The following is a 57671-nucleotide window of genomic DNA, read 5'->3' on the forward strand; positions in this document are numbered from 1 at the left end:
TCGACGACCTGCTCGACCCCGAGGACCTCGCGATCCGGGACACGGTCCGGGTGTGGGCCGCGGACCGGGTGCTGCCGTATGTCGCGGAGTGGTACGAGAAGGGGGAGTTGCCCGGGATCCGGGAGCTCGCTCGCGAACTCGGGGGCATCGGGGCGCTCGGGATGTCGCTCGACGGGTATGGGTGTGCCGGGGCCTCCGCCGTCCAATACGGGCTCGCCTGCCTGGAGTTGGAGGCCGCGGACTCCGGGATCCGGTCGCTCGTGTCCGTGCAGGGGTCCCTCGCGATGTACGCCATCCACCGCTTCGGGAGCGAGGAGCAGAAGCAGACCTGGCTGCCGCGCATGGCCTCCGGTGACGTCATCGGCTGCTTCGGGCTCACCGAACCCGACCACGGTTCCGACCCCGGCGCCATGCGCACCTACGCCAAGCGCGACGGAGGGGGCACCTCCCGGTCGAGCGAAGCCGAGAGTGAGGGAGACTGGGTGCTCAACGGGCGGAAGATGTGGATCACGAACGGGTCCGTGGCCGGCGTCGCCGTCGTATGGGCGCAGACCGACGACGGGATTCGCGGTTTCGTGGTACCCACCGACAGCAGTGGCTTCTCCGCTCCGGAGATCAAGCACAAATGGTCACTCCGCGCATCCGTCACCAGCGAACTCGTCCTCGACGACGTGCGGTTGCCCGCCGATGCCGTGCTGCCGGAGGTCGTAGGGCTGAAGGGGCCGCTCAGCTGTTTGTCGCACGCTCGTTACGGAATCGTGTGGGGTGCGATGGGTGCGGCGCGCGCTTCCTTCGAGTCGGCGGTCGCGTACGCGAAGACCCGGGAGCAGTTCGGGCGGCCCATCGGTGGCTTCCAGCTCACCCAGGCCAAGCTCGCCGACATGGCGGTCGAACTGCACAAGGGGATTCTGCTCGCCCATCACCTGGGGCGGCGCATGGACGCCGGGCGCCTGCGTCCCGAGCAGGTCAGCTTCGGCAAGCTGAACAACGTACGAGAGGCCATCGAGATCTGTCGTACGGCACGGACGATCCTCGGTGCCAACGGGATCTCGCTGGAGTACCCCGTGATGCGGCACGCGACGAACCTGGAGTCGGTGCTCACGTACGAGGGCACCGTCGAGATGCACCAGCTCGTGCTGGGCAAGGCGCTCACCGGACTCGACGCCTTCCGGTAGGAAGTACCGACAGGAAGTCCCGAAGCCCTGTTCAACCCTGCGGGAGGCAGGGCCGGTAAGCGGCCCTGCCTCAGCTCTGGTTGAAGAAACCGTCCTCACGGCGTACGGCGGGGTCGCCGCTGACGATCTCCGTGTTGGCGGGGGTCAGTAGGAAGACACGGTTCGCGACCCGCTCGATCGTGCCGCGCAGGCCGAAGGTGAGGCCCGCCGCGAAGTCGACCACGCGCTTGGCGTCGGTCGCCTCCATCGCCGTGAGGTTCACGATCACCGGGACGCCGTCCCGGAACAGCTCGCCGATGGCGCGGGCGTCCCGGAAGCTGTCCGGGGTGACCGTGCCGATCCGCCGGCCCTTCACCTCGGCGACGTCCTCGGCCACCTTCACCCGCGGATCCGTGACCCAGGCATCCCCGGGCTGCTCGGTCCCTTCGGAGTAGTCGTCGTCGTAGTAGCGCTCGTCATCGTTGTCGTCAACGAGTCCAAGCCAAGCACTTGCCTTGCGTACCGATCCCATGGACGCCTCCTCTCACAGCGGTCTTACTTGCTTTCCGCATCCCTATGGTCATCCATGATGCGGATCGCGCGCCAAGTGGATAGACGCCGCGCGGGGGGTTTGTGACGCTACTGGTGCACAGCCAATACGTCGAGGGCCCCCGTGTATCAAGGGTGTTGCTGGACAGGGCTGCTGACTGAGAGTGAAATATGATTCTTCTCGGCGTCCGGGTGACGGCTGGTGCGTACGGGTGAACGGGGTGGTCGTCGCGATGCGGTTGCTCAACGCCCGGTCAGATGCCATATCGATCTCCAGATGCCCAGTCAGATGTCGTTCACGCCACGGGGGGTTGTCGTGTTCGGAATGGTCCGGCCTTGCAGTCACAGACTCGGTGAGAACCTCAAGGGCCAATGGATGGCGCATTTGTGCGGGCTGTGTCTCGCGCTGCGCGGCGATCACGGGCAGTTCGCGAGGGTTGTCACGAACTACGACGGTCTGCTCCTCTCGGTCCTGACGGAGGCTCAGGTCGAGCGGGCGGGCGGCGGATGGCGTCGTACGGCCGGGCCCTGCCCGTTGCGCGGGATGCGGACCGCGTCCGTCGCGCAGGGCGAGGGGGCGCGGCTCGCGGCGGCCGTATCGCTGGTGCTCGCCTCCGCCAAGGTGCGTGACCATGTCGCGGACGGGGACGGGCTGCTGGCCCGCAGGCCGGTGGCGCTGGCCGCGCGGCGGGTCGCCGGGAGCTGGGGGCGGGCCGGGGCGCGCACCGGTTCCGCCGTCGGGTTCGACGCCGCCGTGCTGGTCGACGCCGTGGACCGGCAGTTCGGCATCGAGTCCCTCGCCGGGCCCGGGACGCCGATCCTGACCGTCACCGAACCGACCGAGACCGCCACCGCGGCCGCCTTCGCGCACACCGCGATCCTGGCCGGACGGCCCGGCAACGCCGTACCGCTCGCCGAGGCCGGACGCCTCTTCGGGCGGCTCGCGCACCTCCTGGACGCCGTGGAGGACAAGGAGACCGACGCCGCGTCGGGCGCCTGGAACCCGCTCACCGCGACCGGCACACCGCTCACCGAGGCCCGCCGGCTCGCCGACGACGCGCTCCACGGGATACGGCTCGCGCTGCGGGAGACGGAGTTCACGGACGGCAAGCTGGCGCATCTGCTGCTCGCGCACGAACTGGGGCGCTCGGTGGACCGGGCCTTCGGCACCCAGTCGTGCGGGCACGGACCGGAGGGGGCCTTCGGGCCGCCGCAGACTCCCTATCTGCCGGGCGATCCGCGGCACGACGGCAATCCCTACGGCGGTGAGCCCCCGCGGCCCGACAGGCGCGGTTTCTGGGCCGGGTGTGCCGTAGCCCTCGGGCTCTGCTGCACCTGCAAGGTCTGCTGCGCCGACGAGTTCGAGGGGCCGTGGTCGGGGCGGCGGCACGAGGGGTGCTGTTCGAGCTGCGACTGCTCGTGCTGTGACGCGTGCGAATGCTGCGAATGTTGTGAATGTCTGTCGTGCTGCGACTGCTGACCGCGTCGGGTGCCGTTGCTTTTCGACCGTGACGGGCCGTCACCACCGTTGTATACGTGCGGCACAGGGATCATGACCGACCTGCGGAGTCCGGCGGACGGTGTTTCGGAGCGGTAAAACAAAAACATGATCCGGTGACCGGTGTGCCATGAGTGTCGTTGGTCGGGAGCAGAACCATTTCTGCCCCAGGTTCGACTCCTGATCAACTCGCCACCCACTTAAGGCACTTCAGTGGACGTCACAACAAAAGCGACCACCAGCATCCGCGCCAGGCTGCTGAGGATTCTGATCCTCGCCCTCGCGGTCCTGCTCGCACTGCTCGGTATCGCGGCCGCCGACCAGATCTCCGCCTATCGCAACGCCTCCGCGACCGCGGACAACGCCCGCCTGGAAATCACCCTTCAGGGACTCGTGCACGAGCTGCAGAAGGAGCGCGGACTCACCACCGGATACGTCGGCGGCGTCAAGCAGTTCAACGCCAAGCTGCCCGCGCAGCGCAAGGCGACCGACGCCGCGCGCGAGCAGTTGGACGTGGCCCTGAAGGGGCGTGAGGACTCCGCCGCCGGTTCCGTGCGCGAGTCCCTCGGCCGGCTCGACGGCCTCGTCGGCATCCGCAAGGACGCCGACGACGGCACCGGCGTGGTGAAGGTCACCTTCGACTACTTCACCACCACGATCACCGTCCTCGACCGGCTCGACCTCGGCCTCGCGGACGTCCACGACGGCGATCTGCGCGACGCCTATCAGGCGCTCCAAGTCCTCGGCAACGCCAAGGAGTTCACCGGCGAGGAGCGGGCCATCGTGCTCGGCTCGGTACGCGCCGGGAAGTTCCGCGGCGACGACTACAGCCGGTTCATGGAGATCCGCGCCGGACGCCTCGCCGCCCTCGACGCCTTCCCCCGTTCGGCCACCGCCGTACAGGAACGGCGGCTGAACACCGCCCTGACCACACCCGACGCCGAGCGCGCGCTGGCGTACGAGAGCAAGGCGGCGCACGGCGGCGGGAAGCTGAAGTCGAGCGCGATCCCGCCCATGGCCTGGTGGGACTCGATGACCTCCACCATCAACGGGATGCGGAGCGTGCAGATCACCCTCGGCACCGATGTCGAGAACCGCGCCGCCCAGTTGGAGAGTTCGGCCCAGCGCGACCTGCTCCTGTTCCTGCTGCTCGCCCTCGCCACCGTGACCGCGCTCGCCGCGCTGGCCCTCGACTGCGTACGGTCCGTCTCCACGCCGCTCGTCGAACTCGCCCAGCAGGCACGGGAGGTGGCCGGCAGCCGGCTGCCGCAGGCCGTGGCCGCCGTACAGGACGGGTCGTCCGGGGAGGCTCCGCGGCCGCCCGCTCCGCTGTCCGTGGGCGACAAGGCCGGGGCCGAAGTACGGGAGGTGGCCGACGCGTTCGACCGGGTGCAGCGGTCCGCCTTCGAACTCGCCACCGAGCAGGCCGTGTTGCGGCGCAACGCCACCGACTCCCTGGTGAGCCTGGGGCGTCGCAACCAGAACCTGGTGCGCCGTCAGATCAGCTTCATCAACAAGCTGGAGCACGAGGACGCCGACCCCGCGACCCTCGCCAACCTCTTCGAACTCGACCACCTGGCCACCCGTATGCGCCGCAACGCCGAAAGCCTCCTCGTGCTCGCCGGGGAGTCCAGTCCCCGTCCCTGGTCCACCCCGCTGTCGATCAACGACGTGCTGCGCGCCTCGCTGTCCGAGGTCGAGGAGTACCGGCGGGTCACCCTGCGCCGGATCGAGCCCGCGTTCGTCACCGGCTCCGTAGTCGTCGAAATCGCCCATCTGCTCGCCGAGTTGGTGGAGAACGCGCTGAGCTTCTCGCCGCCGGACTCCGATGTGGAGATCGAGGGGCGGCGCACCAGCGCCGGTTATCTGGTCGCGATCGTCGACCACGGCTTCGGCATGGACAACCAGGCCCTCGCCGAGGCCAACGTACGGCTGTCCGGCACCGCCAGCTTCATGGCCGAACCCACCCGGTTCCTGGGCCACTTCGTGGTCGGCGCCCTCGCCCGCAAGTGCGGCATCGAGGTACGGCTCGGCGAGGCACCTGCGGCCGGTGTGGTCGCCCGGGTGCTGATCCCCGCGGGGCTGCTGACGGAGGCCCCGCAGGGCAAGGCCGCGGACAAGTCGGTACTGCCGGCGCCGCGCAACGAGGAGGACGCCGTGGAGCCGGTGACCGTCACGGCCGGGTTGAAGCCCGCCGAGAGCAAGGCCTCCGGCGCCAAGGGCGGCACCTCCGCCTCCCGTACCCGCAACGGACTCGTCAAGCGGCCCCAGCGCAGTGCGATCTCGGAGGCCGTCACCGAGACGGACCGGCCCAGCCGCCCGGCGCCCACCGGACCGACCACCGACCGCAGCCCCGAGGAGGTCTCCGGAATGCTCTCCACCCTGCGCAGCGCCCACATGCGCGGCGGCATCAGCGTGGAGAAGGAGAAGGAGCGGGCCAAGAAGTCCGCCGGACACAGCGAGGGTGACGCCAAGTGACCACTGTCGACACCCCGCACGACTCGCAGACCTTCAACTGGCTGCTCGCCAACTTCGTCAAGAGCACCGACGGCGTACGCGACGCGGTCGCCGTCTCCTCCGACGGGCTGCTGATCGCCGTCTCGGACGGGCTCGGGCGGACCGAGGCCGACCATCTCGCCGCGATCGTCTCGGGGTTGAGCAGCCTGGCCCGCAGCGCGTCCAAGCGGTACAGCTTCGACGGGGTCAAGCTCATCATGATCGAGATGGGGCGCGGCTTCCTGCTCGTCTCGGCGATCCGGGACGGCAGCTGTCTCGGCGTCCTCGCCGACAGCAGCGGTGAACTGGGCCTGGTCGGCTACGAGATGGCGGTGCTCGCGGAGCGGGCGGGTGATCTGCTCACCCCGACGCTGATCGCCGATCTGCGGCAGGCGTTGCCACGGTGAACGGTGAACAGCCCAGGGACGTAGAACCTGACGAGGACGCGACGTTCGTCCGGCCGTTCATCATCACCGGCGGCCGGTCCGAGCCTCTCCAGGCCGACTTGCGGCTGGAGACGCTGGTCGTCGCCGTCGGCGTGCCGGATCCGTCGCTCGCGTTCGAGCGGCGCCACATCGTCGCGGTGTGCGAACAGCCGACGACCGTCGCCGAGGTGGCGCACCGGGTCGGCGTACCCCTCGGAGTGGCCAAGGTGCTGATCTCCGACCTCGTCGTCGCCGGGCAACTCGCCTGCCGGCAACCCGCGGAGCTGCCGCTCCCGATGCTCGAAAGGATCAGGGACCATGTCCGGGCGCTCTGACAAGATCGTGCCGCTGGCCGTGAAGATCGTGGTCAGCGGCGGCCTCGGGGTCGGCAAGACCACGTTCATCGGGGCCATTTCGGAGATCGAACCCCTCGACACGGAGGCGGCGATCACCGAAGTCTCCGTCGGCGTCGACTCGTTGGAGGGCGTCGAGGCGAAGACCACCACGACCGTCGCCCTCGACTTCGGGCGGATCACGCTCGATCCGACGATCGCGCTGTATCTGTTCGGGACGCCCGGGCAGGACCGGTTCTCCTTCCTCTGGGACGACCTGGTGGAGGGCGCGCTCGGCACGGTGGTCCTCGTGGACACCCGGCGGATCGAGGACTGTTTCCCGGCGGTCGACTACTTCGAGTCGCAGGGCGCGCCGTTCGTCCTCGCGGTGAACCGCTTCGACGGCGCGGAGCGGTTCGACGTGGAGGAGGTCCGGGAGGCGCTCGGACTGAGCGCGGGGGTGCCGGTGCTGGAGTGCGACGCGCGGGACCGGGGCTCCGTACGGGATGTGCTCGGAGCCCTGATGGACCGGGTGATCGGGGTCCGGGCGGCACCACGACGGCGTACGGCCGCCCTGACGCGGTGAGCGTGATGGAGGAAGTGCAGACGGAACCCGAGGGGAGGGGTGTGTGAAGGCGGAACGGGTGGAGCGGGAGAACACGTGAAGCGCACGGTCAGAGGGAGATTCAGGCGACCGGGACGCGCAGTGGGTCAGCTCAACAGGAAGAGGACCACACTCGACCGAGGTCGATGTGGGAGCGCTTGACCAGCCACTGCTGCGAATGCATGGGATAAGTGGAACAGGCATCCGGTGGGGCGTCAACCGAGATGAGACGTACTGCTCACAGTGTGGACTTCCTTGACACCGAGGGGAAACGGCGCCGTACAGTCGGTGGACGGTCCTGCTGAGGGGCTCGGCCGTACGGCGCCGCCAGGCGCCCTGTGTGAAGGCATTCGCCCGTGTTGCTCACGTCACGGAGTCTTCGCATGTCTTCCGACATTCCCACCCCCGTATCCGCCGCCCCGAGCACAAGGCTCTCACTCGTGATCGTCGGAGCCGGGCCGCGGGGGACCGGTCTCATCGAGCGCATCGCGGCCAACGCCGTTGATCTGTACGACGGTTCGGGTCTCGACATCCACCTCGTCGACCCCCATCCGCCGGGCGCCGGCCGCATCTGGCGCGCTGCCCAGTCGCCGCTGCTGTGGATGAACTCGCACGCCGAGGACGTCACCATGTTCACCGACGAGACGGTGGTCATGGAGGGTCCGGTACGCCCCGGCCCCACGCTGCACGAATGGGCCGCCATCGAGGGCAGCACCTTCGCGGACCGCCAGCTCCAGGGCTCCTATCTGCGCTGGGTGCACGAGCGGTCCGTGGCCGCGCTGCCGCCCGGCATCACCGTCCACCACCACCCGCGACGGGCCCTCAGGATCAGCGGCCCGCGCGACGGACGCCAGCAGGTCTGGCTGGAGGGCAGCCCGCGCCCGCTCCCCGCCGACCTCGTCGTCCTCGCCCTCGGCCACCTCGACGCCGAACTCGACGAGGACCAGCGCGAGTTGGCGGCGTACGCCCGCGCCCACGACCTGGTCCATCTGCCGCCCGACTTCACCGCCGACAGCGACCTGTCCTCCCTCGCCCCCGGCGAACCCGTCCTCGTCCGCGGCTTCGGCCTCGCCTTCGTCGACCTGATGGTGCTGCTCACGGAGGGCAGGGGCGGACGCTACGACGGCGACACCTACGTCCCCTCGGGACAGGAGCCGGTGCTGTACGTCGGGTCGCGGCGCGGAGTGCCGTACCACTCGAAGATCGGTTACGAGTGGAGCGGTGAACGGCCGCCGCTGCCACGGTTCTTCGGGCCCGCCGAGGTCGACGCGATACTCGCTCAGCCGGGGGGCTTCGACTTCCGGCGGGACGTATGGCCGCTGATCGAGAAGGAGTTGGGGTTCGCGCACTACCACCGGCTGTTCGGTGTGCACCCCGAGCGGACGAGCATCGCCTGGACCGACTTCGAGGAGAAGTACGCGGCCGGGGAGGCGGCGGAGCGCGAGGCCCTCGTGGCGTCCGCGGTGCCCGACCCCGCCGACCGGCTCGACCTCGCGGCGCTCGACCGTCCGCTGGACGGGGTGCGGTACGGGTCGGAGGAGGAGTTCCAGGACGGCCTGCGGGCGTACATCGAGAGTGATCTGAGTCGCCGTCATGACCCCTCCAACAGCCCGGACTTGGCGGTCTTCCTCGGACTGCTCTCCGTCTACGTGCAGTTGATCCGGCTCGGGGACGTCGGGCCCTGGTGGCACGGCTTCTTCAGTTATCTCGCCTCCGGGCCGCCTGGACCCCGGCTGCGCCAACTGCTCGCGCTGTCCCGGGCAGGCGTCGTGCGGTTCGTCGGCGCGGACATGGCCGTCACCGCCGAGGACGGGGTGTTCCGCGCGTCGAGCGCGACCGTGCCGGGCGTGACGATCGAGGCGCGGACGCTGGTCGAGGCGCGGCTGCCTGAGCCCACGGTCGGGCGGTCCGTCGACCCGGTGCTGCGTGATCTGTACGCCGACGGGGTCGTGGTGGAGAGCCCGGAAGGGCTGCTGCGGGTGGACCGCGCCGACGGGCGGATCCTCGGCCGCGACGGGCAGCCGCACCCCCGGCGGTTCGCCCTCGGGCCCTACACCGACGTACGGACGCCCGGCGCCTTCACCCGTCCGCGCACCGGCGGGCCCGCCTTCCGGCAGAACGACGCCACCGCGCGGGCCGCGCTGGCGTTCCTGCGGGACCTCGCGTGTCGGGCCTGCGTGTAGCTCCGAGCTGGTCGGTGAAGTCCCGGGCTTCATCGAGGACTTGGCCCTCTCCGAGGCGCTCCCGAACGACAGGAAGGCTTCCCTCCCATGACCTCCTCGCACGGCCGGGGCCTGCATCTGGCCGCCGCCGTCGACCAGCGGTCGGCCTACGACGCCGACTCCTACGTCGCGTTGGCACGGCTCGCCGAGAGCGGCGGCCTCGACTTCGTGACGCTCGACGACACCTTCGCGCGCCCCGGACCCGACGCCCTCGCCGTCCTGTCCCGTGTCGCCCCGGCGACCAACCGGATCGGCCTGGTGCCCACCGTGACCACCACGCACACCGAGCCCTTCCAGGTGCAGGCCGCGGTCGCGACCCTCGACTGGGTCAGCCGGGGCCGGGCCGGCTGGCGGCTCGACGTGTCGACCACCGAGGGCGAGGCCCGCCTCTTCGGCCGCCGGCACGCCGCGCCCGCCGACGCGTTGTGGGAGGAGGCCGGTGAAGTCGCCCAGGTGGCCGCCCAGTTGTGGGACAGCTGGGAGGACGACGCCGAGATCCGGGACACGGCCACCGGCCGCTTCGTCGACCGCGACAAGCTGCACCACGTCGACTTCCAGGGCTCCGGGTTCTCCGTCAAAGGCCCCTCGATCGTGCCCAGACCACCGCAGGGCCACCCCGTCCGCGTGGTCGACGCCACCGAGGGCCAGGCCCGGCGCACGGCCGCCCGATACGCCGATGTGGCGCTCGTCCGCGCGGCGAGTTCCGCGCAGGTTGGGGCCGTACGGTCCGAACTGCGGGCGTCCGCCGAGAAGTTCGGGCGCGATCCCGACGCCCTGCGGGTCCTGGTGAGTCTCGTCGTCGACCTCGGTGACGGCGAGCACGCGGCCGAGCCGGGGCACGGCGGGGGCGGCCCCCGGCAGACCGCGCACGGCCCGCTGTACCGGGGCGGCCCGGTCGACCTCGCCGAGTTGATCGCGGGCTGGCACGGCGACCGTACCGTCGACGGCTTCCACCTCACGCCCGTCGAACCCCGCCGCGACCTGGAACGGCTCGTCAACGGCACGGTCGCGCTGCTCCAACACCGGGGCCTGTTCCGCACGTTCTACCCGGGCAGCACGCTCAGGGAGCACCTGGGCCTGGCCCGGCCCGCCAACCAGTACGCCGTGACCGGGGGAGCGTCATGACCGTACGAAGGCCTTCTCGCCGGCAGATCCATCTGGCGGCGCATTTCCCCGGCGTCAACAGCACCACCGTGTGGGCCGATCCGCGGTCGAAGTCCCAGATCGGGTTCTCCTCCTTCGAGCATCTCGCCCGCACCGCCGAGCGCGGTCTCTTCGACTTCTTCTTCCTCGCCGAGGGCCTGCGGCTGCGCGAGCACAAGGGCCGTATCCACGACTTGGACGTCGTCGGACGCCCCGAGTCCCTCACGGTCCTCAATGCGCTCGCCGCCGTCACCGAGCGCATCGGGCTGGCCGCCACGGTCAACGCGACCTTCAACGAGCCGTACGAACTCGCCCGCAGACTCGCCACGTTGGACCACCTCAGCGGCGGCCGCGCGGCCTGGAACGTGGTGACCTCGTCCGACGCCTTCACCGGTGAGAACTTCCGGCGCGGGGGATATCTCGACCGAGCGGACCGCTACACCCGCGCCGCTGAATTCGTCGCCGCAGCAAGGGAGTTGTGGGACTCCTGGACCCCCGACGGACTCTCCCGCCCCTTCGCCCACCGGGGTCAACACTTCGACATCGCGGGCGAGTTCACCGTGCCGCGCTCACCCCAGGGGCACCCGGTCGTCATCCAGGCCGGGGACTCGGGGGAGGGCCGGGAGTTCGCGGCGCGTACGGCAGACGTGATCTTCACGCGGCACGGCACGCTGGAGGACGGCCGTGCCTTCTACGCCGACGTCAAGGGACGCCTCGCGAAGTACGGCCGTAGCGTGGACGACCTCAAGATCATGCCCGGCGTCAGCGTCGTCCTCGGCGACACGGCGGCGGAGGCGCAGGAGAGGGCCGCCGAGATCCGGCGACAGCAGGTCTCCCCGCAGAACGCGATCCTCGCCCTGGAACAGATCTGGGGCACGGACCTCTCCTCCTACGACCCCGACGGCCCGTTCCCCGACTCCGACCCGGTGCCGGAATCGTCGATCACCCAGGGGCGGACCCGGCGCGGCGACACCGTCGCGATGGCCGAGAAGTGGCGGGCGCTGTCCCGCGAGAAGGGGCTGTCCATCCGGCAGACCGTGATCGAGGCGAGCGGTCGGCAGTCCTTCATCGGCACCCCGGAGGCGGTCGCCGCCGAGCTGGAGACCTTCGTACGACAGGACGCCGCCGACGGCTTCGTCCTCGTCCCGCATCTCACCCCGGGCGGCCTCGACGAGTTCGTGGACCGGGTGGTGCCGCTGCTCCAGGAACGTGGCGCGTTCCGCACGGAATACCGGGGCACGACCCTGCGCTCACATCTCGGGCTCTCCGACCCGGCGGGGAAGGAGTGACCGCACGACGGCAGGGCTGAGCGCACGACGATGGAGCTGACGGCATGACCTCGGACGCGGCCGACGAGTGGAGGCAGTGGCACGAGCACCGCATGGAGACGGTGTCGGGTCCCTACGGACCCCTTGCCCTGACCGGCACGCACTGGCTGGAGGACCACCCGGACGGTCACCTTCCGGACATCCCCGGAGCATGGGTCCTCGACGGTGACGTCGATGCCGATGCCGGCCCGGTGGTCCTCACCGCGACGGCGGCCGAGGGACTGACCGTCGACGGGGAACCCTTCGCCGGCGAGATCCGCCTCGGCGCGGACACCGGCCCGGTGAGCACGGCCCGCGTCGGCCTCGGCGAGCGCCGGCTGGTCGTCCTGATCCGTGAGGGCGTCTGGGGAGTGCGTGACTACGACCCCGACTCGGCGGCGCGACGCGCGTTCCGGGGCGTCGAGGTCACGCCGTACGATCCGCGCTGTTCGGTACCGGGGCGCTTCACGCCGTACGTCGAACAGCGCACCGTGCGCGTCGATGCCGCGGACGGTGTCGAACGCGGGCTCGGGCTCGCGGGTGAACTCTCCTTCCGGCTCGACGGGTTGGAGCTGACGTTGCAGGTGGCGGTGCAGGGCGACGGGAAGTTGTGGGCGGTGTTCGCCGACTCCACGAGTGGGGGCGGCAGTTACCGGTTCCGGTTCCTGTACCCGGCGGCGCCCGATGGAGAGGGGCGCACGACGGTCGACTTCAACCGGGCGGTGCTTCCGCCGTGCGCGTTCGCCGAACATTTCATCTGCCCTTTCCCGCCGCCCGGGAATACGCTGGGTCTCGCGGTCGAGGCGGGGGAGCGCATCCTTCGGCAGGTGGGGCGTTGACCTGCGGCGGGCCGGGTTTCGGCCCACTGTGTTCGGGTGATCAACTCGCGTAGACCGTGGGCCAGTTGAAGGCCGTACGGCCGAAAGGCGCCCTTGCGCCCGTCGGCCGGGCGGCCGAATACTCCCCCACAGCGCTTGTCAGGAGCACGACGTGTTCGAAAACCGGACGGCCGACCCTGACTGCGCCTCACGGGCCCCGACCCCACGCGGGCCCCCGAATTCCCCTAGGAGGGAACGACACGTGAGGATCAAGCGCACCACCCCACGCAGCGGAATCGCGAGACGGACCAGGCTGATCGCCGTGGCCACCGGATTCGTGGCCGCTGCCGCGTTCGCCGTCCCCACCGCGAGCGCGACCGACGCACAGACGTTCAGCGCGACCCAGCTCTCCGCGGTGAACTCGTCCGTGCTCAAGGCCGATGTCCCGGGCACCGCCTGGGCGGTCGACAGCAAGACGAACCGCGTGGTCGTCACCGTCGACAGCACGGTGTCCCAGGCCGAGATCGCGAAGATCAAGTCGCAGGCGGGCAGCTCCGCCGACGCGATCACCATCAAGCACACGGCGGGTCAGTTCAAGCGGCTGATCACCGGTGGCGACGCCATCTACGGCGGTGGCTACCGCTGTTCGCTCGGCTTCAACGTGCACAGCGGGAGCACGTACTACTTCCTGACCGCCGGCCACTGCGGTGAGGTCGCCTCCACCTGGTACTCCAACTCCGGTCAGAGCACGGTGCTGGGCACCAACGTCGGCTACAGCTTCCCGACCAACGACTTCGCGCTGGTGCGCTACACCGGCTCCGCCGCGCACCCGAGCTCGGTCGGCACCCAGACCATCTCGAGCGCGGCCACCCCGAGCGTGGGCACGACCGTCTACCGTCGTGGCTCCACCACCGGCACGCACAGCGGCCGGGTCACCGCCCTGAACGCCACCGTCAACTACGGCAGCGGCGACGTGGTGTACCAGATGATCCAGACCACCGTCTGCGCCGAGGGCGGCGACAGTGGCGGTCCCCTGTACTCCGGCACCGTGGCCTACGGTCTGACCTCGGGCGGCAGTGGCAACTGCACCTCCGGTGGTACGACCTTCTTCCAGCCGGTCACCGAGGCGCTGAGCTACTACGGCGTGAGCGTCGGCTGACGCCCGCCTGAACGTCTTCCGCTCCGGACTGCAGCCGGCGGCGAAGCGAGGGCCTGTCCGGCGGGTCAGGTCGCAGGAAATCGGCGGTGATTGATCAGCGCCGGTGAGCGGGGTGTGGTGCGTGCAGCTGCAAGGCGGAGGAGGGAGTCAACGCGGAGCGTTGGCGACCGACGACAACGCCGCAGATGTGCGTGCCACACCCCGCGTCTGCGACAGGATCCGCCGGACAGGCCCTGGGTCCCCGTACGCAACTGGCGTGCGGGGGCTCGCTCTTGTGTGCAGGACGGAGTTACCGTCGTCGTATCGGAGAAGGCACCTGATGCACCACGTCGGACCCTGGGGGGCCGTGATGGTCGAGGAGCTGGTGGCGGCGGGAGTGACGCTCGCGTCCGTCGGAGTGGTGTACACGATGGCGGCGGCGCGGGTCGTCAAGCAGTACGAGCGGGGTGTGGTGTTCCGGCTCGGCAGGCTGCGGCCCGAAGTGCGCGGGGCCGGCTTCACGATGGTCGTCCCGTTCGTGGACAAGCTCCGCAAGGTCAACATGCAGATCGTGACGATGCCCGTGCCCGCGCAGGAGGGCATCACCCGCGACAACGTGACCGTGCGCGTCGACGCGGTCGTCTATTTCAAGGTCGTCGACGCGGCGGACGCGTTGGTGCAGGTCGAGGACTACCGGTTCGCCGTCTCGCAGATGGCGCAGACCTCGCTGCGGTCGATCATCGGCAAGAGCGACCTCGACGATCTGCTCTCCAACCGCGAAAAGCTCAACCAGGGCCTGGAGTTGATGATCGACAGTCCCTCCATCGGCTGGGGCGTGCAGATCGACCGCGTCGAGATCAAGGACGTGTCGCTCCCCGAGACGATGAAGCGGTCGATGGCCCGCCAGGCCGAGGCCGACCGCGAACGGCGGGCCCGGATCATCAACGCGGACGCCGAGTTGCAGGCCTCGAAGAAACTCGCCGAGGCCGCCGAGCAGATGTCCGAACAGCCCGCCGCACTCCAACTCCGGCTGCTGCAAACGGTGGTGGCGGTCGCGGCCGAGAAGAACTCGACGCTCGTGCTGCCCTTCCCGGTCGAGCTGCTGCGCTTCCTGGAGCGCGCGGCCCCGGCTCCGGCCGCGCCTGCCGCGCCTGCCGCGCCCGCGGCGCCCGTTGCTCCCGCGGCGCAGGTTGCCCCTGTGGCACCGCAACCGGTGCAGGAGCAACTTCCGCCCGCCGAACCTCAGTCGGATCCGGACTCCGAGAGGTCGATTTCAAGACAGGACTAGACCTCACCGGCTGATGAGCGTTACTCGCACGTAGTGTTTGCAGTGCGAATGGCCTGGGGTGACCGTGGACCGTCAAAGCGAGGGGGGCGTGCAACCGCGTTCCACGCACGACCTGAAGTCGACCTTGTGCGCTCCCTGTGAGATTAGGAAGAGTAGGCGCTCGTCAACCTACCTTTCGGCCGGTCGGGTCCCCATAACCTGGCGGGTCGACCCCCCACAGGAGGACACGAGTTGAAGCACCGACGCATACCCAGGCGACGGGTGGCCGTGGCAGGCGCGGGTATAGCCGCACTGGTCGTCGCGGGAGTCACCTTGCAGAGTGCGAACGCCAGCGAGACCACGCAGGCGGCTGCACCCCACACCCTCACGGCCCTGGCGGCCGGAAAGCTCGCTTCGACGCTGGGCAAGGACCTCGGCACCGACGCGGCCGGCACGTTCTACGACGCGAAGACCAAGAGCCTCGTGGTCAACGTGCTCGACAAGACCGCCGCCGACACGGTCGAGGCGGCCGGCGCCAAGGCGAGAATCGTCGAGAACTCCCTCGCCGAGCTGACGAGCGCCCGGACGACCCTCAAGCAGGACGCGACCATCCCCGGCACCTCCTGGGCGACCGACCCCACCACCAACAAGGTCGTCGTCACCGCCGACCGTACGGTCTCCGACGCCGAGTGGACCAAGCTCACCAAGGTCGTCGACGGACTCGGCGGCAAGGCCGAACTCCAGCGCACCAAGGGGGAGTTCAAGCCCTTCATCGCGGGCGGTGACGCCATCTCCGGCTCGGGCGGGCGCTGTTCGCTCGGCTTCAACGTGGTCAAGGGCGGCGCGCCGTACTTCATCACCGCCGGGCACTGCACCGAGGCCATCTCCACCTGGTCCGACTCCAGCGGCAACGAGATCGGCACGAACGAGCAGTCCAGCTTCCCGGACAACGACTTCGGCCTGGTCAAGTACACCTCGGACGTCGCCCACCCGAGCGAGGTCGACCTCTACAACGGCTCCTCGCAGGCCATCACCCACGCCGCGGCAGCCACCGTCGGCGAGAAGGTGACCCGCAGCGGCTCGACGACCCAGGTGCACACCGGCACGGTCACCGGCCTGGACGCCACCGTGAACTACGGCAACGGCGACATCGTCAACGGCCTGATCCAGACCGACGTCTGCGCCGAGCCCGGTGACAGCGGCGGCTCGCTGTTCGACGGCGACGCGGCGATCGGCCTCACCTCCGGCGGCAGCGGCGACTGCACCTCGGGCGGCGAGACCTTCTTCCAGCCGGTCACCGAGGCGCTGTCGACCTTCGGGGCGCAGATCGGCTGAGCAGCGGTGGTACGACGCCGGTAGTTACGAGGCCGGTAGTACGAGGCCGGTAGTACGACGGTGAGGTCCCGCCCCCGCGCGCGAGGGGGCGGGACCTTCGCGTACGTGCTCTGTCCGCGTTCCGCGTCCGTGCGGCGGGCTCAGCGTGTGGGCCAGTACCACAGCGGTTCGTCGAGCGGGCCCTCGCGGCCCGCCACCGTCGTCTGCCCGAACTCCTTCACCAGCTCTATGGAGTTGACGTCGAGACGATGTCGTATCGCGCCCTTCTGGAGGGCGTCCGCGAGCGGTCGGGCATGGGTGACCACGACGATCTGGGTGTCCTTGGTGGCGGTGAGGATCAGATCGGCGAGCGGCGGGATCAGGTCCGGGTGGAGGCTCGTCTCCGGCTCGTTCAGCACGAGCAGCGACGGGGGCCGGGGCGTCAGCAGCGCCGCCGCCCACAGGAGATAGCGCAGGGTGCCGTCCGACAGCTCGGCGGCGGTGAGCGCGCGCAGCAACCCGTGCTGGCGCAGGGCGAGTTGGAAACGTCCGCCGAGGTCGGCGATGTGGACCTGACTGCCGGGGAAGGCCGCGTCCACGGCCGAGTCCAGCGCCTCGGCGTCACCGACCTCGCGGATCGTCTGGAGGGCGGCGGCCAGATCGGAGCCGTCACCGCTCAGCACGGGCGTCCGGGTGCCGATCTGGGCGGCCCGGGCCGGTGCGTCCGCGTCGGTGCGGACATGGTCGTAGAACCGCCAGGACCTGATGAACTCCCGTACCGCCAGGACGTCGGGGGCGTGCTGGGGGTCGGCCAGTTCGCCGAGCATGCTGTCGTACGGGCGCAGGGTGCCGTGGGCGCGGGACCAGCCGCCGCCCGCGCCGCGCAGTCTGACGGCGGCTCCCGCGCGGTCGGAGAGCACGGAGGCGGGGCGCAGGACGGGGCCGCTCCAGATGGACTCGCGTTTGATCTCCGGGTCGAGGTTGAACATCGACGACACTCTGTCCGTCCCCGGGGACGGACTGGGGTGACCGAAGTCGATCGCGTACCCGAACTCGTCGCCCGCGAAGCCCAGTTGCAGACTGACCGGACCTGAGCGGGCCGTGCCCTGCACGGGATGGAGGCCCTCGCGCACCGCGCGGCTGATCTTCTCCGGGCCCGCCCACAGGACCGACGGCAGCCCGCCCTCCTGGGCGAGCGCGGCGACGGCGCCGCCACGCGCGGACGCGGCGAGCAGACGCAGCGAGCGATACAGGCTCGACTTGCCCGTGCCGTTCGCCCCCGTGATGACGTTCAGTCGCGTCAGCGGGACGATCAGGCGGCGCAGGGAGCGGTAGTTCTCGACGGCCAGAGTGCTGATCATGCGTCCAGGGTTGCAGACGGGTCTGACAACGCCGGTCGGTCCAGGAGGTCCTCGTGTTTCCGGCGCAGTGTCGCCGCCAGCAGGGTGACCACGATCCCGGCGAGTGCCCAGGCCGACAGGACCAGCAGCGGGCCGGTCACGGCGTTGCCCTTGAAGTAGGCGATCGAGCGCGCCACCCAGGTGCCGGCGCCCGGCGGCAGCGCGGGCCCGATCGCGTTCCAGAACGGCGGCAGCATCGGCAGCGGGAAGGCGCCGCCCGCGCTCGGGTTGCCCGCGATCACCACCAGCAGGATCGCGAGACCGATGCCCACGACCCCGAAGACCCCCTGGAGGGCCAGGGTCGCCGCCCCCACGGCGAACGTGATCAGCGCGCCGAGCCCCCAGAACGCCATGACACTGCCCGGCAGCGCGCCCAGGACCGGCCCGACGATCACCGCGCCGCCGAGACCGCCGACGATCGCGACCAGCGCCATCACGATCAGCCGGATCACCGCGCGGCGCGGGTTGGCGGGCCGGGCGCCGGTGCTGATCGCCAGGATCGAGGCGCACAGATAGCCGCCGACACACCAGCCGACGACCAGGTAGAAGGACGACAGCCCGTCGAAGTCCTGAGCGGAGGCCGGGGCCACGTCCACCGTCCGGACCGTGCGCTGCTCGGTCCTCTCCAGGGTCGCGGTGATGGTCTCCAGGGTGGTGGCGAGGACCGTGCCGCCGCCGGTGGCGACCAGGAGCGTGTCCTTGGTGCCGCGCGGGTCGATGACGAGAGCGCCGTCGATGTCCCGGTCCAGGATCTGCCTCCGCGCGGTCGCCGCGTCGGACACCGCGCGCGGGGCGAGCGGTGAGCCGGGCAGCTGCTTCAGCCGGGCCACCGTCTGCTCGGCCGTGACCTGAGGAGCGACGACCCCGAAAGCCACGTCCCTGGGCTTCGGATTGTGCAGCGCGCCTACGTAGGAGGCGATGAAGAGCAACTGAAGGGCGACCACACCGATGACGAGCAGGGCGGCCCGCAGGGTGACCGCGTCCTTCACCTCACCGAAGAAGGACGTACGGGACGTACCGGCACCCGGGGTCTCTGTCATGTCCCCACGGTCTCGGCGGCCAGGTCTTCACGCAGGCGGGAAGGGGCCGAATGGATGTCGCACGCGTGTTCGGAAAACATTTTTCCTCCAACTGCTCAGCCTGGGCGGGGAGCTGACGGAGTGGTGTCTGTTTCGGCCACCGCACGCCTCCCTAGAGAATCGCTGATGTGTTCGAATGTGGGTCGCTGACCGGGGCTGATGAGGCTAGAGTAATCGAACGGGCGTGCGATGAATATATCGGGCGGATGGCCGAAAAGGGGTGGAGTGATGGAGGTGTGGCATGGCGGGCTTCGCCCATCTGCACGTCGCGTCCGGTTACTCCGCCCGCTACGGCGCCGCCCACCCCGAACAGCTCGCCCGCCGGGCGGCCGGGCAGGGCATGACAGCGCTCGCGCTCACGGACCGCGACACGGTCACCGGCGCCGTCCGGTTCGCGCGGGCCTGCGCCAAGGGCGGTGTCCGGCCGATCTTCGGCATCGACCTCGCGGTGGAGGCCCTCGCGCCCCCGCCGCCCGCACAGCGCCCGCGCACCCCCGCACGCGGTGGCGCGCACGTGGTCGAGCCGCCGCTGCGGTTCGTGCTGCTCGCCCAGGACCGGGCCGGCTGGGCCCGACTGTGCCGCATCGCATCGGCGGCTCACGAGGGTGCCCTGTCCGGTACGGCGCCGGTGGTGCCGTGGGAGGCGCTGCGCGCGTACGGCGGCCCCGGACTGGCCGTCCTGCTCGGGCCGCTCTCGGAGCCGGTGCGGGCGCTGTCGGTGGGCCGGGAGGACGTCGCGATGAAGCTGCTGGCGCCCTGGCGGGAGGTCTTTGGGAGGGGGGTCCGATTGGAGGTCGTCGCGCAGAAACGTTTCAGCGCAGGTCCGGGCTCCCTCCGCCTGGCCGCCCGCACCCTGGCGCTGGCCGACCGCACCCGCACCACCGCCGTGCTCTCCAACGCCGTCCGCTACGCCGACCCCGCCCAGCACCGCCTCGCCGACGTCCTGGACGCGGCACGGTTGCTGCGCCCGATCGACCGGCGCCGCCTGGACAGCGGGCAGCGCTGGCTCAAGGACGAGAAGGAGATGACGGTCGTGGCGCGGATGATCGCCGAATGCGCCGGAGCGGACGTACGGCGGGCCCGTCGGTTGATGGCGGACACCGCACACACGGCTGAGGCGTGCGTCATGGACCCCACGGACCTCGGCCTCGGCAGGCGGCACTTCCCGGAACCGTCGCTGTTCGGGACCGGGCAGGGGGCGAGCGCCGCGCTGGAGGCGGGCGGTGCGGCTCGGCTGCTGCGCCTGAGGTGTGAGGAGGGCCTGGCCCGACGCGGCCTCGACCGCGACCGGGCGGCACTCGACCGGCTGGACGACGAACTCGCCGTCATCGCCCACTGGAACTACGACGCGTACTTCCTCGCCGTCGGCCAGGTCGTCGCCGACATCCGGGCCAAGGGCATCCGGGTCGCCGCCCGCGGCTCCGGCGCCGGCTCGCTGGTCTGCCATGCGCTGGACATCGCCACCGCCAACCCGCTCGACCACAGCCTGCTGTTCGAACGCTTCCTGAGCACCCGCCGCGAATCGCTGCCCGACATCGACATCGACGTGGAGTCCGCCCGCCGCCTGGAGTGCTACGACACGATCTTCGAACGGTTCGGGAAGGAGCGGGTGGCGGTCACCGCGATGCCCGAGACCTACCGGGCGCGCAGGGCGCTGCGGGACACCGGCCTCGCGCTCGGCATCGCGCCCGCGGACGTCGACCGGATCGCCAAGAGCTTCCCGCACCTGCGCGCCTCCGACATCACGAGCGCGCTCGCCGAACTGCCCGAACTACGCCAACTGGCAGGCGAGGCGGGCCGGTTCGGGCCGCTGTGGGAGCTCGCCGAAGGCCTCGACTCCCTGGTGCACGGCATGGCCATGCACCCGTGCGGAGTGGTCATCAGCGACGCCACTCTCCTGGACCGGCTGCCGGTGCAGCCCACCCCGCAGGGCGACTACCCGATGGCGATGGCCGCGAAGGAGGAGATCGAGGCGCTGGGCAACATCAAACTCGACGTCCTGGGCGTCCGGATGCAGTCCGCGATGGCCCACGCCGTCACCGAGATCGAACGCGCCACCGGCGACCGTATCGACCTGGACGACCCCCAACAGGTGCCGCTCGACGACGTGTTCGCCTTCAAGCTCATCCAGGAGAGCCAGACGCTGGGCCTGTTCCAACTGGATTCTGTGTCAACTCCAGGCGTGTTGCTCGCGCGTGGCAGGTGTCCGCCACTGGGTCGGACGGTGGCCGGGGTGATGTTCATCGATCTTTTGTGGTGTCCTTCCGCTGCCCGTAAACGCCTCGCTGTGCCATGAGAACTCCCTGTAAGCTGCGGTGCTTCGTGCGCAACGACCGAGCTTTGAGTTGTGACGGCCTTACCGCGGTGCACGTCGATGAAGGCTTGTGCCAGATGATCGTTTCGATGACCTCACGATCGTCGATTCAGGGTCATTGCATGATCGATATTTGTCCGGGTTCGTCACGGGAGACCGAGGGCTCGTAGAGGCTGGTGGTAGTCGCGGCCGGTGTGGCGGAGGCGATGTTGGTCTGACCGTCCTGGCGGAAGACGCTGATGGCGAGGTTGCGCAGGGAAGCCATGGCGCGGGGCAGAGTGGCGGTGCGGACCTTGGAGTCGTCCTCGCGGAACGTGCGGTCCCGCACGTGGTGCAGGAGGTTCTCGTCCTGATCAGGCAATGACCCTGCTCGCGCACCTGCCGTGAAAGCGAGCCCGTAGCGGTTGCCGCCGACTCCCACGCCGCAGTGTCTCGATGAGTTTTCCGCCCGGTTCGCAGTGGTATACAAACCTTCGTGCGGAGTGGAAGCGATCTGCCTGAGCAGCTTGAGCAAGATCCAATGGAAAAGGTGGAATCAATCTGAAGATGACACGAGCGATGTTGAAAGAGGTCCGACTGCTGCTCCGGGCTGCTGCGGTCTTTTCTCGTCAGCGGGGAGATGATCCGATAGTGCAGCTGGGCAGTCATCTGGACCTTTTTCAGGACTCTCACCGCACAATGCTGCGAAAGGAGATCGCCGAGAGTTGAGGCTGTCTCGCCCGCACGGGAAGTGATCCGTCGACAAGCGACGGCCACATGCTGTGCAAAGGTGCGCGAGCAGGGTCATTGCCTGATCGGGATTAGTCCGGTTCGCCGGTCTCGTCGGTGACGTGGCGCCATGTCCCTTGTGCGGCACGGGGCCTGGAGGACAGAACAGGCACGGTGCTGGTGATCAGCATCGCCGCCGCCCTCCGCCACACCGGCCACGACTACCACCAGCCTCTACGAGCCCCCGTCTCCCGTGACGAACCCGGAAAAATCTCGATCGTGCAATGACCCTGATCGTCGATTGACCATCCTTCAGGGCCTGCGCGCGGCAGGACTACTCGAATGCGAGACCAGCCCTCGCGGCCGCTGGAGCGCGGTTGATTGAGGCGCGCTTCCATGGGCCCCACGCAGAAGCGGGCGCGGAGGTGAGCACCGCCAGTGGGCATGCGAAACCGGTGGCTGATCTGTACTGGAGTGTGGTGAGGTTGGCGAGTGAGTTCTAGATCAAAACGACGCAAGGCACGAAACAAGCGGCACCGCCACTCCGTTCCGGCGTCGTCAGGGTTTGACCCGCACGCACAGGTCATGGTTGATACCTGGGGCGCATTGGAAGCGCTCTTGGAGCAATTCGCTGCGGCTGGCGAACCTGTGGAGGCGATTAGCGCTGCATTCGACGAGGCCGTCGCCGAGTTCGTCCAGAAACTGCAGCGATTCGACGCGATCCGGCTCATCGAGGTGGCTCGTCTGGCGTTCCTGCCCTTTGCGCCGGAGGGTGCAATGCCGGTCACGCCGGATGCAGGCGCTGCGCACGTGGAGTTGCTGGCACTCATTGCTCTCGCGTCCCAGCAGGATGAGGCTGCCGCAGGAGGACTTGACCACGACGCGGTCGAGGAGCAGGAGATGAGCCACTTCATCTCCGAGGCGCAGGAACAGATTGTCGCGCTTCTGCACCTCGCGCAGCTGCGGTCCTTTGCGACGGTGGACCGGACAAACAAGCTCGCCCTGATGTCACTCCTCATCCAGGGCGCCGAGGTTTGGATCCGAAACCCGTCCTATCCGGAGATGGTTGAGGCAACCAATCTCGCGCTCCTTGACGGCGACCCGCTCGTTCGTACAGCTCTCAATGCAGAGCTCGGGTTTGATGCCACCGACGCCCTGGCTGTTCTCGATGCGTGCCACCACCTCCAACAGGTCAATATGAACGGCCGTATGGAGGCCATGGCCACAGCGGCAGAGAGCGCGATGGCATCCACGCGGGATGGCGAGCCTGATCCTGAGTTGACGGAACGGGCCAGGTCAGGGTTCGTGTCGCTGTTCGAGCCCAGCGCTGACGAAGCGACGGTTGCGATCGCGGATGTCGCCGCTCACACAGGTATCACCGAGGAACGTGTCCGAGCTGTCGTCGGACGGTTCAGCCTCGCCCTGGGGACGACCACACCGGCGGAGGCCATCGACAAGTTCACCGCAGGTAACAATCCGCTGCGCATGCGGCCCTTGATCGCCAGTGACGGTGCGCGCATCATGCTGCCGCATCCTGCACTCAGTGTGGTTGCCGTTCGGGAAAACCTCGAAGAGCACCTCAAGACATCATCCGCGTGGAACACATACGCGAAGCACCGCGGCGACCTCCTGGAGTCCCGCACCCGTGCTGCGCTCGGTCGGGTGCTGCCAGGCGCACACTACCGGGACGCGTTTGAGTACTTCGTTCCTGCGAACGACGCCGAAGAGAAGACTGCTGATCCGGCGAAGTACACCAAGCGCGTCGAGGGCGACCACCTTGTTGTCCTCGATGATGTCGCGATCATCGTCGAGGACAAGGCCGTCGCCCTGAGCGCCCTTTCCCGCGGTGGCAAGACCACACGTATCCGCACCGACCTGACCGGCATCATCACGAAGGCGGCCGAACAAGCCGGTCGCATGCGGGACGGGATCGAGCGCGACGGCGGTCTCCGCATCGGAGGTGAAGGATGGGTGGATTTCAGTCATATCCGCGAGATCCACACCGTGACCGTCAGCCTCGATGACCTCTCGACCGTCATGACGGCCACTGCGGAACTGGTGAGGGCGGGCTTGCTCAGCCTCGACAGCATCCCGTGGACCGTGTCACTGCACGACCTTGAACTCATCACTGAACTCGTCGCTCGACCAGCTGAGTTCCTCCTCTACCTTCGGCGGCGCCGTAACCCCGACGTCACCGTCATGTTCAACGCGCCTGACGAATTGGATCTGTTCTTGTACTTCTTCGAGGCGGGCCTTTGGGTCGAACCCGACCCCGCACGGGTACGCACCGCGTTCCCATTCATGCCCGAGCCAACAACTGCAGAGCTGCGCCGCTACCGCGCACAGGAGCCGGTCTTCTTGAGTAGCCGTACCGACGCACTAGACCAGTGGTACTACACCAAGAACCGAGCCGGGGATGGCCAGGAGGCTGCGCCGAAGCCAGCGATGACAGTGCCTCCGGTCGCGCCACTCATTGACGAACTGCAGTCACGAAATGTCACCGGTTGGCTAAGCATCGGCGCAACACTTCTGTCGGGAGCAACGACGACCCAACATCAGTTCTCACGAAACGGCGACGACTTGCTGAACAGCCCTTCGCCGGGCGGCAACGGCCGCCGCCTCACCGTACCTGCCACAGGGAGTGTGGATCCGGCTGAAGGATGGCTGCTCGTCTGGGCCACTCGCCCTGCCGGGAAAGATCCACTCAGCGAAGAGAAGAGCCTCCGCGACTACCTGCGCACAAAGAAGCATCAGCTCGGCATCCCGCGAGGCGTCGTCTTCCTGTACGACGAACCAACTCGGGATCTTGTCGGGGCCTACTACGACGGACACATCGGGCCGCTTGACGCCGTCCTCACGGCATCCCTCAAGTCGTTGCGCGCCGCCTCGGACTTCCAGAATCGGCTCCACCCGAACGCCAAGCGGTCGCCGCGCGGTACGAGGCGAGCCCCAAGAGCCAGCGCGACGCGGAAGTAAGAGTGCTCCCAGGCTGAACCAGACCGGTTGAGCCGTTCGTCCGTAACTGTGGTGGTGGCAAGCTGACGGCGTCGCATGACGCCGACGCTACGACGTGCCTGTTTGTCCAAGCTGTCGCCGCACTGCTCGCCAGCAGATTCCCACGCTTTCCTGCGATCTCCAAACGAGAACACCGTCAACTCTACTGATCTCGACCGACATTGCCGCAGCCCGGTGTCACCGTTATCGGCGGCAACCCTCATTTCGGCGGCCGAAGAGAGACAGCGTTGGAGTGTTGGCAGCGCCGGAGCGGAGAACAGCGCGCCGTAGCGGCTGCTGTGCCCTCACAGACGGCGCCGCCCGATAGGGCGTTGTCGGTGGTGTGCGTTATGGCGGCCGAGGTCCTCAGCGACGGCAAAGCCGGTGGACCTGATCGGGAGCCTTCGACACGGTTTGGTTATTTCTGCGTCAGCAGGGTGTTTGACGGTGGAGAATGCTGACGACATGAGTGATCTAACCGCAGCCCACCGCGGGTATGAATACCAGGACTTGATGGAGGCAGGCCGCGTCGTCGACCTGCTGCTCGGCGGGATCGCCAGGGTCCATGTCGACAAGAAGCTGGTGACAGACGACCGCTTCGACGACCTCACGGTGATCAACGCGGACGGATCCCGTGAACGGACCCAGTTCAAGCACTCGGACGAGAAAGGCCCTCTCGGCTACGCCACGTTCACGATTGACGACCAGCGCGGACTGGGGCTGGACCGTCTCGTGGCGGCTGCTGTCGCCGATCGGGACGGACCGGGCGTGGACGCCACCGCCCACCGGCTGCGCATCGTGATGCGCGACGCACCTCCGGATCACGAGGCACTGAACGCGGTGATGGTGTCAGCCCGCTCCTCCGACGTGCCGTTCCTGCCGGGGATGAACAGCACACTCCTGCGATTCGACGCGGAAGCACTCTGGCGAGGGTACGACCTGCCCGCGCGGGGTCGGCGCCCGGCGGGCAACATTTTCGGGTTCCTGACCAGCGGTGACAGGGCCGTGTCCAAGCAGGATCTGGAATGGCTGTGCGAGCACCTGGTGGTGGAGGTCGGCGCACCGGCCATGACGACGGACCTCCTGCAGCCAGGGCCGGCCGAACAGCTTCTCCTCCAACGGGTGCGTGGCGAGCTCGGCGCGGGGATCTATCCCAATGAGGGACGCTCACCGGTGGACGTAGCCGAGGCGCTGATCCGCGCAGTCCGCTCCGCCCGGCAGCGCGGAACCGACGTGACACCTCGCGAGCTACTGCGCCAGGCCCAACTGCGCAGCGACCTCGGCGCCGTCGTGCGCGCGAACCCTGTCGACCGCGCCCTGGAAGTGGCCAGGCCCGCCACGGTCGGCGTCCTGGCGGAAGCGGCCGGGACAGCGGCAGCCGACGGGGGAGTCCTGCTGGTCACGGGCCCTCCGGGACAGGGTAAGTCCTGGGCGTGCCAGCAGTTGGTCGACCAACTCACCGGTGACGGATGGCTGGTCGCCGAGCACTACTGCTACCTCGGTGACGCCGACGGTGACCAGCTGACCCGGGTGGTCACCGAAACGGTCTTCGGTAGCCTGCTGGGCCGGCTGGCCGAGTCGGACCCCGACCTCGTCCAGGAGCAGCGCCCGCGTTTTGCCGCCGATGCGCAAGCACTGACGACGGCTGTGGACACCGCTCTGCGCAAGGACCCCACCCGGCGCGTGGCGCTCGTCGTGGACGGACTGGACCACGTCACCCGCGTACAAGGAGGAAGGACCAGGAGAGCCGATCCGTCCCTGGCCCTCGCCGCGGTCCTCGGCTCGCTGTCCCTTCCGCTCGGCAGCGTCCTGATCGTCCTCAGCCAGCCCGGGAACCACCTCGTCCCCCTCCAGGACGCCGAGGCGGCTTCCGTCGCCGTGCCACCACTGACCGCGCATGAGTGCCGCGCCGTCGCGGAGCGGCTCGGGCTCGTCCCGGCGGCGGACGACGAGCGCACTGAAGCCCTCCTGACCGACAACGGCGACGTGACCGACTTCCTGGACGCGCTGCAGGAACGCTCGGGCGGCAACGCCCTGTACGCGACATACCTCTGTCGCGAGGTCGCCCTCCGGCCGGAGACGATCACGAAAGCCGCGGCAGTGGTGCGGGCACTTCCGGCCTACCAAGGATCGTTGGAGGGCTACTACGCCCACCTCTACGACACGCTCGGCGCGGAAGCCGATGTCGTCGCGGACATCATCGCCCTACTCGGAATGTCCGTCACCCGCGAGGAGCTCGGGCAGATCATTCCGGACCGGGCGCACAGGATCGACGGCGCGCTGAAGGTGCTGGCCCCGGTGCTCTCCGGGACGGCCGGACCCAGCGAAATCCGCGTCTACCACGAGTCGTTCGCCCGCTACCTGCGCCTGGGCTACGGCAACGCCCCTGGGGCCCTGGAATCGACGCTGGCGCTGATCGCCACCTGGCTGACTGGGAAGGGGCTGTTCGACGACCCGCGGGCCTTTCGCCGCCTCCTGCAGATCCTCGCCGAAGCTGGACGCGACACGGAGGTGGTGGACCACATCGGGCGGGACTTCGTCACCCGGGCCGTCGCCACCGCCCACCCGGCCTCGGCGATCAGGGACAACCTGGCCACCGGCGTGCGCTGTGCCGCGCGGACGGCGAACTGGCCGGTCGTCGCGCGGTGCGTCGAACTCGCCAGGGCCGCGCAGACGTACGAGTTCGAGCGCTTCGACTCGGACCTGGTGGAATTCGCCGACGTGCCGATCGCCTTGATGGGGGCTCAGACGCTGGCGGACCGGCTCCTGCACGACGCCCGGACCGTCATGCCCGCCCGGGCAGGTCTGCAGATGTGCGCCGTCCTCGACGCGGCAGGCGCCGTGGCACCCTGGCACGCGTACATGACGGCACACGACCACGAGGCCGAGTCGGACAACACCTCCTACGGGGCGGAGTCCGACCGAGCCGTCGAACTGGCATACCTGCGTGGCCGGTTGCGCCTGTCGGCGACCGATCAGGGGACAGGTGAGGAGCCCCCCGAGGACGGGACTGACCGGCCGGTTCCGCTGGACCGCATCGCCGAGTGGTTCGACGAACGGGGTGACCAGGCAGCGGCCGACGCCGTCGTGAAGATGCTCCTCGATACCGTCGGAATCGAGGCCGTCACCGACCTGGTGCCGCGCCTTGAAACGGACGGCCCCGTATGCCTCGCACTCGCCGAGCAGATCGCCGCAGGCGCGGTGCCCGGAGAGGCGGGCAACGCCACGCACTGGGCGCAGAAGGCCGCTGACCTGGGCTACCTGCCGGGAACGGCGCACCGGCTGCTCGCACTGGGGGTCGCCGCCGTCGATCTCGCCGCAGGCCTTGCGGCAGAGGAGACTTCGACCGCCCGCGACACCCTGTTCGCCCTCACCCGCGGCGTACAGAACGAACAGGTCCGGTGGAGCCCCGAGCCCGTGGCCAGGTGGCTCGATGCCCTGGCGATCACGACACGGACCGATCTCATCGCCCTGGACGCGGTACCGGCTCTCGTCCAGGGGGCCGGCTGGTACCCCTGCTGGCTGCGGTTCGCGATCGCCCTCGCACGTGCCGAAGCCGCCGAAGCACCCACCCGGTCCGGCCTGGTCATCGAAGCCCTCGGGCTCCTGACCGCAGACCTCAGCCCCTTCGCCGGCGAACCGCGTGCGTGCGACCTCTACTCGATCCATCCGCTTATTGAAGAGTCGGTACGCCGGGCGGCCGCCCTCGTGTCCGACCAGGACTGGCCGCAGGCGTGGAAGACCCTCATCAACGTCAGCCGGAAAATCAGTGTCAGTCTGGGCGGCGAGATGGGCGGACCGCTGCCAGTCGACACACTCCTTACGACCGCTGTCGAGCACACCACGCCCGCACGGCGGGCCGGCGTCGCCGAAGCCGTCCGTAACGAGTTCCTCCAGCAGGCCGGCGGACGCTTCTACAGCGACCTCGCCCGTTACCTCCTCATCCACGCGCGCCTCGCCCTCACCGCCGACGATCTCGCCGAGGCCGAGAAGCACTGGCTGGCGGCCTGCCACTTCCTAGTGGCCTACGGCTGGCGCAAGGACATCACCGTCTATGAGGTCCTGGATCCGCTGCCCGCCCTGGTCACTGCGGACCCGGCCCGGGGGCGGGCGCGGGTGGCGCGAATCCAGCCACTGTGCGAACGCCTTGTCCTTCACACAGACGGCAAGGAGACCAACGCTGCCCGCCCGCGGTGGTGGAATGTCCTGGCCGGGGCAGACCCTGCGGCCCTTGCCGATCTTGCAGCCACCGGCCTGCTCAGCGACTGCAACGGCCCGAACACCATTCTCCATGGCGCCCGAGAAGACCTCTGGCGCGCGTGGAACGACACCGCCGATCCGGTCGTGGCAACCGCGCTCCGCATCACCTTGGACACCCCGCTCCTCCAAGCCGACGCCGCGCTTCTGGACCGGCTCGCCCGGACAGTCTGCCCCTCCACGCCCGATGGCGTTCCGCAACTGCTGCGCATCGCACTGAGCAGGGCCGACGAGAGGCAAGCCAACCGCGACTCCTCCAGCGACCAGACCAGGCCGACCGACGCACAACTGGTCGCGGAACTCAACGCCGTCGCCGAACGCGTCGGCGCCCCGCAGCTCACCCGCCTGCCCGAACCACCGGTCACCGACGAGTCTCAGCCCCGCCGCAGCACACCCGTCCCCGCGCAGTCGGCCACGGCCCCGGCCTCACCTGCCGCCCCGTCGCCCGCGCCCTCCGAACCGGTCGGCCTGATCCGGGTACTGCGCGCATGGCACCTGAGCCCGTACGAGGCCGACGTACCACAACACACCCTCGAACAGATGACAGACCTCGTCGGCGACGGCCTGCTCAACCTCGCCACCCGAGGACAGACCGACGAGGCCGCACAAGTCCTGCGTGCCATCGCCGGCCCCTTCGACTTCCGGGACGGCCCACTCCTGCTGCGCCAACTCGCGGACAAGCTCCGTCAGAACGGCCACGACACTCTCGCCGCCGAAGCCTACGCACTGACCTGGGTACGCACCCGCGGACAAGGCGGATGGCTGAACTTCGGAGGCGAAACAGCCCTCGACGCCCTTCGCATCGCCGCGCAACTCGATCGCACCCTCACCCACCGCGTCATCACCGAAGAGGCCGAAGCAGTGGTGAGCGCCGGCCGGTACGGGACCCACGGCATCACCCAGGCACTAATCTTCGCCTTCGCCCAGCAAGCCTTCGGCCTGCCCCCGAACGACTCCCTCGACCTGGCCTTTGCCCTCTGGGACGAAGCCGCAACGGTCATCGAGAGCAGAGCACCACGTGTCCACGACAGTGACGACCCTCAGCACCCCTACCGCGCACCCGACAACGACAACGGAACTCCTGCACCCGGCTATCTCGACCACGCCTTCGCGACCGCGGCGCTGGCCGCAGTCGCACACGCGGACCGGGAAGGTAAACGCCGAGCGATGGTTGCGACGCGATCTCTGGTCACACTGCGCCCCGAAGCCACGGCACCCGCCATGGCCCTCGCACTGGAGCAACTCTCCGATCCGGCGACCCTGATGTGGCTGCTGCGCCTCCTCCATGAACAGGGGTCGCAAGCCCAACCTGTCGTGGACCACTGCCAGGACGCGCTCGAGGCACTGGCCCGAGGACCGCTGCTCACCGTCCGCGCCCTCGCCCGCCGGCTGCTCACCGATGCGGCCCGCGTGCCCATGGGAGCGTCAGACCCGGCCGGGCTGAACCCGCCGAGCCGCCTGTGGACCTCCGCCGCGCACGGAGACAGCCCGAGAGACCGCGCCGTGACGGGAATGGTGGCAGAGGTGGCTGGCGCACGGCTGAACGAAGCCGAGCAACTGCAGCCCGGGCTGATCCAAGCGGTCCTCGCCAGAGTTCGCCGCGAGGTTGACACGGAGCGCACCATCGAGAGGAACAAGGCCCAGTCCCGCGCCAACCTCAGCGCCGACGAGGGCGAGCTGCCGGACGCCTACCTCGCCATCGAGGAGACCATCGAAGAGGCGATCCAAACGGTGGCAGCGGGTAGCCGCGCGCACAGGCTCTCGCAGGGCCTTGGCGTGAGCGATCCGGCAGCTTGGGAGGATCAGCTGGCCACCGTACTGACAGACGACCCCCGCATTCCGCTGGCCTTCGAAGAGGCACGCTGGCCACGTCCCGACCTTCCTCTGCCACCCGGCCCGGACGACCCGGCCAGCCAGGACACTCCGCTGACCGGAACAACCGCCGAGACCATCTCCACACGGCCACTGACGCAAGCCGTCGCCCTCACCGGACAGACCCTCCCGGGCTGGCGCATCCTCGCTTCCGTGGAGGAACGCAAGTTCCTGTCACCGCACACCCGGAAAACCGGCCTGACCGTCGTGAACTTCTCAGGCCCGGAAGTGACGGCTTACGGGAACCAGGACAGCGACGCTATCCCCTTCTCAGACGGCGACATCGAGGAGTGGACTCGACCGCAGGGGCAGCACCCCGCCGCTGACCTCCCGCCGGGGATCCCGCTCCTCGGCCTCGACCGCGCCATGACCGCCGCCGCAGACGCCGCCCAAGGACTGGGACTACCCCGCTTCACACTGACACCCACCCCGTGGCTCCACACTGCACTCCGCCTGAGGCCCGGAGCCCCGCTGACACTGGAGGACGACCGAGGTCCGGCCCTGCGGCTCATCTGCTGGCGCACCGAGTACGAGCGGAGTGCCTACCGCCTGCCCTGGCCACGGACGACCGGCTGCGCCGTCGTGATCCGCCCCGACCTGCTGGACATCCTGTCCGAGCAGGAATCCGCACCGATCGTCACCCGAGATGTCGTTATCCGGTTGGAAGCGGACTGAAGAGAAGCAGACGGGACACCGTGGTCTGAAGGAACGGCACCCAGTACCGGGCCACGAGTACGACCTGCCCGGCGCCAGGGCGTGCACACGACGTGTGCGGGCCCTGGCGCCGGGCGTGCTTGGGATCAGGCGGCGGGCTCTGCTTCGGCGGGTTTGGGCGCGTGGGGCCGCAGGGGGGCTCACGGAAGAAAAAGTAGAGGACCGGGACCACCGTAGAGGGCCCAGACCGCGAGCTGGAGCACGGTGGGGTCGGACTGGAAGTTGAAGATGCCCTTGAGCAGGGTCCTGTACCAGCTGGTCTTGGGGATGGTGCTGAAGGTGTCGAAGGTGAGGTTCTGCAGACCGGGCAGGTTGCTGGCCTCCTGACGCCCTAGGCGAGCACTCCGGCGGCGATGACAACCAGCCATAGCAAGATCGGTTGGCTGAAATCTTTTTATCGAACTATTGTGCGAGTAAGGGTGTGGCGTCCTGGTCGCAGGACGACAGACGAGCAGGGGGTGCCAGAGCAGATTTGGAGGTGCACGGTGGGCGTTTTCACGCATCTCCACGTCGCTTCCGGGTTCTCCGCCCGCTACGGGGCCTCCCATCCGCAGAACCTGGTGCGCCGGGCGGCGGAGCTCGGCATGGGTGCGCTCGCGCTGACTGATCGGGACAGTGTCACCGGCGCCGTGCGGCACGCGAAGGCGTGCCTGAGCGCCGGGGTACGCCCGATCTTCGGGGTGGATCTCGCCGTCCCGGCGTTCGACACGGCAAGGGCTCCTCGCCGCTCGCGCACACCGGTCCGCGGTGGTGGGCACGTGGCGGAGCCGCGCCTGAGAATCACGCTGCTGGCAGGCTCCGTGAGCGGGTGGGCGTGTATCTGCCGTCTCGTCTCCGTGGCCTACGCGCATCCGGTCGACGGCTTTCCGGTCACCTCGTGGGAGGCGCTGCAGGAGGGCTTGGGCGAGGATGTGGTGGCGATCCTCGGGCCGACCTCCGAGCCTGTACGTGCGCTGGCCGCCGGGCGGCCGGACGTCGCGGAAAGGCTGCTCGTCCCGTGGCGGGAGATCGCGGGTCAGGGACTTCTCCGGCTGGAGGCGGTCGCCTACGGACTGTCCGGACTGGGCGCGGGATCGGTGCGGCTGGCCGCGCACACCCTTGCTCTGGGTGACCGGCTCGGCATCCCGACGGTGCTCACCAACGCGGTGCGTTACGAGCGGCGCGAGCAGCACCGCCTGGCCGACGTGCTGGACGCCGCCCGGCTGCTGCGTCCAATCCCGCAGCGTGGAGCCCTCGACCCGGGCGAGCGGTATCTGAAGTCCGGAGCCGAGATGGCCGAGGTGGCAGAGCGGGCGGCCGCGGCCGCGAGCGCCCCGGCCGGTCGAGGGCGGCGTCTGATCGAGGAGACGGCAGCTACCGCCGAGCAGTGCACGGTGGACCCGGTGCGCGACCTCGGCCTGGGGCGAGCACACTTCCCCGAGCCGTACGTGGTGGGAGCCGGCACCCGGCCGGGGGACGGGATGCGGTTGCTGCGGCAGCGCAGCGAGGCCGGGATGACCGCCCGCGGCCTCGACCGGGACGTGCGGGCGATGGATCGGCTCGGCTACGAGCTCGGGGTGATCGAGCGCCTCGGATATGAGGCGTACTTCCTCGCGGTGGCCCAGGTCGTCGCGGACGTGCGGTCCATGGGGATCCGGGTCGCAGCCCGCGGCTCCGGTGCCGGGTCCATGGTCAACCACAGCCTTTTCATCGCCACGGCCAACCCGCTCTCGCACCGGCTCCTGTTCGAACGCTTTCTCAGCGAGCGCCGCACCGCCTTGCCGGACATCGACCTCGATGTCGAGTCGGACCGGCGTCTGGAGGTCTACGACCGGATCTTCGAACGGTTCGGCTCCGAGCGCGTGGCGGTCACCGGGATGCCGGAGACCTACCGGGCCCGTCACGCCCTGCGCGATACGGGGCTCGCGCTCGGGATCCGCCCGCAGACCGTCGACAGGATCGCAAAAAGCTTTCCGCACATCCGCGCGTGCGACATCGGCTCCGCCCTGTCCGAGCTGCCCGAACTGCGGCAGCTCGCGGCCGAGGCCGACCAGTACGGTCCGCTGTGGGAGCTGGCCGAGGGCCTGGACGCCCTGCCGCGCGGCTTCGCCATGCACCCGTGCGGCGTGATCCTTTCCGACGCGAGCCTGCTCGGTCGCCTCCCGGTGCAGCCCGCTCCGGGAGGCGCATATCCGACGGTGCAGGCGGACAAGCACGATGTCGAAGACCTCGGCCTGCTGAAGCTCGATGTCCTCGGCGTGCGCATGCAGTCAGCGATGGCGCACTCGGTCGCCGAGATCCGCCGCACCACAGGCCGGCACATCGACCTCGACAGTCCCGACCACGTCGACCTCGCCGATGAGTCCACCTTCGAACTGATCCGCAGCACCAAGGTGCTGGGCTGCTTCCAGCTCGAGAGCTCAGGCCAGCAAGATCTCATCGCGAGGCTCCAGCCACGGCACATGCAGGACGTGATCGCCGACATCAGCCTCTTCAGGCCCGGCCCGGTCGCCGGGGGCATGCCCGCGAAATTCATCGCCGCCCGGCACGGGGTCGAGGAACCTCGATATCCCCACCCCGACCTTGTGCCGATCATGGATGACACGTACGGGGTGGTGATCTGGCACGAGCAGATCATGATGATCCTGGCCATGATGACCGGCTGCGACCGTGCCGCCGCGGATGTCGGACGCCGCGCCCTCGCCGACGCCGAGCGGCTGCCGAAGGTGGAGGCGTGGTTTCGCCGCTGCGCCGGCGAGCGCGGCTACTCCCCGGACGTGATTGGCGAAGTCTGGGACATCGTCAAGGAGTTTGGGGCCTACGGATTCTGCCGTGCGTTCTTGGGGCACTTCAGATCTGTCTCAGCGGCTGCCGCATGACTTTTCCGAATGACTGCGGTGCGGGTTGCCTCCCTGCTTCTCTACTGCTCGTGGATGTCGCAGGAGAGGAGCAGGCATGCATCTGTTCGCAGTTGACTCGGAGGTGGCCCGAGCTCACTTAGACAGCCCGCTGTTGTCTGGTGAGGAGGCAGCGGCGTTGCTCGCGTACCGCGCGATCTCGGATGGCACGCCGGTCTTCCTGGACGACGAGACGATGATGCCGGTGGAACCCCTCTGTTCGTGGGGGCGCCAACTGTCCTATGCGGACCTGGCTGAGGGGACGCTCAAGGAATACGGCCGCATCTTGGCCCGCTTCGCCCTCCACCAGGAGAAGCGCGCTGGGGACGTGGTGGCGGCCACCGAATCGGACATCGTCGCCTACAAGCGGTTCCGGACCGAAGAGCAGCGCAGGCCGGTCGGAGTATCGGCGTGGTCGAAGGAATCAGGCCTGCTCGATCAGTTCTTCGGGTTCCTGGTCGAGGGTCGTTATCTGGCTCGTCGACCGGTCCGTGTTGCTTCCCGAGGGCGTAACGCACTCACTCCGCGGCTTCGGCGCACCATGGACATCCGGCACCTGACGTTCGATCAGTTCAGGTATTTCCGCGACGTCGGATTCGGCGGTCAGCATCCTGACTCCCGGGTCAATCGCTCGTTCCGAGGCAGCGCCCCGCACCGAGGCCGGGCCGCGGCTGATCTCGCCCTGGGAACCGGGATGCGATGGCAAGAGTGGGCCACCCTGTTCCTGCCTGAACTGGGTCTGGGGTTGGGGCGCCCAGGAGAGGCGTGTGAGTTCACGGTCCAAGCGTGCGCGAAGTACGGCAAGGTGCGCACGATCTATGTCCCCGAGGACTCCATCGACACGGTGGAGACCTATTGCCTTCTGGAGCGTCCCGAACTGGCCCAACGTTCCGCGGCGAACCTGGGCCGGCGCAAGCGGGACCTCTTCGTGGTTTCGAGGATCGAGCCCGAGTCCGGTGTATTGCGGGGGGAGTTGAATGGCGTGAAGCGCGAGTTCACCATGGCTGCGATGCCACCGAAGCTGCGGCGGATCACCGTGCGCGAAGGGGAGTTCGGCCTCGAGACACTCACGGTGTTCATCTGCCGGGGTGGTCTGATGCCGCGGGCGGATTCCTGGAAGCGCTACCGGCACGCTGCTTGGCGGCGAATGGTGGACTTGGCGGACGAGACGACACCGCGTTTGCCGACCAAGAGGTGGCGCTGGCACGACCTGCGGCATACGTACGCTCTCCAGCTGTTGAGCTATCTGGAGCGACAGATGGACGGGTACGAGGCCGAGCATGAGGCTCGTGCCCGACGGCACCGCTCCTACCTCACGGGCCATATCCGCTACAACCCGCTGCTGATCGTCAGCCGTCGGCTGGGGCACTCCAGCCCCCAAACCACGTATGCCTACCTCGAGTACACGGACGACCTGGTGCAAGAGTTCGAGGAGGCTTTCAGCGGTTGGCTGGGAGAAACCGGTGAGGAGGCTACCTATGCGCAGATCGCAGCGCACGCGTTCAAGGTGGATCGCCCCGCGTTGAACGGAGGCTTGTGATGGCCCCGCGCCGCTACAGCCAAGAGGTGCTACGGCAGGCTCTTGAATTCCCCGGACCTGCGGGGCGCCTGGGCCTGCGGGTCGTCAGTTCCATAACGGAGCTCGGTCGGGAGGCGCTTCACTTTGTTGCCCCGGCGGAGTACCGATGTTCACGTTTGGTTGCTCAACTGGCAGATGAATGGGTCGAATACGTTGCGGCGACCAGGATCTCTCGTGGACCTGTGGCGACTTACAGCCGTGCGATTGATCGGTTGGGAAAGTTCGTGGATGCCGCGCCTGAAGCATCTGACACGGCGGAGTCACTCTCGTTGGAGAGTGAAATCGTGGTCCGCCTGCTGGCAAGGTGGGAGCGGACCCTACCTGAGAGCTACTCGCCGGGGTCAAAGTGGCCCAAGTTCCTTGCTGATGCAGTGCGAATCCTAATCGTGCGGCGTGATGACCACGCCGAGCGCGATGTAGAGACTAGGCTTTCCCGCTTTGCCCGGGGTAAGGCGCTGACCGCCGCTGGTGAATCCATGGAGCGGGATGAGTTCACCTTGGAGGAGAAGCGCGCGATGGTACGCGCAGCCTGGAATGCGGTGATCGCGCTGGAGAAGCGACTGGCAGCGGGGTGGGCTATGGCTACGCAGGGCCGTCACCCTGATCAGGGGAGTTGGTTCAGTCTTCCCGATCTCCTTTGGGGGCTGTCGCATGGCGAGATCGACCTCAAGGATATCAGTGCTGCCTTACCCGTGTTGGAGAAATGGACCCCGGAGCTTCAGGCGCTAGTGCAGTACGAGGACGGCGCCCCCGTCTATCCGCAAACGGCGAAGCTCAGGCTCAATTCGCAATTGGTGGCCCAGCTGTATCCTGCGACTCAGGACCTCCATGCCTTCCGCGTTCTGCTGGTCGACACGACTGGGCGTGCGTCGGAGGAGGTGACCTCGTTCGGTGAAGGCGACGTCGAATTTCTGCCCCACGGGGTGCGGCTGACCTTCGTGAAGAAACGGGCTGAACTGGTGCGGCACCGAGCTTTCCGTGACAGCGCAAAGTCACTCGCTGTGGGAAGCGGCGGAGACGAGCAGGCGATTACGTACAACATTACAGATGGTCCGCGACGCGAAGCCAGTGCCGTGGTGCGACGCCTGCTTGCCGTTACAGCGAAGACCCGAGAGAAAGTCCCCCACCTCACGGACACCTTGTTCGTCACGGCCAGGGTGCGCGCAGGTCACTGCTTGGCCTTCGACACCTGGGTCCCCAACGGAGGGCCGGAAGCAAGATTCGAGGGTTGGCTGGCCTCGGTCGGCGTGGAGGTGGCCGGAGAGAAACACATTGGACGGCTGCGCAAATCCACCAAGGTCGAGAAGGTCATCGCCTCAGGAGGAAGAATCAGCACGGCTGCTGACGATCATCTGGAGGAGACCTTCGCCGGCCACTACGCACAAGGAACGACACTACGTGTCTTGTCCGGGCGAGTGATCGCCACGGCCCAGGACCACTGGTTCCACAAGGCAGTACAGGGACCGACCGTAGTAGCCGCGGAGGCCGAAGGCGCGCTGAAGGACTCAGAGGCGCTGAAGTCGCTGGCGCTGGAAGAAGGCCAGGCTGAGGGCATCATCCAGGGGCAGCTCGACATGGGTGTCTCGCATTGCAAGGACCCGTACGACTCGCCGTTCAGCCCTCGGGGAGAACTGTGCGCTGTGGCACCTTTGCGATGCCTGGAATGCCGCAACGCCTGGATCCTGCCTGGCCAGTTGCCGCAACTGCTGTTGTTTGAGCGGCACTTGGAGAACCTGAAACGCCGCATGCCGCCGAAGAGCTTCACGGCCCTGTGGGGCCAGAGCTACGTGAACCTCCGTGCGGTGCTGGCCGCTCGCAGCGACCAGGAGCTCGATCTCGCCCGGGCGAGCATTGAAGCCGGCCGGACAGAGCTGGATCTACCGCTGACGGCACAAGTGGAGTTCGATCAATGACTATCGACGATCCCGTCGCCGAGCATCTCACTGCGCTGCTGTTTCGCGACGACGAACCGGTCTTGCAGGGCCGTGCCCTGATGAGCGCGGCGCGTCGGCCCGGAGCCCGAGTTCCGATCTTCGGAGACACGGAATCCTGGGACTGCAATGGAGTGCTACGGCGGCCCGCCAATCTCAAAGTAAATGAGTGGCAGGTTCCCTTCACGGTGGAACTGACAAACCCGTTCTGGAACCTGCTGGCAAGAGAGATGGCCATGGTGATGGCCAATCCGCAGCACGAAGCGCTACAGGAAGCGGGCATTTACCTGGGCGACGCCCGGGCCTCGGTTAGTACGTTACGAGGAGCGGTCTACCAACTGCGTGCCATGATCAACTGGGCTGACACCGTAGGGCTCCCGCCGAATCCGAAGGAGTGGACTGCGATTGACTTGAAGCGCCGCGTGAAGACTCTGGACCCCTCGCTGAGCGCAGCCAGCGTCATTGGAACCGTGTCCTTCATCCGTAGGATGGTCCGGATGAGTTCGGCGCTGAGCGGCGGATGGCCGGTAGAAGAACCGTGGCCGGGGAAAAGCGCCAAAGCTGTCGCCCAAGCAACCAGAACTGATGCGGTCTCGACCAAGCCCATTCCGCCCGGGATCTGGTTCGCGCTGGTGCGCGCGGCATGGGCCTATGTCCACACCTTCGCCCCCGATGTGCTCCGCGCGATCCGGCGCCGGGATGAACTCCTGCAAGCGGCCGGGACATCCATCATCGACGCCTCGCACACTCTCGATAACTGGCTGGCCAACCCAGACAACCAGGTCCCGGTGTACTACGAACCAGCCCAGTCCATGGACCAGAATCCGGTCGTCAACTGGCCGCTCATGACGCTGTTCCTGGGAATCGTTCCGACGCTTCAGGGAGCCGTCTTCGGAGCGCGCCAAAGTGCCTTGTCGCTGAGTCGGCGAGCGGCCGTGCTCGAGGCGGTCAAACAGGGGCGGTACGCGCATCAAGGCTTGGTTGAGGATCTCGCCCAGGTCACTCGGTCCGACGGCAGTACAGGGCCATGGCATCCCGGCATCCAGCCAGGTCACATCGGACCCCTTCGGACCGCACTGCGGAACGCGGCGTTCGTACTGGTCGCGGCGTTGTCGATGATGCGGGACTCTGAACTCCACGAGATCGGCAGGGGGTGCATCGTCGAGCACTACAACACGCCAGCCGTTGCCTCCATTCTGCAGAAAGGCCACCAGGATCAGCCCCGGAAGCACTGGTGGATCACCGAACCGGTCGTCGAGGCCATCGAACTTGCCGAATCCCTCTCGCTGCACGCCGAGCGAGTATTCGCCCCGTTCAAGCGGCCCAAGACCAGCGAAGCTATCGACGGCGCCTTGATGATCGACTCCTTCACCCGCTTCGTCAACGCTCATGCCGCATGCGCGGGACTGGAACCGATCCCCACAGGCAGGGTCCGACCGCACATGTTCCGTCGCACCATGGCCATGCTCACCGACCAGTTCGCAGGCTCCGAGATCGCGTTGGGCATCCAGCTCAAGCACATAGCTACCCGGGCCTTGGCCAATCGCTCCACTCGTGGATATGCGGCCCCCGACGAAGCTTGGGCCAAGCACTTGGAGGGGGCGATCGAAGCCGCCAGGTTTCGCCGACTCCGAACCCTGTACAACGAGCACAAGGACGGTAAGACGATCGGATACGGTCCTGGTGCCGACCGCGTCAAGGAAGCCTTCGACGACATCGAGGACACCGTTCGAGCTCGGGGAGGCGACTCCCGTGTCGAGGAGGACCTGCTGCGAAAGGCCCGGATCACCATCCGATTTGGAGCCTTGAACAACTGCCTCTTCGACCCGAGCAACCCTTCAGGCGCGATCTGCCTGGAGAACACGATTGTCCCCGAAGGTCACATAGGACCGCTGGACTGGCGCTGCCGGCCAGACCGCTGCCACAATTCCATGATCGGCATCGAGCATGTCCCCATCTACGATGCGCACCACCGCACACAAGTGAAGTTGCTGGAGACGCCGGGGCTGCCGAGCGTTCGCAAGGACCTGATTTCCCGCGAACTCGAACGCGCCGAGGCCGTGCTGAAGTTGACCTTGCAGGAGGAGACATGAGTGTCGACGCCCACATGGTCGAGGATGGCGTGTCCCCCAAGACCGCGCAGGCTCTGGAGTCCGCGATGGAGAGGTTGTTCGCTGGCAAGCCTCAACGCACCGATGGCCGGTTGACCAAAGAGAACCTCTGGCAGGAGGCCCAGGTAAGCCGGGCCACCATGAACCGGGCCGCGGGCATCCTTGCTCGGTGGGACGCACACATCGCCCACCATGGGAAAACCACCCCCGGCGAGGCGCGCCGCGACGAGGAGATCACCCGCATCCGCCGGAAACTCGCGGACAAGACCCAGGAATGCACCGCGCTGAAGCGCAAGCTTCAGGCCGCTGCCACCGCCATCGCCGCCCTCCACCATGACAACCAAGCCCTGCGGGACGAGCTCGGACGACGTGGGGGAACCGTAGTGCCGCTGCGCCGAGATCATCCATGAGAGAAGCAGTACCGACTGCAGCCATGGCTGGTCAGCTGGACGTCAGTCGAAAGCATGGATGCCTACATCCACCTCGCCAACACCGACCCCCTGCTTGACCAGGCCCTGCAAGTAGTCTGTCGCTACTTGACAGCGGAAGTTCGAGCACCGACCGTCACGTCTCGTCGTTGTGGCCCTGGGTCTGACCTAGCGAAACTGTCGAGCGGAATGTCAGGGAGCCGGCTAAAGAATCTTGGTGCGTGTGTAAAGGAAGCAGGGCTCCGCAGACGACTAGATAGGTGGCGACATCTATGTCCGCCATTGTTTGGCGCCGGGGTTCCACGGCAAGGGCACCTTCCGCCAGACAGCCTGGCGTCTACCGCGAAACCGCGGCAGACGCCATAGGCATGCCCATTTTTGTTACTTGGTAACAGACCCCCTGCTTCGCTTGCGCCCCAGGTGTGCTCACTGAGAGTCTCGGACTCTTACGGTCGGTGCCCTTGCCAAAGTGGAACCCCGGCCGCGGACATAGAGCCCCTGGAGCGACATGAGCGCACTTCCGCCTGCGGGCGGGACCCCCTCCAACATCACCGAGCCAGCGCCGGCCACCGCCCCTCAGATCGAGACGGCTGCGGCACTCCGTCCGGTCGGACTGGTTCCCCTCGGCGTTCTGACTGCGGCATCCACCATCTACGGGGATGTCGTCGCGGATCCGGAGCCTTGGACCCATTACTTCCAGAGCGGCACGGCCTGGGGCCTCGCCGTCCAGGGGGGTCTGGTGATGATCACAGGAGCCTATCGATGGCTCAAGAGGCGCGGCAAGTTCCGCGGCTCGATCAGACTGGCAGGCGAGTTCGACTTCGGCGAGAACCCCCCGACCGGCAACCCATAGGTCGTTGAGTAACTCAAACGATGCCAGCAGGGCTGGAGTGGATGCGCGATCCGTTGCATCCGCCCCAGCCCCAGCTGGGTTTGGGGCGTTCCACAAGGAACAGCACAGCAGGGCGCTCGCCTACGTCGTGCAGCGCTATCACCTGCCCAAGCAGGAGGCCGAAGAGGTGGTCGCGGACGCGCTCGTCGGCGTTGTGAACCGCTGGGACGAACTGGACAATCCCGAGGCGTTCTTGTACGCCTTGCTGCCGCGGCGTGCCGTCGACAAGCTCAGAGCCCTGGCGCGACGCAACGAGCAGCCAGTGGACGACCCGTTCCTGGAGATAGCTGCGGGAGCGACTTACGACCCCGTACCTTTCGATCTCAAAACCATGCTGGGCCAATCCGCAGACCTGCTAACGCCTCGGCAGCGTCAGATCCTCGTCCTGAAGGCTCTGGGCTACACCGCAAAAGAGATCGCAGGCCACCTCGGGGTCACCGAGAACACGGTCAACGTGCACTTCCACCGAGTTCGGAAACTGCTTCGCGGGCTTTCTGCGGATAGCTGGTGAGCCGTTCGTCACCGACAAGTAGGCGCCGGCCAGCCAGAGCCTGTCGTATGGCGGGTTCCAACTTTCTCATTCCCACGCCGGATTTGAACGACCACGGAACGCGGCCAGTACTGCGCTTCCCGGGTCGGGTCTGCTGCACGATCGGGTGAGATCTGAACTGGCTTGCCCTGTGGGGCGGGTGGGAAGGATGTCGCTGTGCCCAAGCCTTATCCGGAAGAGTTCCGCGAAGATGTCGTGCGGGTCGCGAGGAACCGCGGCCCGGGCGTGACGGTGGAGCAGGTGGCCGCCGACTTCGGAGTGCATGCGATGACGCTGTGGAAGTGGATGCGCCGCGCGGACATCGACGACGGGACCAAGCCCGGATCGAGCAGCCAGGACAACGCGGGGCTGCGGGAAGCACGCAGGCGGATCAAGCTGCTGGAGCAGGAGAACGAGGTTCTGCGCCGGGCCGCGGCCTACCTGTCACAGGCGCATCTGCCGGGAAAAGGATCTACCCGCTCGTGAAGGAGCTGGCCACGGGCGGAATCTCCGTCACGGTCACGTGCAGGGTCCTGAAACTCGCCCGCCAGCCCTACTACCGCTGGCTCGAACGTCCCGTGACCGATGCCGAGTTCCAGCGGGCCACACGCGCGAACGCGTTGTTCGACGCGCACCGAGAGGATCCGGAGTTCGGCTACCGGTTCCTGGCCGACGAGGCCCGCAGCGCGGGATCCGGAATGGCCGACCGGACCGCGTGGCGGATCTGCCGGGACAACCACTGGTGGAGCGTGTTCGGCAAGAAGCGCGGCAGAAAGAAGCAGGCCGGCCCGCCGGTGCAGGACGACCTGGTCCGCCGTGACTTCACCGCGGATGGCCCGAACCGGCTGTGGCTCACCGATATCACCGAACACGCCACCGGCGAAGGGAAGTTGTATCTCTGTGCAATCAAGGACGTCTTCAGCAGGAGGATCGTCGGCTACTCGATCGACACGCGGATGAAGTCCCGCCTGGCCGTCACAGCCCTCAACAACGCTGTTGCCCGGCGTGGACACGTCGACGGGTGCATTCTGCACAGCGATCGCGGATCGCAGTTCCGGTCACGGAAGTTCGTCCGGGCCCTCGACCGGCACCGGATCGGCGGCTCGATAGGGAGAGTCGGCGCGGCAGGCGACAACGCGGCCATGGAGTTGTTCTTCAGCCTGCTGCAGAAGAACGTCCTCGACCGCCGATCCTGGGCCACCCGCGAGGAACTGCGCATCGCGATCGTGACCTGGGTCGAGCGGACCTACCACCGGCGCCGCAGACAAGCCGCACTCGGCCGCCTGACCCCCGTCGAATTCGAGACCGTCATGACCACACCGGCCCTCCAGGCCGCGTGACCGAACCTGTCACCCAAACCTGCACCAGACCCCTTCACCCGCTCACGCAGGAAATCCACCACGCCGGGATCGTCTGGCCATACGTACACCATCTCGTAGAGCAAGTCGCTTCGGGAATCGGGGCTGGGGTCGTGGGCGGCATGATCCAGGACGAGGGACCTGCACAGTCGGATCCTCTGCCCAGCGAGCCGCCAGGCTGAGCAAAGCGGCCCCTCGGCCATGGCCGGTAGGCGCTGACAAGGAGACGGCCTTCAACGCCTCCTTGTGTGCTCGTGGAGGCTGCCGAGGCCACTCGAGAGAACTTCAGGCAGTTGCTCGGACGTCTTGCCGACCTACTGCACGACGCCAGGACCGTTGAAGACGATGCTCAGCAGCGAGACTGGGTCACACGGCTCGTTCGTGGCTTCCTGCGCGATCACGCAGAAGGTGTCATCCGAGATCGGGCCCGCATTCTCTTCCGCGAGATCGAGAAGGCGCTGGAAGACATAGATCGGCCGCACTCAGCCGAAGATCGAACAGGCCCGCACCGACTGGATGACCGGCACCCGCTTCGGAGACGTGAAGGGGTACGACGGTGCTCCACTGCCCGCGCCGGAGCTCCCGCCCGTGCCGTTGAAACCACGAGGCAGGGTGCGCTGACCTCCGGGCCCGTCAGGGCTGCGGCGGGATGTCGACGATCTGATCGAACGTCAAGCCGCTCGATCCCTCGCCGCGCCCGGTCTGCTTGCGTACCCCGAGCCATACCCAAGCCCGCCCGCCGCTCCAACGGGTGCGTTGGAAGCTCTGCGTCACCCGGACACCGGCCCGCGGCACCTCTTCCTCGTGAAGCCGGTACCCGAGCTGCGGGACGCTTTCCAGCCCTTCGCGCAGGAGTGAGGTGCGCGGCCGGACGGGTTCCGGCGTGGGGTCCGTGTCGCCCTCCATGATCCGGAGCATCGCCGCTCGCTGGAGCTGGACCTCTCGGTTGTCACCTTCCTTGTGGACGGGAATCATCGGGATCCAGTTCTCGGGGACCGAACTCATCACCTTGTAGCGGATCTTCGCGCCTGCCGCGGGCGCCACCGGCTGCGGCGGGGCGCCGAGGACCCGCTCAAGTTCCCGCTCGTGGAAGTCGCGTGTCTGGTAGGCGGCCTCGCGGCCGTCCTTCGGCTCGCCCGACGGCATCGGCACGGTGCGCTCGATGCCCCAGACCATGTTCGCCATCTCGTCCCGCATGAGGAGGACCTCTTCGAGCGGGTCGCCTTCGAGCACCTTCTGCGCCGCCGGCGGGATGACGAGGCTGAGATCGGCGGGCGTGCGGGCGTCGCCCTGCGTGGACAGCAGGAACATCGCCCAGCGCTGCCGGTCCTCGTCGTCACCCGCGCCCGCCGCCGTGATCCACGTCCGTTCGTTGAACACGTTCGTCACGGCGATGCCGCGCACACTGGCGATGCCGGCGGCCGGCACCGTGAAGGGCACGACGAACCAGTCGTTGGCGTAGACGAGTCCGAACTCGATGAGGAGCAGCTTGGCCAGGTCGGTCGTGTCCGGCTTGATGTCGCCGAAGTTGGTACGGCCGTCCTCGAACCGCCACCACCGGGTGTTGGGCATACCGTCGAACGTCGCTTGCGTCGGCAGCATCGTCAGCGTGGTCCGTACCGGAGGCTCGGCCTTCGGATCGGCCTCACCGAGGGTCCCGGACCGCGGATCGACGTCGAAGCCGTACCAGTCGAGGTGCCCTTGGAAGTACTGCTCGGCCACGAGCACCTTCTCGCCCTCGGCTTCCGGTGCCGACGTGGCGAACCGGTACTCCAGGCGGTCGCTCTCCCATGCACCTGGGCCCTCGGGTTGGTACAGGAGCCGTTCGAACCAGGCCACGAAGCGCGCCGCGATCGGGTCGATCAGCGCATCCATCCCGGTGAGCGAGGCGATGCCGTCGGATGCGTGGTTCGCCGCCCCGCCCACCAGGTGGAAGTAGAGGAGTGCGCCGTCCATCCGCCGCCCCGCGGCGGCCGCGAAGTTCGACCAGGCGTCGGCGTGAGCGCAGGTGGGGGCGTTCAGCGGGTCGGTGGGTTCGGGTTCGCGCACCGGATACCGTGTGAGGAACTCCTGCGCCGCCACGGGCGGAGCGACCCCTTGGATCATCTTCAGCCACTGCCGGCCCATGAGGAGGCGGATGTCGAGGGCGATGCGGTGGGGTTCGGCATCCGGGCGAGCGCGCTGGGAGAACCGCAGCGGCATCCGCTCCGCGTGCGCTTCCAAGGGGATCGCGTTGCCGAACGGTTCGACCGGCCCGTCCGCCGCCTGGTACTTCTGCAGTTTCGTCGTTTCCAGCCGCACCTTCACCGAGATCGGCGAGCCCGCGTCGTCCCCCCGGAACTCTCCCATCTGCCACTGGCGCGTCAGGAACCACAAGGGGTCGCGCACTTCCGCGCGCAGCGCCCGGTCGAACGCCTCCGTGCGGGGCCGACCCTCCAGCCGGTTCCAGATGGTGATGCCCGGCTTCGACTTGCCGAGAACGACGGCGGCCAGGTCAGCGGTGCGGAAGGAGGAGGCCATGTCGATCACGTCTCCCGGACGGCGATGTTGTTGTTGAGGGCCAGGTCCGCGGCGATCGTCAGCTGCTGTACCTGGGTGGCGAGCACGGTCGCCGGGAGGAAGGGGGCGTAGGGCGAGCCGTCGAGATCGGCCGGTTCGACCGCCCGCTTCTTGGCCAGATCGAGCGTCTCGTTCAGGGCGTCGATCAGGTCGTCCCAACGCCAGCGGCCCCGGAAGGTGGTCGGCGTGACGAGCAGCATCGCCTGGGGTGCCTCGGAGTTGGGCCGGTCGTGGTGGAAGACGATGCCGGTGTCGACGCTCTCGACGGGGATGGTCTCGGTCCATTCGTCCAGGAGCAGGCCGCACTGCCGGGCGCTCTTGTCGAAGGCGACGGCGTGGTGCGCGGTGTAGAGGAGGCGGTCGCCGTCGAGGGTGAGCGACGCCGGGAAGTCCAGGCCGATCCACCGGTCGTCGGCGGTGAAGGGAAGCTGCACGGCGAGGAGTTCGGGCTCGGGGCGCTGGAGCGCACCGGCGAACATCACCACCTGCTCCCACGCGTGCAATTTCTCCCGTACCCGGGCGATCCCGTAGAGCCAGTCGTCGACGGGGAAGTCGACGGGCGGGCGTTCCGGATCGGTGGGATTCGTCAGGTACTCGAAGAGCTCCCCCGACGTCGACGCCGCCACCGCCTTCGCCAGCTCGTCGCCCTGCGCTGTCGCCAGACCGAACTCGGGGCAGATCTTGAAGTCCTCGCCGAGGAGCGCACGGGCGGCGTCCGCCAGGGCGGTGAGGCGGGTGGCCGCTCTCGCCGAGGCGTCGTGCTCGTCGAAGCGGTCCTTCGACGACTTCAGGCGCCGGTCCAGTTCAGCCTGGACCACGGTGACCATCCGCACGGCGTCCTCGGCGAATCGCACCATCTCGTCCTCGTGCGCGGTGATGTCGAACGCCGCGATGTCGAAGTTCGAGATCTGCAGGGCCTGGACGTCGGCGAGGAGCCCGGCGACGCTCCGGCGCTGGGTCGCGGCGATGGCGGTGAACTGCTGCCGCCTGGCATCGAAGGCAGGGCGCTTGACGTTGACCAGGTCGCTCTCGTAGGCGGTGGGTGTCGGCGGCGGCGAGGTGGCCGTTGTGGAGATCGCCCGTTCCGCCTGGGCGAGCAGCGCGAGCTTCTCCTCGTCGGTGGCGGCGGTGTGCGAGGCGGCGACGCCGGCGTCGAACTCGGCGAGACGGGCGTCCCAACGCTTCACCAGTGCGGCACATTGCTCAAGGAGGGCCGCGAAGGTACGCCGCCGGAAGTCGTACACGAAGCCCCACCCGGTCTGAGGGACGGAGAAGCGGGCGGCACGCGACAGCAACGCCACGAGGTCGGCGGCGTACGTGTCCACGTTGGTGAGGATCTCGGCCTTGCGGTTCGCCAGATCGGCCAACGGGCCTTCGAGACCGGGCAGGAACGACGCGAAGTCGTCACGGAGCGTGTGCATCGAACCGCGGACGAGGTCGAGCCGGGACTTGTCGGCGACCGGTCCGCGGTCGGTGGCCTCCCCGGCCTCGTTCATGAGGGTCAGGTCGGACGGTCGCAGTGCCCGGGATCGGGTGGTCAGGCGGCGGAGGTTCCTGACCAGGGGCAGCAGCTCGAACACGCTGAAGGGCGCGGACGGCCGCTTCATGTACTCGATCGAGACGGGTACGTCGGGCCGGGGGTCGAAGGCGGCCTCCACCACCCGCACGATGCGATCGTCGAGCTCGGCCATCGCCTGCTCACGGTCGTCGCGGATGACGACGAGGAGATCGGCGGGCTGGAGGCCGAGCTGATCGAGGGTCACCTCTTTCGTCACGGCCGTGCCGGTCGCGGCGGATCGGAACGTCACCGCGCAACCCACGTCCGCGGGCGACGGCAGGATGCCCGCCAGCCAGCTGTTCAGCGCCGGCTCGGCCTGCGCGCGTGGCGTCATCGGCACCCCCGGTACGGGGGAGTTCGTCGCGCTGACCCCGGGCTCCAGGTGCAGAGCGACCCGATGGGTGAGGCCGATCCCGTTGCGGGGCGTGCGGACGATGTCGGGCTCCGGAGGGAAGCTGCCGCGCGCGTAGGCGTCGTACGTGGATGCCACGCGGTCGTAGTTGCCGAGCACGGCCTGGTGCACGCCTTCCGACAGGGCGAGGTCGGCGATGGCGTCGTGGGCCTCGCGCAGGCGGTCGGCCTCGGCATCGATGGCCGCCTGCTCGGCGGGTGACACCGCCGGGAGCATGTCGCCCTTGCCGAACGGGTAGTTGAAGGTGTCCGTCGCGGTCATGTGCTCGACGAGGGCGAGGCCGTCGACGACATTGCGGGCCTCGATGGACTCGATGGACACGTCGTCTCGCGTCCGGGTGGACCGGATACGGTCGGCGCGCATCGGGAACGCCTTGCGCAACTTGTAGACGACCTTGTCCACTTCGGCGAGGCCGTGCCGGTCGTGCAGGCCGCGTTCAAACTGGTAGCCGAGCAGGTTGGACAGGCTCTGCCCGGCGCGGATGCCCTCGATCATCGCCAGGGCCGTCCGTACCCGTTCGGACGTGAGGTTCACCGCCATCGTCCGGCGGTTGGCGGGACTGGTATGGGAGAGGTAGCCGTTGCGCAGCACCGCGGCGGTGACGGCGTGGTTGAGCGACGGGGCATGGACGTAGCCGTGGTTGGTGCTGTCGTGGACGAGGGCCGGGGCGCCGGCGAAGGCCTTGCGCAGATCGTCGTCGGTCAGCTCGACCGGTTCCAGCATCTTCCCTTCGGGCCGCACCGGTTCGAGCCAGGCGTAGCCCCCGAGATGGATGCCCTCGCGGGCCGGTTCCTTCGAGTCGTCCCGGAGGTTGCGCATGGTGGCCAGCTGTACGTTGACGATGCCGAGGAGCCAGGCGTCGAGCCGGTAGCCGCAGCAGTCGACGTGGTCGGCGAACGCGCGCTCGAGCTGGGCGGTCGGTCGGTTCTCAAGGCGTTCCAGGGCCTTGAGTTGCTCATGGAGGAGGGAGGAGGACAGCACGGTGGGGATGTTGGCGGCGATGTACTCGTGCACGGGTTGGTCGGCATGGCCGGTGATGGCGGGCGCTGCCGTGTACAGGGGGAAGTAGCGGCTTTCGCTGTCGAGCCGGTTGTCCCGGATGTGCAGGAACGGGTCGTCGCTCCGGGCCGCCAGGGCCTTCTCGGGCGAGTAGAGCCCGGCCGACTCGAACAACCGGATGCCGGTGTCGGAGTAGCCGAGTTGCAGTGCGTGGCGCAGCAGCAGGTACAGGATTGCCGTGGGCTGTTCGTCCCCGGTGAAGCCCCGCTCCTGGTACAGGGCATCATGTGAGGTTCGGGCGGCGTCGATCAGCCAGCGCAGGTAGTTGACGCCGGCGTCCGTATAGGGGCGGATCGGGGCCGTCTCGGACAAGGGCCGGTCATCGACCACGCCGCCCTTGAGGACGTTGTGGCGTCCGGAGAACGACAGGTCGAGGATCTGCGGGTCCTTCTCGCCGGCATAGCCGAGCGAGCCGAGTTTCTGCCGGGCCGCCGCGCGTTCGAGGCGGGTGCGGAAGGTGCGGGCGAAGTCTCCCAGGCCCAGCAGGTTGAGCCGGTTGAACAGCGTCTTCAAGCTCTCCGCGTGCCGTTGCGCCCACTCGACCGAGCCGGAGTGCAGACCGAGGATGTCGAGCAGGATCGCATGGGGGTCGCCGCTGCCGCCCACGTGGGCCACGTCGGCCACCTTCGTCCGGATGTCCTGGTCGATGCTGAGCAGGACCGGATACAGGCGCTTGAGGTAGTCGGCCGTCGGACCGCCCCTGCCCGCCGCCGTGACGCCGATCCCACCGGGGCGGTCGAACCATGCCATGCGGGAGATCGCGGTCGTCGGCAGAATGCCGTAGGGCTGCTCACCGATCCGGATCGACGGGCAGGCACCGCCGGCGATGACATGGCGGGTGAAGAACGCGCGGGTCGCGTCGATCGCGCCCTCGCTGAAGACGGGGGCCAGCATCGTCTCCATCCAGTAGCCGAGCGTCGCCGGCCACAGCGCCGCGTTCATGGCCCGTGCCGTGGCCTGGTCGCGCCCGTCCGCCGCGTGCGTATGGGCGAACACCGCCGGATCGATGCCCAGCTGCTCGGCCAGCCACTGTCCGTCACTCTTGTCCAGCCAGTCCGTGGCCGGCTGGAACAGCGGCTGCTTCAGGTCGTCGAAGGCGGCATCGGGATCGTCGAGGGAGCGTCCGGAAGAGACGGCTTCGGTGTTGTTGGTCGGCGTGCCCTGGGGCACGACGGCCAAGCCGGTACGGCGGTAGGAGTGGTGCCGAAGGAGCTCTTCGAGCTCGGTCTTGGCCGAGGCCTCGTCGGCGTTGATACGCAGCCCCACCACCAGCACCCGGTCGAAGCCCCGCTCCGCCTGGGCGGGCGTGAGGCCGACGACGATCCCCATGCCCACGGACACGGCCTCCTCGAAGTCGGCCATCCACCGCAGTTCGTCGGGAATGACGAGGTCGCCCTCCTCGTCGAGCCGGAGCTGGTCGGCCTCGGTGGCCCCGGGATCGGGCCCGAGGATCAACGGGGACGGGACGGGTCGGCCCACGACCACGACGGGTGTGGTGTCGCCGACGGCCTCGTAGCCGACGAAGACGAAGCGGTCGGGCAGGATGTCCGCTCGTGGGGGCCGGGCCCATGCCGTCTGCTTCGTGTCGGCGGCGGGCAGTTCCAGGTAGGCGACGGACACGGAGACGTCGGGTTTGCTGAATCCTGCCGCCGGCGGAGCGTCGAGGTTGGCGGGTACCGTCGTCGCCACGAGGTGTTCGGCGCGGGCGGTGCCGACGGCCGCGTCCAGGGCGGTGCGGGCGGTGGCCGAGGCGGCGGCTTCGCCGTCGGCCCGCCATACGGCGCTCCAGTACGCCGCGACGGCGTCCGGCTCGGTGCCTGGGAGCGCCGTGTCCACCACGACGGTGAGGATCACGTCCTGCGGGCTCGCCTTGGCGGGCTTGGCCGGGAGGTTGCCGGGTCGGTACTGCCGCACGATCCAGGCGGACCGGCCCGATCCGTGGGCCGAGGCCAGGGCCCGCCAGGCGCCGCGCTCGTGGTCCTCGATTCCGCCCGCCTGCCAGATCGCGGTCCAGTAGCGTCTGGCGTCGGTGAACTCCGATGCGGTGAGGGCCGGGTCGAAGGTGTCGATCCAGCAGTCGTCCGGGTAGACGCGCACCAGCAGCTCGTCGCGGGGTTCGACGCCGGGCTCGGGTGCCGACCTCCTGAACCGCGTTTCCAGCCGCACCGGCATCAGCAGGATCGGAATCGAGTCGTCGAGCCGTCTGATGCCGGTCAACGGGTCGCTGAACACGGCGAACTCGTCGACCAGCGCCCGCTCGGCCGCGATGGCCGCTTCCCGCTCACCGCGCAGGCGCTCCAGCTCCGCGTCGAGGTGTGCCCGCTCCCTGGCCAGCGCATCCCGGGTGGCGACGTGCTGCGCATCGTCGGCGTCGAAGACGCGCTGCGACTGCGCGTCTCGGAGGGCCAGCCGCTTCATCCGCTCGCCGGTCGCGTCGATGGCGGCATCGGCGTCGTCGCGTGACTGCCTGGCCTGACGCAGCTGCTCGCGGAGGGTGTCGAAGGTGCTCATGCCGGGCCTCCGGGGAGCATCTCGGCGGCGTGGAAGGCGACCAGTACCGGTGCCTGGAACAACACATAGGCCAGCTCGGCGGATGTCATGTCGGTCCGGCTCCACCGCACGTGGGCGTCATCCTCGAACTGCGGGAACTTCTCGTCGTCGGCGCCGGGGCTGGTCACCGTCAGCGTGGCCGGTGCCGCCGCGATGTCGATGCACCGCCCGGCGGCAACGTCGATCTTTGGCCAAGACAGGTCGTTCCACACCTGGATCGGTTCCTGGAGGTCCTCGTCCAGGCCGAAGCGCGGCTCGCCGGGACGTTCCTTGATGACAAAGAACCATCCGGGGTCGTCGTCGGGGTGCGAGCCGTCCTTGCCCTTGGCATCGTCGACCGTGAGATCGAAGCCGAAGAAGTAGATGTCGGGATCGACCTTGGCCTCGTACAGGGGGGTCAGCACCTTGCTCGTGGGCGGGTTGAGTTCCTCCTCGGGCGTCAACGAGACGAGACGGCGCTCGACGGTGTTGTCGATGGCACCCGAACGTCGGCACGACTCGACGTCCTCGTCGGACACCGTCACCGCCTTCCGCTGCCAGCAGGCCCGATGGGCGTAGATGACGGCGTTGGGATAGCGCTTGAGCAGCTCGCCGCGGATGGCGAGCACCAGCTCGTCCTCCTTCTCGCCCGGCACCTCACGGTTGTCGTGGTCGCCCAGCGCGCTGTCGGGCGCCCACGTGTGCAGCGGGGGAATGTCGCGCAGCTTCTCCTTGAGGGTCTCGTCGTCGAGGCTGTCGGCGTTGAAGAAACCGCGCACGTCCCAGAACTGCCGGAAGGTTGATCCGCGCTGGTCGGTCGGGTACTCGCGCCACAGCAGCTCGCGTGCGAACTCGTGGTTGAGGCCGACCATGTACGACTCGATGAAGCGCTGGTTGGTCTGCAGCAGCGTGACGCTGTTTGGCTCGATCAGATTGATGTTGGGGAGGAACAGCTCGGACGAGAGGGCCTTCAAAGGCTCGTACATGGGCACGTCGATGACGGGATAGGCCATCGGCTCCACGAATGCCGCCGACGGTGGTGTCACCAGGTCGTCCTTGATGCGGGGCGGGACGAAGACTCCGGCCATCACGCGCCGCGGAATGGTGCGCGACGGGCGGACGGCTTCCAGCCCGGCGTCGGCCTTGGCACCCAGGTCGAGCGAGTCGCGTACGGGCGGCCGGCCGGCAGCGTCACTGAGTCGGCGGCCCTCGAACGTGTCCCGGAGCGCTGCCTTGAAGCGGGCCGCCTCCACGCTGTCGGCGGCACCGGTGCGCGGCACGAAGCCGGAACCCGGCTCCGTGATCACGAAGTCGGGGGCGCCGGGGAGCCGGTCGACGGACTCGGGCGTCTGGTCCTCCGCGAGCAGCTCCGCCGCCAGGACGGCCCGCCGCCATCGGCCGAGCCGACGGTGGAGGAACAGGCCTACGGCGACCAGCACGACGGCCGGCACCACACCCACCGGGAACAGCAGCAACAGCAGCATGAGTGCCAGGGCGACGGCGGCCAGGGGCACGAGCAGCGGCAGGAACGCGAACCGCCTCAACCAGGTGAGGACGAACGCGGGCACGCCCTTGGGCAGCCACTGCTCGGCGAGCTCGCCGCTGGTGACGACACCCTGCGGTGCGCTCTTGGGCGGTGCCGCCGACACCTGCCCCAGGTTCACCCGGTCGATCAGCCGGCCCGGAGTGAGGGTGGAGTCGAACGGCAGCGAGCGGACCAGCCGTCCACGCGGGCGCACGATACGCCGCATGGCGGTGGAGGTCATGGTCGGCTGGACGAGGCTCTGGGCGTAGGCATGGTGCAGAGTGGCACCGTCGTGGACGATCCGCTTGTTGAGCGGCGCCATGAGCAGCAGACCCTGTTGGCGACTGACGCCGACGGCGGGCACGAGGTGGCGGTCGTACCACATGCCCGATACCAGCAGACCGAACTGTCCGAGCCGGATGCGACGCTGCGCCTCGAGCACGTTCCCCATCTGCTCCCAGGCGGCGTCCATCAGCTTCTCTTGCTGGTCCTGGATGACTCGTGTGCCGATGCCGGCGGCGGCGCGGAACCGCGGGTCGAGGTTGAGGCGCTGCACCCAGGTGTCGGCCGGTGTGATCGGGGTGCCGTCACGCTGGTTGAGCACCCGCTTGGTCATGGCGTGCCAGGTGCCGTACAGCGGCGGGGTGATGACGGGATCGGGCTCGCCCTCGGCCCGATAGCGGTCGGGGAGGTTGATCAGCCGGGCGAGCTCGGTCTGCAGCGGCCGGGGGAACGGCGTGTCCCACGCCTCGTGCGGGTCGGGTGGCGTGGGCGGCACGGGGGCGGGTGGTTGCAGAGCCCCGCCGAGCCTGAGGAACCCGCCCAACTCCGGCTTGTCGAGCCCGGGCACGCCCGATCCGGGGTCGAGCAGGTCCATCTCGCGGAATCCGACGCGAGGATCGACGGGCTTGGGCACCAGCAGCCGTACGAGCGCCTCGAAGTCCCCGGTGTCACCGGTCCGGAAGAACCAGCGGTGGTAGTAGGGAAACGACTGGCCCTCGGGGCGGCCGGCCGGATCCCACGCCGACTTCGTCGCCTCGACGTCGGCGAGGTCGAGGTTGAGTCCGGCGCGCCGGCCGGCCTCGAAGGTGGGCATCAGGAAGGCGTGGTAGGCCTTGTCGGCTTCGAGGTGCCGCGGACACACGATGCGCGAGTAGGCCAGGTCCGGGTTCTCGTTCATCACGTCGAGGAATCTGGGCATGACCGCCGCCATGTTCTTCGACACGAACTCGGTGTCGTCGGCCGCCAGGCTGCGGTTGACATGCACGTGAGCCCACGCCCACAGCTCGTCGGCCTTGGGAAACGGTTCGAGGGTCGACACGTTGACGTAGGGCAGTGGGCGGTCCTTGACGTCGGGGCCGTCGTCGAACTCCCCCTCCTCCAGCACGATCAGCGACAGCCACGGGCGCAGCCGCCCGGTGGCGGCGTCCGGCGCCGCGGGCGTGTACCGCCATGGCAGGTCCTCGTCGTAGAACTCCATGGCCGCGAGGTAGTTCGGTTCGAAGTTGGTGACCCAGTCGCGCGGCTCGACCCGGACGATGGCGCGCTGGTCGACGCCAACGATGTCGCCGGGCCCGAACAGCGCCACCGGCTGGTCGAGGGTGGCGACGGTATCCGTCCCACCGGTGACCTTGTCGCCCTTCACCGCCAGTCTCACGTCGACCTTGGCCCGGACCTTGACGGCAGGGTCGAAGTCGAGGGCCTGGATCTCATTGGCCAGGCCAAGGCGCAACCAAGGGAGGAACGAGTACGTTCCCAGTGGCGACGTCATGCCGGAACCACCTCGAAGGTCGGGATCACATGGATCGTGTCGGCCAGCGACGGATCGGCTGCCACCTGGCTGTTCAGGTACTCCCGCGCGCCGGCCTCGCTGTGGAAAACCGCCGCGTCGGCGTTGAACGCCGTGTTGTCGGCCTGGTGGACGACGCTGTACGTCTCACCCTGGACGTCGAACTTCTCCGTGAAGGGCTGCAGCCTGCCCTTGACCGCCTGGGACAACTCGCTCTTGGACACCGCGGCGCCGTTCAGGAAGAAGTCGAACAGCACTCCGAAGAACCCCCGGAAGCGCCTGGCGAACCGCTTGTAGTTGGAGTCGATGACGATCTCCTCGTACCGCACGACACGGCGCACCATGACGGCCGAGCGAGCCTCTGTGCCGGCGGCGGACAGGTCGATGCCCGACCGCTCGGGCGCGAAGGCCGGTTTGGACAGCTTGTCGGCGTCGGAGAAGTTCTGGAACTGAGCTGGGGCGAACTGCTCGAAGGCGTCGCCCTTCCGTTTCAGCGCTCCACCCGATACATCGATCGACAGCCGGTGGTAGTCGCTCGGCTTCTGTGCGCCCACCCGGTCGAGCGTCAGCCCCAGCGGCAGCGCCCGCTGGGAGAAACGGAGCACTCCGACCGGGTGGAGCACGAGTGCCGGCTCCGTTTCGGGGATGCTCCGCGGTGTCACGAGCAGGTTCACCCCGGTCGGCGGGATCGCCCGCCAGTTCTCGATCTTGTCGAACTCCGCCGTGATGATCGGCTTGATCAGGACGGGGGGCATCTCCGTGAGCCGGGGCTCGCCCCAGGTGGTCTCGAAGTCGACGTCGATGTCCCAGAACAGGAGCGAGATCGAGCCGTGCCCCTTCACATGCCACGGGGTCGGTCCGTCCAGAGATCCCCTGACACGCACCGAGAACAGCCCGATGCCGAGGACCTTCACCGAGAACGAGGCCGCGATGTCGATGACGAAGTGGAAGGGGGAGAACTGGAACAGGGCGTCGAAGGCCATATGGCCCTCCACGCTGAGGCCACTGACGCCGAAGAAGACCTCTGCCTGGGCACCGAACTGCACCGTGTTGGAGGTGACGGCGAAGTAGCCCTCGATGCGCACCCGCGCCATCGGTGAGTTCACCAGGCTGACCGCGATGCGCTTGGGGCTGGGGAAGGGCAGCGGAGGGGGCGCGAACCGGGGGTGGAAGCCGCCGACGCTGACGACGAAGTTGGCGTCGGCGCCGAAGGCGACCAGAAGTCCCATCTCGCCGTCGATGGTCAGGAACGCGATGCGTGACTCGAACAGCGAGGCGAAGAACCACACGCGTTTCTTGTCGAACTCGACGGCCCCGACGAAGTTGACCTGGAGCACGATCACAGCGACGTCGTCCGCGGGGATGGCGATCTTGACCATCCCGACGACGGCGATGTTGCCCGGGATCTCCATGACGATCCCGAGCGAGATGCTGGCCAGCGTCGGGGTGCCCCAGCCGACTTTGAGCATCGGGCCGATCAGGAACGTGCCTTGTCGCTGCGGGAAGAATGTGCGCAGATCGCTGATGATCTTCGGGGCGTTGGCGATGATGTCGTGGGGGAACATCACCGACTCGATGGCTCCGGTACGGACGCCGTCGGCCAGGGCCTGAAGGTTCATCGTCCGGTTCAGTCCGATCAGACCACCGACGGAGGACAGGGTGAAGCCGAGGCCGAGTTGGAACCCGCTGCCGAACTCGACGGACATGACGATCAGCAGTGAGAAGCCCTTGCCGCCGTCGGGCAGCTTGGTGGTGATGATGCCGATCGCCTTGATCGTCACCACGTCCAGGAGCGCCAGTTCGAGGGCGCCGGCGTACTCACCGCGGTCGGGGTCGATGAACAGGTAGCCGCCGCCCCTCACCACGCCGACGTCGAGCGAAAGACCGACGCCCTTCGGCGGCTGGAAGGCGAACGTCAGGTCGACAGGGCCGAGGTTGCCGTCCCGGGCGGGAGGGAACGCGAACAGGGCGCGCACGCCGACGTCTTCGACAGCGGCGGCCAGCGGTCCGAGCCGGGCGGTGAGCCCTGTCGCCGCGCTGACGTTCAGGCCGTTTCCCTTGAACTCGGCCTCCAGGCTGAGGTGGTTGAGGTCGATCGGCCCCAGACTCAGGTGCAACGGCAGGCGGATGACCAGTCCGGACGCGCCCTTGAAGTAGATGCCGCCGACGTTGGACAGCCCCAACCCCAAGGAGAATCCGGCCTGGACGCCGGCACCGCCGACCACCTTCGACACGAACCCGTCCGCCGCGCCCGTACCGAATGCGAACAGGGCGTCCTTCACATCGGTTTCGACGAAGACGCGGACGTCCGAGAGCTTCTCGAGGCCGACGCTCAACTCCGCTGAGCCGAGCTGGAAGGTGGCGCCGAGCGGCAGCCCGAGCGCGAGGACCGGGCCCGGACTGGCCTGATCGCTCGGCTTGAGGGTCAGCTTCAGGCCGAACTGCAGGGCATCGAGCGGCGACGAGCCGCCGGTTCCGACGACGCCCCCGACGAAGCGCGGCGGTCCGTCGACATCGACGGTCACTCCGAGGTTGTCGCCGAGTGACGCCGCACTGGTGACCGACAACGTCCACGAGTCGCCCAACGGGATGTTCAGCTCGCCGCCGAAGCGGATCGCGACACCCAGCCCGGTCCGCTTGTGCGTGGCGGGGTCGATCCTGGGATACAGCTCCAGGCCGAGATCGACGTTCGGGTCGCGAACGAGCGGGAAGCGCAGGGCCGTCAGCTCGTCGAAGAGGTCCTGCGTGGTGAGGTCCTGACCGTCGTTGAGCTTCTCCAGCAGGTCGGGGTCCGGCACGACATAGGTGGCGGGCAGCCCGATTCCGACGGCGAGCACACGCAGGAAGAACACGAACCGCTCGTAGAGGAACTCGTCCGGCTCGCAGACCGTCTCCTTGAGGGCTCGGACTGGATCCGAGAAGAGGAGAGAC

Annotated in this window: 31 protein-coding genes and 4 pseudogenes (1 of these 35 running past the window's edge); 25 read left to right on the forward strand and 10 right to left on the reverse strand. The window is 68.2% G+C overall.

The features are described from left to right. Positions 1–1175: acyl-CoA dehydrogenase family protein (locus tag ACNFOC_RS03425; RefSeq protein ID WP_416956426.1), on the forward strand; the 1175-nt coding region annotated here is incomplete at its 5' end. A 70-nt stretch (positions 1176–1245) separates the two neighbouring features. Here the strand turns inward: ACNFOC_RS03425 and ACNFOC_RS03430 are convergent. Beyond that, positions 1246–1686 carry a cell division protein SepF gene (locus tag ACNFOC_RS03430; RefSeq protein ID WP_416956428.1) on the reverse strand — a complete coding sequence of 147 codons (441 nt, stop codon included), beginning with the start codon at positions 1684–1686 and terminating at the stop codon, positions 1246–1248. A 333-nt stretch (positions 1687–2019) separates the two neighbouring features. Between ACNFOC_RS03430 and ACNFOC_RS03435 the strand changes: the two genes are divergently transcribed. From ACNFOC_RS03435 to ACNFOC_RS03490, 12 genes are all read left to right on the forward strand, one after another. Beyond that, a complete protein-coding gene (locus ACNFOC_RS03435) occupies positions 2020–3183 on the forward strand; it encodes a DUF5685 family protein (RefSeq protein ID WP_416956430.1) in 1164 nt (387 codons plus the stop codon). A gap of 231 nt (positions 3184–3414) precedes the next feature. Then, positions 3415–5679, forward strand: coding sequence for a sensor histidine kinase (locus ACNFOC_RS03440; RefSeq protein WP_416956432.1), 2265 nt, complete (start codon positions 3415–3417; stop codon positions 5677–5679). Next, complete coding sequence (locus tag ACNFOC_RS03445) at positions 5676–6104, forward strand: roadblock/LC7 domain-containing protein (protein ID WP_033286269.1); 429 nt, start codon at positions 5676–5678, stop codon at positions 6102–6104. Before ACNFOC_RS03440 ends, ACNFOC_RS03445 begins: the two co-directional genes overlap by 4 nt. Then, the gene (locus ACNFOC_RS03450; RefSeq protein WP_033286270.1) at positions 6101–6457 is read left to right on the forward strand and encodes a DUF742 domain-containing protein; all 357 of its coding nucleotides are present in this window, start codon (positions 6101–6103) and stop codon (positions 6455–6457) included. Before ACNFOC_RS03445 ends, ACNFOC_RS03450 begins: the two co-directional genes overlap by 4 nt. Next, positions 6441–7040, forward strand: a complete 600-nt coding sequence (locus tag ACNFOC_RS03455) for a GTP-binding protein (RefSeq protein ID WP_416956434.1) — start codon at positions 6441–6443, stop codon at positions 7038–7040. The genes ACNFOC_RS03450 and ACNFOC_RS03455 overlap by 17 nt, the downstream gene beginning before the upstream one ends. A 401-nt stretch (positions 7041–7441) precedes the next feature. Then, positions 7442–9241: an FAD/NAD(P)-binding protein gene (locus tag ACNFOC_RS03460; RefSeq protein ID WP_416956436.1), complete on the forward strand. Its 1800-nt coding sequence runs from the start codon at positions 7442–7444 to the stop codon at positions 9239–9241. A gap of 87 nt (positions 9242–9328) precedes the next feature. After that, positions 9329–10405 carry an LLM class flavin-dependent oxidoreductase gene (locus tag ACNFOC_RS03465; RefSeq protein ID WP_416956438.1) on the forward strand — a complete coding sequence of 359 codons (1077 nt, stop codon included), beginning with the start codon at positions 9329–9331 and terminating at the stop codon, positions 10403–10405. Continuing rightward, complete coding sequence (locus ACNFOC_RS03470) at positions 10402–11712, forward strand: NtaA/DmoA family FMN-dependent monooxygenase (RefSeq protein ID WP_416956440.1); 1311 nt, start codon at positions 10402–10404, stop codon at positions 11710–11712. Before ACNFOC_RS03465 ends, ACNFOC_RS03470 begins: the two co-directional genes overlap by 4 nt. A 44-nt stretch (positions 11713–11756) precedes the next feature. Continuing rightward, complete coding sequence (locus ACNFOC_RS03475) at positions 11757–12569, forward strand: DUF1684 domain-containing protein (RefSeq protein WP_416956442.1); 813 nt, start codon at positions 11757–11759, stop codon at positions 12567–12569. A 241-nt stretch (positions 12570–12810) separates the two neighbouring features. Then, the gene (locus ACNFOC_RS03480; protein WP_416956443.1) at positions 12811–13707 is read left to right on the forward strand and encodes a S1 family peptidase; all 897 of its coding nucleotides are present in this window, start codon (positions 12811–12813) and stop codon (positions 13705–13707) included. A gap of 349 nt (positions 13708–14056) precedes the next feature. Further along, positions 14057–14974 (forward strand): slipin family protein, encoded by a 918-nt coding sequence (locus ACNFOC_RS03485; RefSeq protein ID WP_416956500.1) that lies wholly within the window; start codon positions 14057–14059, stop codon positions 14972–14974. Positions 14975–15205: 231 nt separating this feature from the next. Then, positions 15206–16288 (forward strand): S1 family peptidase, encoded by a 1083-nt coding sequence (locus ACNFOC_RS03490; protein ID WP_416956445.1) that lies wholly within the window; start codon positions 15206–15208, stop codon positions 16286–16288. Between the two features lie 140 nt (positions 16289–16428). On the opposite strand, the gene ACNFOC_RS03495 is transcribed toward ACNFOC_RS03490, so the two are convergent. Both ACNFOC_RS03495 and ACNFOC_RS03500 read right to left on the reverse strand, forming a co-directional pair. Further along, positions 16429–17628: an AAA family ATPase gene (locus tag ACNFOC_RS03495; protein ID WP_416956447.1), complete on the reverse strand. Its 1200-nt coding sequence runs from the start codon at positions 17626–17628 to the stop codon at positions 16429–16431. After that, on the reverse strand, positions 17625–18707 hold the full coding sequence (locus tag ACNFOC_RS03500) for an ABC-2 transporter permease (protein WP_416956449.1): 1083 nt from the start codon (positions 18705–18707) through the stop codon (positions 17625–17627). Before ACNFOC_RS03500 ends, ACNFOC_RS03495 begins: the two co-directional genes overlap by 4 nt. A 280-nt stretch (positions 18708–18987) precedes the next feature. Between ACNFOC_RS03500 and ACNFOC_RS03505 the strand changes: the two are divergent. Next, positions 18988–20913, forward strand: a pseudogene (locus ACNFOC_RS03505) (PHP domain-containing protein); the annotation flags it as partial. A gap of 262 nt (positions 20914–21175) precedes the next feature. Here the strand turns inward: ACNFOC_RS03505 and ACNFOC_RS03510 are convergent. Continuing rightward, positions 21176–21421 (reverse strand): hypothetical protein, encoded by a 246-nt coding sequence (locus ACNFOC_RS03510; protein WP_416956451.1) that lies wholly within the window; start codon positions 21419–21421, stop codon positions 21176–21178. A gap of 932 nt (positions 21422–22353) precedes the next feature. Between ACNFOC_RS03510 and ACNFOC_RS03515 the strand changes: the two genes are divergently transcribed. Both ACNFOC_RS03515 and ACNFOC_RS03520 read left to right on the forward strand, forming a co-directional pair. Beyond that, entirely contained in the window at positions 22354–24744 is a 2391-nt protein-coding gene (locus ACNFOC_RS03515) for a preprotein translocase subunit SecA (protein WP_416956453.1), read from the forward strand. 483 nt (positions 24745–25227) lie between these two features. After that, a complete protein-coding gene (locus tag ACNFOC_RS03520; protein WP_416956455.1) occupies positions 25228–31566 on the forward strand; it encodes a P-loop domain-containing protein in 6339 nt (2112 codons plus the stop codon). Between the two features lie 179 nt (positions 31567–31745). Here ACNFOC_RS03520 and ACNFOC_RS03525 read toward each other — a convergent pair. Beyond that, positions 31746–31969, reverse strand: a pseudogene (locus ACNFOC_RS03525) (FTR1 family protein); the annotation flags it as partial. A 121-nt stretch (positions 31970–32090) separates the two neighbouring features. Here ACNFOC_RS03525 and dnaE point away from each other — a divergent pair. The 8 genes and pseudogenes from dnaE to ACNFOC_RS03565 all read left to right on the forward strand — a co-directional run. Beyond that, positions 32091–34421, forward strand: a pseudogene (dnaE, locus tag ACNFOC_RS03530) (DNA polymerase III subunit alpha); the annotation flags it as partial. A 118-nt stretch (positions 34422–34539) separates the two neighbouring features. Then, positions 34540–36021 carry a site-specific integrase gene (locus ACNFOC_RS03535; protein ID WP_416956457.1) on the forward strand — a complete coding sequence of 494 codons (1482 nt, stop codon included), beginning with the start codon at positions 34540–34542 and terminating at the stop codon, positions 36019–36021. Beyond that, a complete protein-coding gene (locus ACNFOC_RS03540) occupies positions 36021–37973 on the forward strand; it encodes a hypothetical protein (RefSeq protein WP_416956459.1) in 1953 nt (650 codons plus the stop codon). The genes ACNFOC_RS03535 and ACNFOC_RS03540 overlap by 1 nt, the downstream gene beginning before the upstream one ends. Next, positions 37970–40084: a site-specific integrase gene (locus tag ACNFOC_RS03545; RefSeq protein ID WP_416956461.1), complete on the forward strand. Its 2115-nt coding sequence runs from the start codon at positions 37970–37972 to the stop codon at positions 40082–40084. Before ACNFOC_RS03540 ends, ACNFOC_RS03545 begins: the two co-directional genes overlap by 4 nt. Continuing rightward, positions 40081–40512, forward strand: a complete 432-nt coding sequence (locus ACNFOC_RS03550; protein ID WP_416956463.1) for a hypothetical protein — start codon at positions 40081–40083, stop codon at positions 40510–40512. The genes ACNFOC_RS03545 and ACNFOC_RS03550 overlap by 4 nt, the downstream gene beginning before the upstream one ends. A gap of 526 nt (positions 40513–41038) precedes the next feature. Next, positions 41039–41383 carry a hypothetical protein gene (locus ACNFOC_RS03555; protein WP_416956464.1) on the forward strand — a complete coding sequence of 115 codons (345 nt, stop codon included), beginning with the start codon at positions 41039–41041 and terminating at the stop codon, positions 41381–41383. A 37-nt stretch (positions 41384–41420) separates the two neighbouring features. Next, positions 41421–41933 (forward strand): RNA polymerase sigma factor, encoded by a 513-nt coding sequence (locus tag ACNFOC_RS03560; protein WP_416956466.1) that lies wholly within the window; start codon positions 41421–41423, stop codon positions 41931–41933. 195 nt (positions 41934–42128) lie between these two features. Further along, positions 42129–43291, forward strand: a protein-coding gene (locus ACNFOC_RS03565) for an IS3 family transposase (protein WP_416956468.1) whose coding sequence is annotated in 2 segments (ribosomal slippage) — positions 42129–42413 and positions 42416–43291 — 1161 coding nt in all. Because the reading frame shifts where the segments join, the coding sequence is not laid out codon by codon here. 332 nt (positions 43292–43623) lie between these two features. Here ACNFOC_RS03565 and ACNFOC_RS03570 read toward each other — a convergent pair. After that, positions 43624–43791, reverse strand: a complete 168-nt coding sequence (locus ACNFOC_RS03570) for a hypothetical protein (protein WP_416956470.1) — start codon at positions 43789–43791, stop codon at positions 43624–43626. On the opposite strand from ACNFOC_RS03570, the pseudogene ACNFOC_RS03575 reads away from it, so the two are divergent. Further along, positions 43781–43930 (forward strand): annotated as a pseudogene (locus ACNFOC_RS03575) (pirin family protein); the annotation flags it as partial. The gene ACNFOC_RS03570 and the pseudogene ACNFOC_RS03575 overlap by 11 nt on opposite strands. 12 nt (positions 43931–43942) lie before the next feature. On the opposite strand, the gene ACNFOC_RS03580 reads toward ACNFOC_RS03575, so the two are convergent. The 4 genes in view from ACNFOC_RS03580 to ACNFOC_RS03595 are tightly spaced (at most 5 nt apart) and all read right to left on the reverse strand, a layout consistent with a single transcriptional unit that may run on beyond the window. Then, positions 43943–45829: a hypothetical protein gene (locus tag ACNFOC_RS03580; protein WP_416956472.1), complete on the reverse strand. Its 1887-nt coding sequence runs from the start codon at positions 45827–45829 to the stop codon at positions 43943–43945. A gap of 5 nt (positions 45830–45834) precedes the next feature. Continuing rightward, on the reverse strand, positions 45835–51408 hold the full coding sequence (locus ACNFOC_RS03585; RefSeq protein WP_416956474.1) for a hypothetical protein: 5574 nt from the start codon (positions 51406–51408) through the stop codon (positions 45835–45837). Next, on the reverse strand, positions 51405–54722 hold the full coding sequence (locus ACNFOC_RS03590) for a hypothetical protein (protein ID WP_416956476.1): 3318 nt from the start codon (positions 54720–54722) through the stop codon (positions 51405–51407). The genes ACNFOC_RS03585 and ACNFOC_RS03590 overlap by 4 nt, the downstream gene beginning before the upstream one ends. Then, positions 54719–57671 carry the 3' portion of a DUF6603 domain-containing protein gene (locus ACNFOC_RS03595; protein ID WP_416956478.1) on the reverse strand. It continues 527 nt past the right edge of the window, so only the last 2953 of its 3480 coding nucleotides appear in the window; its start codon lies beyond the right edge, outside the window; the stop codon is at positions 54719–54721. Before ACNFOC_RS03595 ends, ACNFOC_RS03590 begins: the two co-directional genes overlap by 4 nt.

The organism is Streptomyces colwelliae (genome assembly GCF_048158785.1).
Classification (GTDB): Bacteria; Actinomycetota; Actinomycetes; order Streptomycetales; family Streptomycetaceae; genus Streptomyces.

Excerpts from the sequence above, each read along its gene's own strand:
- ACNFOC_RS03430 (WP_416956428.1), bottom strand. The coding sequence starts at position 1,686 with ATGGGATCGGTACGCAAGGCAAGTGCTTGGCTTGGACTCGTTGACGAC.
- ACNFOC_RS03455 (WP_416956434.1), top strand. The coding sequence starts at position 6,441 with ATGTCCGGGCGCTCTGACAAGATCGTGCCGCTGGCCGTGAAGATCGTG.
- ACNFOC_RS03460 (WP_416956436.1), top strand. The coding sequence starts at position 7,442 with ATGTCTTCCGACATTCCCACCCCCGTATCCGCCGCCCCGAGCACAAGG.
- ACNFOC_RS03465 (WP_416956438.1), top strand. The coding sequence starts at position 9,329 with ATGACCTCCTCGCACGGCCGGGGCCTGCATCTGGCCGCCGCCGTCGAC.
- ACNFOC_RS03470 (WP_416956440.1), top strand. The coding sequence starts at position 10,402 with ATGACCGTACGAAGGCCTTCTCGCCGGCAGATCCATCTGGCGGCGCAT.
- ACNFOC_RS03475 (WP_416956442.1), top strand. The coding sequence starts at position 11,757 with ATGACCTCGGACGCGGCCGACGAGTGGAGGCAGTGGCACGAGCACCGC.
- ACNFOC_RS03485 (WP_416956500.1), top strand. The coding sequence starts at position 14,057 with ATGGTCGAGGAGCTGGTGGCGGCGGGAGTGACGCTCGCGTCCGTCGGA.
- ACNFOC_RS03495 (WP_416956447.1), bottom strand. The coding sequence starts at position 17,628 with ATGATCAGCACTCTGGCCGTCGAGAACTACCGCTCCCTGCGCCGCCTG.
- ACNFOC_RS03500 (WP_416956449.1), bottom strand. The coding sequence starts at position 18,707 with ATGACAGAGACCCCGGGTGCCGGTACGTCCCGTACGTCCTTCTTCGGT.
- ACNFOC_RS03515 (WP_416956453.1), top strand. The coding sequence starts at position 22,354 with ATGGTTGATACCTGGGGCGCATTGGAAGCGCTCTTGGAGCAATTCGCT.
- ACNFOC_RS03520 (WP_416956455.1), top strand. The coding sequence starts at position 25,228 with ATGAGTGATCTAACCGCAGCCCACCGCGGGTATGAATACCAGGACTTG.
- ACNFOC_RS03535 (WP_416956457.1), top strand. The coding sequence starts at position 34,540 with ATGCATCTGTTCGCAGTTGACTCGGAGGTGGCCCGAGCTCACTTAGAC.
- ACNFOC_RS03540 (WP_416956459.1), top strand. The coding sequence starts at position 36,021 with ATGGCCCCGCGCCGCTACAGCCAAGAGGTGCTACGGCAGGCTCTTGAA.
- ACNFOC_RS03545 (WP_416956461.1), top strand. The coding sequence starts at position 37,970 with ATGACTATCGACGATCCCGTCGCCGAGCATCTCACTGCGCTGCTGTTT.
- ACNFOC_RS03550 (WP_416956463.1), top strand. The coding sequence starts at position 40,081 with ATGAGTGTCGACGCCCACATGGTCGAGGATGGCGTGTCCCCCAAGACC.
- ACNFOC_RS03555 (WP_416956464.1), top strand. The coding sequence starts at position 41,039 with ATGAGCGCACTTCCGCCTGCGGGCGGGACCCCCTCCAACATCACCGAG.
- ACNFOC_RS03580 (WP_416956472.1), bottom strand. The coding sequence starts at position 45,829 with ATGGCCTCCTCCTTCCGCACCGCTGACCTGGCCGCCGTCGTTCTCGGC.
- ACNFOC_RS03585 (WP_416956474.1), bottom strand. The coding sequence starts at position 51,408 with ATGAGCACCTTCGACACCCTCCGCGAGCAGCTGCGTCAGGCCAGGCAG.
- ACNFOC_RS03590 (WP_416956476.1), bottom strand. The coding sequence starts at position 54,722 with ATGACGTCGCCACTGGGAACGTACTCGTTCCTCCCTTGGTTGCGCCTT.